The organism is Mycobacterium sp. NPDC050441 (assembly GCF_040655355.1).
Classification (GTDB): Bacteria; Actinomycetota; Actinomycetes; order Mycobacteriales; family Mycobacteriaceae; genus Mycobacterium.
Window position 1 is genome coordinate 510,254 of record NZ_JBFAJS010000004.1, and the last position, 57,671, is coordinate 567,924.

The window sequence follows — 57,671 nt, forward strand, 5'->3', positions numbered from 1 at the left end:
CCACCGCGGTCGGTCCGTCCATCGCGACCCTGCGCGAGCACCCGGAGCTGGTGGACCGGGCCGCCGCCCAGGGACGCGCCCTGTACTGCTGGACCGTCGACCATTACGAAGACGTCCAGTTCTGCCGCGACATCGGCGTGGGATGGGTGGCCACGAATCATCCCGGCCGCACCAAGAGTTGGCTGCAGAACGGCCTCACCGGTGCGGGCCGGGACTGAGTGCTAGCAGCTGGCGACCCAGATCAGAGACTGCCGCCCGCGGCCTTCGGTGCGGCCACGTCGGCACCGGAGCCGCCGGCGAGTTCCCGGGCGACGAAGTCCTCGATGTGGAACAGGTTGGCGCCCGCGCGGTCGGCGATGCGCACCAGCGTCGCCATCGACGCGACCTCTTCGATCTGCTCCTTGAGGAACCACTGCATGAACTGCTCGCCGAGGTAGTCACCCTCCTCGCGGGCGACGCTGGCGAGCCGGCTGATCTGTTCGGTGACGGTGCGCTCCTGGCTCAGCGCCAGGGCGAGCGCGTCACGGGGCGCATCGAACCGGTTGCACACCGCGTCGACTCCGGGGATCTCGGCGTCGATATCCCGATCGAGCAGGTACTGGACCAGCATCATGGCGTGGTTGCGCTCTTCGACCGCCTGCGCATAGAAGTGCTTGGCGAGTTGCGGCAGATCGGCACCGTCGAAATAAACCGCAATGGCGATGTATTGCTGTGACGCGGTGAACTCGCTGCGAATCTGGTCCTGAACAAGCGCATGGAATTTCGTGTCGTGTTCACCGGTCGTGGTCATGACGGCAAGGATATAGCAGGTCAGAGCATGTTGTCATCGAAGGTTGACCTCATTGAGGTCAGCTTTACCTTAGTTGCGTGGCGCGCATTACATTTGCTATCGGTAATTTGCTACTGCCTTATTTAGCTTTGCCTAAGCTCAAGGTTGGGGCTTTTCGATGACATCGTCCGGAACAGCTGTGTCGTTGGCCAGCGCGGTGAACAACCGGCTTGCCGCGTCGCTGTCCCACACCACCACCGCACCCGAATCGCTTCCGGTGAACTCGCCGATCGGCACCGTCGTGGTCACCATGTCGCCGTGCATCGCCCAGGCCAGCCGGCCCAGATCCCACACGTGGGCGTCCTGGTCGACGGCCACCGAGTTGGTGGCCGCGCGGGCCATCGGCTGCCACCGCAGGGGGTTGATCAGCACCTCCGGGCTGGTGGCCCGGTGCAGCAGTGCGGACATGAACGCCCGCTGGTTCGTCATCCGGTCCAGATCGGCGCGCGGCGTGGCCCGGCTGCGGACGTAGCCGAGCGCATTGCGGCCGTTGAACTCCTGGCAACCCGCCGGGAGGTCGATCCCGGCCAGCGGGTCGCTGATCGGCTCGGCCGGGCACATCGTCACCCCGCCGACGGCGTCGACGAGCGCGGCGAAACCGTCGAAACCGATCTCGGCGTAATGGTCGAGGCGCAGGCCGGTCGCCTGCTCGACGGTCTGCGCCAGCAGCGGCGCCCCGCCCAGTGAGAACGCGGCGTTGACCTTGTCCTCGCCGTAGCCCGGAATCGGCAGGTAGGAATCCCGGGGGATCGAGACCATGGTGGCCGGTGTGCCCGAGCCGATCCCGGGAACGTGCACCAACAGGATGGTGTCGGTGCGGCCGTTGCCGATGTCCCCGCCGGTGGCCAGCTCGGCCTGCTGCTCGGGGCTGAGGTTCTGGCGACTGTCCGATCCGACCAGCAGCCAGGTGGTGCCGTGCGCCACTCCGGGCCGCTCGGGATAGTCGGCCAGCGCCGGAATGCGGTGCAGCGACGTGTCGATCCACACACCGCCGCCGATCAGCGCCAGGACGCCGACGAGCAGCACCGCCAGCACCAGACGCCCCCAGCGGCGTCGTCGGCGCGGCTTGCGCACCGGGGCGGGCGCGGGCGAACGGGCCGCGGCGGGCCGGGGTTGGTGCGACGCCCGGGGTGGACGCGGTGGTGGTGGCGGTGGTGGTGGCGGTGGTGGTGCGGATCTGGGCAGGGGTTGTCGCGGTGGCGGGGGTTGCCTGGGAGGCGGGGGTTGTCTGGGAGGAGGGGACGTCCGTGGCGGCGTGGGCGGATTCGGTGGCCAGGCCGGGCGGTAGTTCGGGTCGCGCCGGATCACCTGGGGCGGCTCGTTGCCACGGCGGTGCGGTCCCGGACGCCGCGAGCGCGGGTCGGGACGTCCGCCTGAAGCCGTGAAGTCGTCCACAGCAGAAATGTACGTGCCGAACGCGTTATCGCAGCCAACTGAGATGATCGGCCACCAGCGCGTAGCCGACGAATGCCACTGCGTCGATCAGGGTGTGGGCGATGATCAGCGGCCACAGCCGTCCGGTGCGCTGCCATGCGTAGCCGAACACCAGGCCCATCACGACATTGCCCAGACCCGCGCTGTAGCCCTGGTACAGGTGATAGGCGCCGCGCAGCAGACTCGAGATCACCAGGGCCCGCCCGGGACTCACGTCGAGTTGACGCAACCGGGTCAGCAGGAACCCCACCACGATGATCTCTTCGGCCCAGCCGTTGGCGAACGCCACGCCGAGCAGCATCGGGATGCGCCACCAGGTGTCGTACAGCTCGGCCGGTTCCACATCGGCACTCAGGCCCAGCACCCGGGCCAGCACGTAGAACCCCAACCCCGGCAGGCCGATGAGCAGGGCCAGGCCGAGCCCGCCCAGACCGTCGGTGCGCCATCGCGGGCGGGACAGCCCGATCGTGGACGGTCCGAAACCGCTGCGCCACAACAGGTACAAGGCCAGTGCGCCCCAGGCCAGCAGTTGCAGAACGACGGCCAGGTGCAGGCCTAGATCGATCAGATCGAACGGGGAGCGCTTCGGGTTGAGTGCGACGGTCTGCCCCGACAGGCCGAGCAGCACCGCTTCGACGAGCCGTAGGCCTGCGGTGTAGGCGCTGAGCCCGAACGTCACCGCGAGCACGACGGCGATCTCGATCTTGAGCGTGCGGCGTTGCGGCTCGAGTTGCTCGTGGGGCCCGGTCACCGAAGCTACGGTAGCGGCGCCCCGTTGGCGTGGCCGATCGTCTGGGTCAGATGCGGCGCGCGCGCAGTCCGTTGAGGAATGGGCAGCCCATCAAGATGCGGATGGCCTGGCTCAGGCCGGTGACGTCGTCGACCGGGTTGGGGAACGGCAACCGCACGTCGTGGTCGCCGTGTTCGTTCTCCACGCGCAGTTGCACGCCGTAGCGGTCCAGGCCCAGCGGGCGCACCCGCCCCTGGCGCAGCGTGATCGGCAACCGGGTGGCCAGGCGTTCCACCACGTCGCGGTGCGAGGACTCCATGTGCTGCAGCCAACCGGATTCCATCGCGCAGAACGGATCGGGGCGGGCCTGCAGGAGCGCCCCGAGGCCGACCGACTCGGCGCCGGTGGCGTCGGCCACCACGACGGACTCGATCTCCAGGCGCATCAGGGTGTGGTTGTCGTCATTCTGGTGGGCGTTCGGCTGGTCCCTGGAATTCACCTGCAGTAGAGCCGGATTCGGGTTCTCGGTGGCGATCAGGTCGAGCAGCGCCGGAACCTCGTCGCTCGGTACGTGCTGCAGACGGCCACGGATCCAGACCAGGGAGCGCACCGGTTCGCGTAGTGGGAGCGGGGCGTAGTCGGTCATCTCCAGCACGGCCTGCACCCCGGCCGAACCGGCGGATATCGCCATGCCGGCCAACGGGCCGGCCTCGGGGACGGTGATCGCGAACGACCCGTCGTCGAGCAGGTGATGAACGGGTGAGGCGACGGGTTCGATGCCCTCGATCGCGACCATGGCGCCGCCGCCTCGTGCGCATGCGCTGCGGATCCGCTCGGCTGTCGTCGGTGTCGCTATGGCCATCTCGCCGCCTTCGAAACTAGGTGAGGTGATTAGGTGAGGTAAGCCTAACTTAACTGGGTGGTCTCCGGTGGGCAAGGCTTCCGTGAAACACCGGCCGCGCCGTCCTCAACCGATGGCGCGCAGACGACGACCCGATAGGGTTGGGATGTGCCACGCATCGCCTACCTCGGGCCCGAGGGAACCTTTACCGAAGTGGCGTTACTGCAGATGGTGGCCCATGAGTTGGTGCCCGGACTGTCGTCGGCATCCGGCGACGGCAAAGCTCGGTTCACCCCGGTTCTGACCGACAGCACCCCCGGCGCGCTGGCCGCGGTGCGTGACGGCCGGGCCGATTACGCGTGCGTGCCGATCGAGAACTCGATCGAGGGGTCGGTGCTGCCGACCCTGGACAGCCTGGCCGTCGGGAAGCCACTGCAGATCTATGCCGAGCTGACTCTCGACGTCGCCTTCACCATCGTGACCCGGCCCGGGCACACCGGGCCCGTACAGACCGTCGCCGCCTTCCCCGTGGCCCTCGCCCAGGTGCGTCAGTGGCTGGCCGCCAACCTGCCCGACGCGGACATCGTCCCGGCCACGTCCAATGCCGCCGCCGCCCACGAGGTGGCCGAGGGACGGGCCGACGCCGGGGTGAGCACGAGACTGGCCGCCGACCGCTGCGGCCTGGACGTCCTTGCCGCCGACGTGGTCGACGAGGCCAATGCCCGCACCCGCTTCGTCCTGGCCGGGCCGCCCGGCGCCCCGCCGGCAGCCACCGGTGCCGATCGCACCTCGGTGGTCCTGCGGCTGGACAACACCCCGGGCGCCCTGGTCACGGCGATGACCGAATTCTCGATCCGCGACATCGACCTCACCCGGATCGAATCTCGGCCCACCCGAACCGAGCTCGGCACCTACATGTTCTTCCTGGACTGTGTCGGACACATCGACGACGATTCGGTGGCCGAGGCACTCAAAGCGCTGCACCGACGTTGTACCGATGTGCGATATCTCGGTTCCTGGCCTACCGGAGCGACCGCGGGTGCACCCCCGCCGCGCCTGGACGAGGCCTCACAGTGGTTGGCAGGCTTGCGCGCGGGAACGGACGACTCATGAGCGGCCGGCTGATCCTCGTCCGTCACGGGCAGTCCCACGGCAACGTCGCCCGGCGGCTGGACACCCTGCCTCCCGGCGCCGAGCTGACCGACCTCGGCCACGACCAGGCCCGGAGGTTCGCCGGAACGCTTCCCCAGCGCCCGTCGATCCTCGCGCACTCGGTGGCCCGGCGCGCGGCACAGACCGCCGCCGGTATCGGTGTCGAAACCGGCCTTGTCCCATTCGAATTCGAAGGGGTCCACGAAGTCCAGGTCGGTGAACTCGAGGACCGAAGCGACGACGACGCCGTCGCCGAGTTCAACCGGATCTACGAGCGCTGGCACCGGGGCGAACTGGACGTGCCGATGCCCGGCGGCGAAAGCGCCGAGGCGGTGCTGGCCCGGTATGTACCGGTGCTCACCGAGCTGCGGGTCCGCTACCTGGACGACCACGACTTCGACAGCGACATCGTGCTGGTGAGCCATGGCGCGGCGATCCGGCTGGTGGGCGCCGTGCTGGCCGGCGTCGACGGCAGCTTCGCGCTCGACCATCACCTGGCCAACACCGAATCGGTGGTGCTGGCGCCGATCACCGACGGGCGCTGGAGCTGCGTGCAGTGGGCGGCGGTGACACCGCCCTTCTACCCGGAGCCCGGCGCCACACCGGTGACGGACGCGGTGCAGTCCGAAACCGACCCGATGGGTTAACCGGTCCGCCGGATCGAGAGCGCACTCTCATGCGCACACGGGCAGCCCACCGCCTCACAATCGAGGCTGAACGTATGCGCTGCTTCCGGGGTGGTGCAGGTGTCGTCGGTGCATTCCGCGCGGTACCGCACGTGCTGGATCACGGTGCCGTGGCAATGCTCCAGACCGGCTGCGCACTCCCGGCACTGGATGGTCATAGCCCGTTGATAGCACTGCGGGCCGACAAAACGCGGTTGCCGCGCGGGGGTTGGCGGCTCATCTCGACCGTATGTCTTCGCGCAAGCGGCTCATCCCCAGCCAAGTTCGTGGAGCCGCTCGTCATCGATCCCGAAATGGTGCGCGATCTCGTGGATCACCGTGATCGCCACCTCGTCGACCACGTCGGCCTCGCTGTCGCAGAAATCCAGCAGGGCCCCGCGGTAGATCGTGATGGTGTCCGGCAATGAGCCGGCGTACCAAGAATCCCGCTCGGTGAGCGCCACTCCCCGGTACAGCCCCAGAATCTCGGGCTCGTCGGGATCACGGTCCTCCACCAGGATCACGACGTTGTCGATCGCGGCCGCCAACCGCGGAGGGATCAGGTCGAGCGCATCGGATACCAACTCGTCGAACCGCTGCGAGCTCATCCGCACCGGCACGGCTACGGCGCCGGCGGTACGGGGGCAGGCTCACCCGGAGGCGGGCCGGCGGGTGGTGCCGCGCCATCGGGAGCAGGAGCGGGAGCCGGTGCCGGGCCCTGCTCGGGTGCCGGGGCCGGTGCCTGCTCGGGCGCCGGCGGGTTGAAGGTGTTGGCCTGCGTGGGAGCCGGCGCCGCGGTGGTCGAGGCCTGCGGCATGTGCTGACCGCTCGACGACGAACCCGACGAACCCGACGAACCCGAGGACCCCGACGAACCGGAGCCCGACGAACTCGAGGAGCCCGATCCGGATGAACCGGATCCCGACGACGAGGACGAACCGGACGACGATGAACCGGAAGATGATGTCTCGTCCACATCGGGCATCGGGACGGGCGGCAGATTGAGCCGCTCCTCCGGGATGTCGGGCGGTGCGATCGGGGGCTGCCCGTTGATCATCAGCGGTCCCTTGGCGCTGTTGATCAGTGTCGACCAGCCACCGTTGCCCAACGTGGCGCCGATGCTGCACGACACCTGGTGGCTGCCGGCCGACCAGCTGGGCAGTGAGATCGTGCTGTAGCTCAGCGCCAGCGTGGTGGTGCGCAACTGGACCGGGGCCAGATAGGCATCGGTCTGCTCAGTGCAGGTGTCCTTGATGAAGTTGTCCTGATCGCCTTCAGCCGGCAGGCCGCCCGGGAATTTCTCGGCGAGGTTGACCGCGCCGGTGACCTCCATGGCGTGCGGCGCCGCGCAATCGACCGGGACGTCGGTGGGCTGGTTGGTGGCGGCGTCGATACCCAGGCAGGTGCCTGCGGCCCAGACCTTCGATTGATCGACGTCGGCCACCTTGCCTGCCGACTCCAACTGGCCGTCGCCGGGGCCGAGGAGTTGCAGCCCGCACAGCATGCGCCGCTCACCGGACTGCTTCCAGGCCTTCTCGCCCGACCACAACAGGCCGATGGTGTATTTGCCGTTCGGGTCGTACTTGGGACCCAGGTAGCCACGGACCGACGGGGTGCACTGTTCCTGGCTGATCTGCTTGATCCGGTCCACCGACGGCGGCGGCGCACCCGGCCCGTACTCGCTGCCGGGGAAGGTACGCATGTCGACGGCCTGGGCGACCTCGAAGCGATGGTTGTCCTTGCAGTCGACGATGTGCGCGGCGTCGGGGTTGCGCCCGGGCCAGTTCAGACAGTCGCCACGTTTGACGTGATTGAAGGTGTCGTTGCCGCGGGGCCCGAGGGCGATCGCGCCCGGGGCGGAGCTCGATCCCTCGCTCCGGGGCAACGCGGTGATCAGCCCGGCGATGAGCAGCGCGCCAAGCGCGGTCAACAGCAGCGCACGTCGCGTCGACGCGGCCGCCAGACTCTGCCACCACCGTTCCCTCGCGGGTTGTTCGTCCGGCAGAGGTTCGGCGAGCAGGACCCCGTGCTCGGGGTGCTCGGGGTGCTCGGGTGCTTCCAACATTGCCCTCCATTGTGACAGGCGTGTCAGCCCTTGTGACAAGTGATGCAGTTGTAATGTTGCGAGGTTGTGCCCGAGGGCCGTCGCCCACGGCCGGCGTCAACTCATCGACCACCTCAGATGTACGTCGCCGCACTTCAAAAAGTAGGGTTGCGCCCGTGATCGACCTCAAGCTGCTGCGCGAGAATCCCGACTCCGTCCGTGCGTCGCAACGGGCCCGGGGGGAGGACCCGGCGCGCGTCGACGCCCTGCTGCAGGCTGATACGGCACGGCGGGCCGCGATCTCGACGGCCGACAACCTGCGTGCCGAACAGAAGGCCGCCAGCAAGCTCGTCGGCAAGGCCACACCCGAGGAACGCCCGGCCCTGCTGCAGCAGGCCAAGGATCTGGCCGAACAGGTCAAGGCCGCCGAGGTGGCCCAGGCCGAGGCCGAGACTGCCTTCACCGCGGCCCACATGGCGATCGGCAACGTGGTCATCGACGGTGTGCCGGCCGGTGGCGAGGACGACTTCGCGCTGCTCGACACCGTCGGTGAACCGCGGGCGATCGAGAATCCCAAGGACCACCTCGAGCTGGGCGAGGCGCTCGGGCTGATCGACATGGAGCGCGGCGCCAAGGTGTCGGGTTCGCGGTTCTACTTCCTCACCGGTGCCGGTGCCCTGATGCAGCTGGGCCTGCTGCAGTTGGCCACCCAGATGGCCGTCCAGAACGGGTTCACGCTGATGATCCCGCCGGTGCTGGTGCGTCCGGAAGTCATGGCGGGCACCGGATTCCTCGGTGCGCACGCCGACGAGATCTACCGGCTGGAAGCCGACGACCTGTACCTGGTCGGCACCTCGGAGGTGCCGATGGCGGGCTATCACTCCGACGAGATCCTGGACCTGTCCGCCGGCCCGCGGCGGTATGCCGGCTGGTCGTCGTGCTTCCGGCGCGAGGCCGGCAGCTACGGCAAGGACACCCGCGGCATCATTCGGGTGCATCAGTTCGACAAGGTCGAGGGATTCGTCTACTGCAAGCCCGAGGACGCCGAGGCCGAGCACCAGAAGCTTCTGGGTTGGCAACGCCAGATGCTGGCGGCCATCGAGGTGCCCTACCGGGTGATCGACGTCGCCGCAGGCGATCTCGGCTCCTCTGCGGCACGCAAGTACGACTGTGAGGCGTGGGTGCCCACCCAGCAGACCTACCGGGAACTCACGTCCACCTCGAACTGCACGACGTTCCAGGCGCGGCGGTTGGCCACGCGTTACCGCGACGAGAACGGCAAGCCGCAGATCGCCGCCACGCTCAACGGCACGCTGGCCACCACCCGCTGGCTGGTGGCGATCCTGGAGAACCATCAGCAACCCGATGGCAGCGTGAGGGTTCCCGACGCGCTGGTGCCGTTCGTCGGCACCCCGGTGCTGGAACCCCGGTAACCGTCCACACCGCGGCCCAGTAGAACTGCGGACATGTCGGGGGACAGCCCGGTACGGGTAGGGGTGCTCGGCCCGGTGGCGGCCTGGGTCGGCGACGAGCCGGTGGATCTGGGTGCGCGGCTGCAGCGGGCGCTGCTGGCGAGATTGGTTGCCGCACACGGCCACACGGTGTCCGTCGACCGGCTCATCGACGATCTGTGGGAGGGCGAGCCGCCGCCCAAGGCGTTGTCGGCCCTGCAGGTCTACGTCTCGCACCTGCGGCGGGCGCTGGAGCCGGGGCGGCAGCGTCGGGCCCCGGCCCGCATCCTGGTCAGCGCCGCACCCGGATACTGTCTGCGACTGCCGGTGGACGCCGTCGATTCCTGGCGGTTCGAAGCGAAAGTCACTGCGGCGTATGAGGAATCGGACCCGCAGCAACGTGTGTACCTGCTCGACGGGGCGCTGGCCGACTGGTCGGGAGATCCGTTCGCGGGGGCGGGCGATGCGCTGTGGGCGGCGCCGGAGGTCGCCCGGCTGACCGAGCTCCGGCTGGCCGCGGTGGAAGCGCAGGCCGCTGCGCAGGTGGAACTGGGCCGGTACAGCACCGCCATCGCCGCGCTGGAACGACACGTCGGCGAGCGTCCGGGCCGGGAAGGCGCCGCCGCCGTGCTGGTGACGGCGCTCTATCAGACCGGACGCCAGACCGACGCGCTGGAGGTGTTGCGCCGCACCCGGGACCACCTCGTCGATGAGCTCGGTTTGGAGCCGGGCCGGGCGCTACGCGACCTCGAGCGCGACATCCTGCGTCAGGCCGACCATCTGGAGCCGTCCCGACCGCTGCAGCCGGCGATACCGGAGGTCGTCGCGCCCGACGGTGCGGAATTGGCCGCCCGCGGCCGTGCTGAACTGGCCGCCCACGGCCGTGCCGAGGAACTCGCCGAAATCGATGCTGCCGCACGCGCTGTCGCGGCAGGCGGCAGCGCGGTGCTGTGGATCGGGGGAGAAGCGGGATCCGGCAAGACGACGCTGGCGGCGACCGCGACAGCCCGGTTGCGCGCCGCGGGCTGGCGCACCGTTCTCGGCCGTTGTCCGGAGGTTCACGGCGCGCCGGCGGGGTGGGCGTGGACCGAGGTACTGCGCGAGTTGCTGGACGCCGGAGCCCAGGTGGACGACGGCAGGCAGGCGCTGGCTCCGCTGCTGCACGACGTCGCCGCGGTCGAGCCGGGCACGTTCTGGTTGGGGCATGCGGTGGCCGACGTGTTGAGCGCGATCGCCGAGAGTCAACCGCTGGCAGTCGTTCTCGACGACCTGCACCGCACCGACGGGCTGACGTTGGAGCTCCTGCGGCTGGTAGCCGACCGGATCAAGGATCTCCCGGTGTTGGTCATCGGTACCTATCGCCCGTCGGAGGACCGCGGCGAACTCGAGGTGGCCCGGGCGGCACTGACGGTGCACACCGCGGCGCACCTGATACTCGACGGTCTCGACGCCGCGGCTACGGCCGCGCTGGCAGCCGACTACGGACTGACCGCCGCCAGCGGTGAGGCGCTGCGGCTGCTGCGTGAGCGGACCGGCGGCAACCCGTTGTTCGTCCGCGAACTGGCCCGGCTGATGGTCGCCGAGGGGCCGGACGCGGTGTGGGCATCGGTGCCGGTCGGGGTTCGAGATGTGTTGCGCCGCAGGGTGGCCCGATTGCCTGGCCCGACGGTCACCGCGTTGCGTCAAGCCGCCGTGCTGGGGCGCGACATCGACGTCGATCTGCTCGCCGAACTGGGCCGCAACGACCCCGAGGATCTGCTCGACGCGCTGGAACCGGCCGTCCTGCTCGGTCTGCTCGACGAGCCGGCGCCGGGCCGGTTGAGGTTCGCCCATTCGCTGGTGCGCGACACCCTCTACGAGGACACCTCGAAGCTGCGGCGGTCGCGGTTGCACGGTGCCGCGCTGGACCTGCTGCGCGCACCCGGCCGGTCGGTCGACCCGGCCGCCCTGGCGCACCACGCAGTCGCGTCGGCGACAGCGGAAACCGCTTTGGCCGCTACGGCTTTCGCGACAGCGGCGGCCCGCGAGGCGGACTCGGTGGGGGCTCACGCCGAAGCTGCCAGGCAATGGCGTGCCGCCGTGCAGATGCTGGAGTTGGCGGCCAGTCGCCGGTTGGGGCCCAGCGACAAGGGCCTGGAAAACGAGATCGACGCGCGGTGCGGGCTGATCTCGGCACTGGCCCAGTCCGGAGACGCCGTCGCCGCGCGCATCGAGTTGAAGGCTGCGCTGCAGTTGCTGACCGGGACGTCGCGCGACGATCTGATGGTGCGGGTGCTCACCGCGTGGGACACCCCGCTGGTGTGGCGGGACCGTGAGTACGACGAATCCGATGCGCAGATGATCGGCCTGCTGCGCCAGGTGCTGGACGGCGGTCCGGCGAAAGTCACTGCGGCCGAACGGATCAGGTTGCTCAAGGCGCTCTACGTGGAGTTGGAGGGTACCGATCCCGACGGCGCACTGGCCGCCAGCACGGAGCTGCTCGAATTGGCCCGCCGCGCCTACGCCGAGGACCCGGCATCGTCGGGTCGGTTGTTGTGTACCGCGCTCAACGTCCGGGCCTACTGCGCACTGGGACCGGACCTCGACGCCGAACGCGACGCGACCGCCGCCGAACTGTTGCAGACCGCGGAGGCCACCGAGCAGGCCGACTATCAAGCCGTGGCGCACTGGATGCTGTCGCTGGCGGCCGGTCACCGGTCCGATCTGGCAACCGCGAAACGGCATGTCGACATCGCGGTGGCCCGGGCCGGCACCGGGCAGCTCGTCCACCTCCTCGGAGTGCTGGGACTGTTCCGGGCCCGGATGTACCTGCTGGCCGCGCGATTGGAAGAGGCGGTGGGCGCCTACACCGATCTGGCGGCGCGCATGGTCGAGAACGGCGCCGCCAACGGGGCCAAGCTGGCGATGGTGGGCCGGGTGACGGGCGAGTTCTGCCTCGGAGACCTCGGCGTCCTTGCCGACGAGTTGGTGTTCTTCTACCGGGAGGTGTCGGTTGCCGCGCTGGACGCCGCGGTGCTCGCGCTGATCGCGCGGGGCCGCGAGGCCGAGGCGCGCGAGCTGTGGCGGGACCGCCAACCGATCGAGCGGGCCTACTTCTGGCTGCCCTTCACCGTGCTGCGCGTCAACGCGGCCGTGGCGCTCGGGGACATCGCGGAGGCCGAGGCCCGGGCGGCCGACCTCGGTCCGTACTCCGGGCGTATCGCCGGACTCGGTGTCGACGGGCTGATGGTGGGCCCGGTCGACGAGGCACTGGCCGCCGCTGCCGATGCGCTGGGCCGGCCGGATCAGGCGTGCGGCTACCGGGAGGCCGCCTCGGTGCTGCGGGACCGACTGGCGGCCGAAGCGCAGCGCTTCATCGACTGACGCCGGCGGTGCCGGCCTATCGACTGACGCCGGCGGTGCCGGCTTATCGACTGACGCCGGCGGTGCCGGCTTATCGACTGACGCCGAAGACCGCCCGCTCCAGGCGTCGGTACCGCAACCCGACGACGGCGAGCATCATCCGTAGCTCGATCCCCGCCTGCCCGGCCAGTTGTGCGCGCTCGTCGTCGTTCATCACGGCGAGCGCCCGCGGACCCTCGAACCACAACGACCCGCCTTTACGGGCGGCTTTCTCCACCGTCGCCCAATCTGTCACCGAGACGTGTTCGGTGATCATGGGGAACACCGCCATCTCCTCGTCGTTGATGTGCTCGGTCAGCAAGGCCGCCAGTTCGGCCAGCTCGATGGCCATGAGGCCGGCGATATGGCGGTCACCCATCGACAGCCGGAACGCGGCGGCGCGGGCCTGCAGCTGTTCCAACCGCGGGTCCAGCGCTGCGTGGTCGTCGATCAGCTCGCTCAGATCCACGTGGTCGCCCACACTCGCCCGGATCACCGGCCACAGCACCGCGTCCTCGGTGGTGTGGTGATGGTGGATGGAATCGCACAGCAACTCGACGTATCGGGAGATCGCCCGGGCACGGCCGGGGGTGCAGATCACATCCCGGTCGCGCACCGCCGCCGCCAGGTCGCTCAGGCGGAGCAGGTCGGCCAGCATCACGCGGTGAGCCAACGTGATACCCAGCAGGTCCGGTGCGGGATCGCCCGCGCTACGAGGTGAGACGCTGGTGGTAGGGGTGGTTGTCGGCACGGAAAACTCCTCGGGTTCGGCCGATCCGGTGCGGATCGGCACTCGCGGAGCACAGCCTGGTACCGGCGACTTAAGCGCGACTTGTTACCGGCTTGTCGCGGCCACAGTAGGGTTGCAGCCATGATCGACATCGACCTTGCCGAATTGCGTAACTGGTTCGGCTTCGGCGTGGCCGGCAACTTCGCGGGGCACCTCGAACAGGCCGGAGAGGCCGGGGATTTCGTCAAAGTGGTGACCGAAGGGTATGCGCCCAAAGGTATCTTCCCGTGGTACGCCCCCGGCCGGGACGACTTCCTGGGTGAGTTCCCGCTGTCCAGCGATGCCATCGTGCTGCCGGACGCCGGTGAGGTTGACGGCCCGCTCAACCTTCAGATCGAGCCTGAGGTCGGAGTGGCCTGCCGCGCGGTGTGGAACGGCGACACCGTGGTGCGGCTCGAGCCGTTCGCCCTCGGCGCCTTCAACGACTGCTCGATCCGCAGGCCGGGCGCACCCAAGATCAGCTACAAGAAGAACTGGGGCCCGGCCTCCAAAGGCGTTGCACCGCAATTCTTCGAGATCAGTGACCTCACTCCGGACGGTCCGACCGCCACGATGCGGCTGGTCTGCTACCTGAGCGAGGACGGCGGCCAGCAGCACGCCTACGGCGTGGATTCACCCCTGGTGGGCTACTCGTATTACGGCGAGGTGCTGCTGGACTGGATCGTCGAACGGCTGGCCAACCAGAAGGGTTCGGCCGATACGCCGCTGGAGGATGTCGGCGCGTTGATGGTGGCCAGCGGTCATCCCGAGAACGTGCTGATCGGCATCGGTGCCACCCGTTACACCCCGCTGGGCGAGTCCACCTTCCTCAAGCCGGGTGACGAGGCCATCGTCCGGGTGTACGACAGCGCCTCCAGCGCGGCTTCCGAACTGCGGCAGGTGGTCTCGGCGCGCTAGCCGCCGAGCAATTCCTCCAGGCGGGCGACGAACTCGTCCGGGCGGGCCGGGGTGAACGCCGGCTTCGGGTAAGTGCCCGGCACGTCGAGGGTGATCAGCGTCGAACGCAGCGGACGGTGCACATCCAGCGGCAGCCAGCGGCGCAGGTCGGTGCTGCCCCACAACCGGAAGCGCTGCATCCACAACCCCAGTGGGGTGGCCTCGTATCCGGTGATCGACCGCAGCGGGATCACCTTCGAGGTTCCCGACGGGAAGTGGTAGCGCCGCAACGTGATCGCCTCTCGATCCAGCTGGATCAGGCCGTCGTCGTAGTACTGGCGCGGGGCGGTCATGACTTGCTGCACCGCAACTCGTGGCCTTTGGTGGTCAGGCATTTGCCGTTGTCCAGGTTCCACTGCCAGCCGTGCAGGTTGCAGGTGAGGGTGTTGCCTTCCACCACACCGAATTTCGAGAGGTCGGCTTTCAGGTGGGGGCAGCGGCGCTGGATCTGGAAGCCGTCGAGGGTGATCGATGAGGTGTCGTCGTGGGCTTCGGCGAACCAGCCGTCGGCGTAGGCGATGCGCTCATCGGTGAGGCATTTGAAGAATGTGTACAGGTATTCGTTGTAGCCGCCCACGCGCCAGGCTTTGAACCGGGTGGACAGGAAGATGGTGTTGACCCAGTCCGGTTCGTCATCGCGGAGCACGGTGCGCACCAGTTCGGGTGGGATCGCGAACCCGTAGCGGAATTTCTCGTCGGCGATGGGTTCGCGGACAAGGCGTTTCGGGAAGTCCAGGACCACGGTCTCGCTGTGCTCGGGGCCGGACAGCCGTAGTTCCACCGGGTAGCCGATGCCGTCGCAGATCTGGTCGGTCTGGCTCATGATCGGCTCGAACAGCGCCCGCAGTCCGGGCAGCAGGGGCTCACCGGCTGCCGGTGCCCACGTGGCTTTCTCCGCGGCCAGTACCGGGGCCATGCGTTGGGCGAAGTCCTCGATGTAGGCGGCTTTGCCGGTGGTGAAGATCGTCTCGGGGTCCTCGACCGGGTGGGTCAGTGAATCGAGTTGGGAGCCGGTGAATTCGGCGGTGCTGCCGGGGATCATCAGCAGCCCGCCGTCATGGCCGTGGCGGCGCATCTGATCCAGGAACACCACCTGGTCGGGGAAGATGTTGGCCGGGTCGCCGTGGTCGTCGTTGAGATCGCGCAGTTCGGGATCCAAAAAGCACGGCGGGCCGGCCGAGGGGATCACCCAGCTCGCCCCGACTTGGGCGATGTATTGGCGGCACCGGTCCATCTGACGTTGGCGTTTCTGGATGCCGAACGCTTCTTTGGCCCGGTCGGGCATGTCGTAGACCATCGGGTACCAGATGGCCCCGGAGTACTGCAGCATGTGCACGTCGATCTGCCCGAAGTCGCTGTGCACCATGTCGAGGTCGACGGGGCGGGCGTCGTTCATGTTGAACACGACGGTCTGGCCGTCGTCAACCACGAGCCCTGAGTCGCCGATCGGGCCGTCTGCGGGTGCGCGCAGCGCGATGATCATCACGTCGAGGTCGCCTTTGGGGCCGCGCACGGTGTGTTTGACCGAGTCGGTGGTTTCGAAGAACCGGTGAAAGCCCAGGGCGGTCAGTTCGCGTTGCAGGTCGGGCACCGGGAAGTCGGGCAGCAGCACCACGGCGTCCTTGTTGACGTGGCGGCGCAGGTTTTCGGGGTCGAAGTGGTCCTTGTGCAGGTGTGAGACGTAGAGGTAGTCGACATCGCCCAGAGCGTCCCAGTCCAACTGCGTGTTGTCGGGGAACGGGAACCAGGAGGCGAAGTACGCGGGGTTGACCCACGGGTCGCACAAAATGCTGCCAGCCTTGGTCTCGATCAGGAAGCCGGCATGCCCGACACTGGTGACCTGCACAAACGGCCTTTCGATGGAGTGCTTTGATGCCCGCCCAGCCTAGCCCGAGTTGGGTGACGCTCCGATACGGGCTGGGATTAGGCTGGCCACGTGGAACCGGTGTACGGGACTGTCATACAACTCGCTCGGCTGACCTGGCGCATGCAGGGGCTGAAGTTCAACGTGACCGGGGTGGAGAACGTCCCGGTCACCGGCGGCGCGGTGGTGGCCATCAACCACACCAGCTACTTCGACTTCACCTTCGCCGGTCTGCCTGCCTACCTGCAGAAGCGGGGCCGCAAGGTGCGGTTCATGGCGAAGAAGGAAGTTTTCGACAACAAGATCACCGGGCCGATCATGCGCAGCCTGCGTCACATCGAGGTCGATCGTGACAGCGGCGCCGCCTCGTTCGAGGCAGCTGTCGACCAACTCAAGGCCGGTGAACTGGTCGGGGTGTACCCGGAGGCGACGATCAGCCGCAGCTTCGAGATCAAGGACTTCAAGTCCGGCGCGGCGCGGATGGCGATCGAGGCCGGGGTGCCGATCGTGCCGCACATCGTGTGGGGTGCGCAGCGCATCTGGACCAAGGGGCACCCCAAGACGCTGTACCGGCCAAAGGTGCCGATCTCGATCGCGGTGGGCGAGCCGATCCAGCCCACCCTGCCCGCGGCCGAGCTGACCGCACTGTTGCATTCACGCATGCAACATCTGCTCACCCAGGTGCAGGACGCCTACGGGCCGCATCCGGCCGGTGAGTTCTGGGTGCCGCACCGGCTCGGTGGTTCGGCCCCGACGCTGGCCGAGGCCAACCGGATGGATGCCGACGAGGCCGCCGCCAAGGCGGCCAAGCGTGCGCTGGATGGGCCCGCTGGACCTTCTGGACCCACCGGGGTCTCGGGGTAAGTCGCCTATGGAACCGGTTTTCCGAAGCTTGGAGATTGCCGCCGGGCTCGCGGTCAGGGCCACCGGAACCAGGATCACCTTCCGCGGGTTGGACAATCTGCCTGCCACGGGCGGTGCCGTCATGGCCATCAACCACACCGGCTACGTCGATTTTCTGCCCGCCGCTCTGGCCGCCACCGAACGTGGCCGCCGGATGCGCTTCATGATCAAGGCGGAGATGAAGCAGGTGAAGGCGGTGGACTACCTGATCAAGCACACCGGGACGATCCCGGTGGACCGCGGGGCCGGAGCCGGTGCCTATGCCGCGGCGGTGGACTCGCTGCGGCGCGGCGAGCTCGTCGCGGTGTACCCGGAGGCGACGATCAGTCGCAGCTTCGAGCTCAAGGATTTCAAGACCGGTGCGGCGCGCATGGCGCTGGAGGCCGGTGTCCCGATCATTCCGCTGATCGTCTGGGGTGCTCATCGCATCTGGACCAAAGACCATCCGAAGGCGTTGGGGCGCAAGAAAATTCCGGTGACGGTGGTGGCCGGCCGGCCGATCGTGGCGACGGGTTCGGTCGCCCGGATCGATGACACGCTGCGGGCCGCGATGTCGTCACTGCTGGACCAGGCTCAGCACGACTACCCCGAACCGGCCGGGGCGTACTGGGTTCCGAACCGGCTCGGTGGAAGTGCGCCGACGCCTGTCGAAGCAAAGTTGCTCGACGAGGCGGAACTGGCCGAACGCGCGCGCAAGCGCGCCGAACGTGAAGCGACGGGAAAAAAGTGACGGGTGCCGAGCGGACGCCGGGGTTGATCGCCACCGACGTGGACGGAACGCTGCTCGATGAGGACGAGACGGTCACGCCGCGCACGAGGGCGGCGGTACAGGCGGCGGTCGAGGCGGGGGCGACGTTCGTCCTGGCGACCGGACGGCCGCCGCGCTGGATCGCGCCGGTGGTCGACGGCCTCGGCCTGGCGCCGATGGCGGTGTGCGCCAACGGCGCCGTGATCTATGACCCGGCCACCGACCGCATCGTGTCGGCGCACACGCTCTCGACCGAGGTGCTCGGTGAGCTCGCCGAGATCGCCACGCGGGTGATTCCGGGCGCGGGCCTGGCCGTGGAACGGGTGGGTCGTTCTGCGCACGACGCCGCGACCCCGCAGTTCGTCAGCTCGCCGGGATATGAACACGCCTGGCTCAACCCGGACAACACCGAGGTGTCGGTCGAGGATCTGCTCAGTGCCCCCGCGGTCAAGCTGCTCATCCGCAAGGCCGGCGCACGCAGTGCCGACATGGCTGTTGAACTTCTCAAACACATTGGGTTACAGGGCGATATCACTTATTCGACCAACAACGGTCTGATCGAGGTGGTGCCGCTGGGCATCAGCAAGGCCACCGGTGTCGCGGAATTGGCCGCCCCGCTGGGGCTCACCGCCGCGGACGTCGTGACCTTCGGCGACATGCCCAATGACATACCGATGCTGAGCTGGGCCGGGCGGGGTGTGGCGATGGGCAATGCCCACCCCGAGGCGGTGGACGCGGCCGACGAGGTCACCGTGACCAATGCCGAGGACGGTGTGGCCCGGGTGCTCGAACGCTGGTGGTCCTGAGCGGTCAGGTGATCGGGGTGAAACGCTCCAGCTGCACCGGCTGCTGATCAGGTGACGGCGGGGGCAGTTCCACCGGCACACCGTCGACGACGCGGGTGACGGTGCCCTTCTCGCGGTCGAAGTTCAGCGTGCCGTGCTGGAAGTTCTGCACGATCCACTGGGGCTCGGGAATCTCCGAGCTGGTCGGCAGGCCCAGGACTCCGCGTTCGAAGCCCAGCGCTCCCCATGCCTCGTAGATGCCGCCGGTGACCGGTTGTGCACCGCTGTCCGGTGACCAGTACACGGCGCCGTGCTCGAAGGTGGCGTAGCGGGCGGCCCCTTCACCGGTGGTCTCGGGAGAGGTCGGGTTGCCGAGCATGCCGGCCGGTCCGCCCGCCGCCTGCCAGCGGGCGAAGATCGCGCCGCCGCGCATCTGGTCGGCCAGGTCCTCGGGGCCGGGGGGCCGGTTGAAGCGGGCGGCGATGTCGCGGATGCGGTCCATCTGGGCGTAGGCCGCGTTACCGGGGCAGTCGGTGATGCCGACATCGCGGTGGGTGAAGATCGTCGGGAGCGTCGGGGTGGCTCCGCGGGGGAAATGGGTGAACGACCCGCCGGCGGAGGTGAGCACGACGGTGCCGCGCGGGTCGATGTGATCGAGGCCGAGGCGCCAGCCCAGCAGGCGCCCGGTGTTGCGCACCTGGATCTCGGTCGGTGGCACGACGTCGAAGTCGCCCAGCATCGCCACCCCCCAGGTGTCGATGTTGAAGCCGCCGGTGTGGGAACCCTCGACAGGCCTGTCCATGCCGCCGGCACGGCCCTCGAACACCTGGCCGTACTTGTCGACCATGGCGTTGTAGGCGATGTCGCACCAGCCCAGCTCACGGGTGTGGTACTCGTAGATCGACCGGATGATGCCGGCCGAATCCTCGGGCGCATAGTCGTTGCTGCCCGCGGTGTGGTGCACGATGCCGGCACGGATGCCCTTGTCGTACACGGTGTTTCCGCATCGCATCGACTCGTTGGCGCCCCACTGTGCGCGTCCGATGATGGTCGGCGGTTGGCCGGGGTTGATGGCGGCGGTCGGCAGCGGCCCGACGTCGACGGGGGACTGGGGCGGGCTGATCAGCACCGCGGTGACGTTCTGGCCGATGGGTGCTTCGACGTTGGCCGGCACATAGCCGAGCCCCGGTTTGGCCGGGTCGGTCTTCCCGGTCTTCCCTGGCGGTGGCGGGGCGGGCGCCTGGGGTGCGCGGGTGACGGCGATCTGCACGGTGGTGGTGCGGCCGACGAACACCGGTTCGGTGCCGCGCGGGCCGGGAGTGTCGGCGCCGACCCCGTCGAGGTTCTCGGCCTGGTACCAGGGCCCCCAGGTGCCGTCGTCCTTGCGGGCGCGGACCCGGGCGGAAGTGCCACGTAGGTCCGGAGAGGTGAGCGCGACCATCGAGAACGGGCTGTCCTGATGGATCTCACGGATGCTCTCACCGACCGCGAGATTGTCCAATGGTTGCTGTGTGAGCTGCGGTGCAGCGTTCGCCTGGTCAGGGTGTTCGCCAGAATCCGTTCCGGAGATGGCCCACGGCACGATCACGACCGTCGCCGCGAGTGCGGTGAAGAGAATCGACGGCGCGGAGCGGCGGGACTGCACGGACTGATGTTACGTATGAGTCTGATGTTACGAATGATTCGACACGGCCCGCGCGTCGCCTTTCGCGCGCCGGCACCGGACACAACGGCACCGCAGAGCCGATGGCTTCTGCGGTGCCGTTCTTCTAACCGGGCCTTTTTACGGGATCGGCGGGGCCGGGACCGGCGGTGCGGGCACCGGCGGCTTCATCGCCGAGGTGATCGCCGGCATGACCATGCCCTTGAGCAGGTCGATGGCCTGGCCGGCGCCGAGCTGCTGAGCTGCGCTGGACAGGTCGCCGAACAGACCGCCGCCGCCACCGCCGCCGGTGGCAGGCATCGCGGCCAGCGACGGGTCGGCGCCCAGGAGCGGGTAGGTGCCCGCGCTGGGGTCCAGCCCGATCGGAGCCGAGATCGGCACCTCACCCGGACTGGTCAGACCGCCGCCCAGGGCCGGGTCCAGGCCCGTAGGCGAGGTCAGGCCCCCACCGCCCAAGCCGGCCGGGGTGGTGGTCAGCCCGCCCGGCGCGACACCGGCCGGCGTGAGCGCCGGGTTGGTGAGCGAGCCGGTCGTCGGCGGGGTGAGTGCCGGGTTGGTCAGCCCGCCGGGTGCGGCCGGAAGCCCGGCCGTCGGCGAGGTCAAGCTGGGTGACAGGCCATTGGGGCTGGTCAGCGCGGCGTCAGGGGACGTCAGGCCCGGTGAGGCGAGCCCCGGTGACGTCAGCCCCGGTGACGTGAGTCCGGGCGAGGTGAGTCCGGGCGACGTGAGGCCCGGGTCGGTCAGGCCCGGCGCGGTCAGCCCCGGTGACGTCAGACCCGGCGACGCCAGCCCAGGAGAGGTCAGGGTCGGCGAGCCGAGCGTCGGCGTCGGCGATGCGCCGGTCAGCATGCCTGTCGGCATCGGCGGCAGGTTGATGCCGAACTGGGACAGGCCCTGCGAGAGTGCGGACATCAGTTCACCCGGCAGGTCGGTGACCAGCGCAGCCTGGGTGAACTCGCGCTCCTGGGGCGCGGGGGACAGCTGCGACATGGCAACTAGGGCGACTGGACTTGCGACTGCCACTGCGGCGACTGCGCTCATGGCTGTCGAGAGCTTGCGTCGACGGCGGTTCGGCACGGAAGTCTCCTCAATATGTTTGCAGTTAAGGACTGCATTTCGGATTGCACGGGGTGCTCTCCGCTTGCTTCATCGGCGGTTCCGGACCAGTTGGTGTGGAGCCCATGAATGCCAACGAGATCGATGTTAAGGCTGTTACTCGTGGGTCTAGAGTGACGATATTGAATCGTGAGCGAATTGCGACCTGCGCGCTTTGTCGAATTCGGGCACAGCGGCACGGTCGGATACCCTGGCTGCCGATGACGTCCTTATCTCCCAGGGTCGCTACAGACCAGTCCAGCGGTCATTTCGACTTAATCGTCGTCGGTTCCGGTTTCTTCGGTCTGACGATCGCTGAGCGTGTGGCGACGCAGCTGGACAAGCGTGTCCTTGTTATAGAACGCCGCCCGCATATCGGCGGCAACGCCTACTCCGAAGCCGAACCGCAGACCGGCATCGAGGTCCACAAGTACGGCGCCCACCTGTTCCACACCTCCAATCAGCGGGTGTGGGACTACGTGCGGCAGTTCACCGACTTCACCGGCTATCAGCACCGCGTCTTCGCGATGCATGACGGCCAGGCCTACCAGTTCCCCATGGGGCTGGGCCTGGTCTCGCAGTTCTTCGGCCGGTACTTCACCCCCGACGAGGCCCGCGCCCTGATCAAGGATCAGGCCAGCGAGATCGCCGGGCACGAGGCGGCCAACTTCGAGGAGAAGGCCATCTCGCTGATCGGGCGCCCCCTCTACGAGGCGTTCATGAAGCACTACACCGCCAAGCAGTGGCAGACCGACCCGCGCGAGCTGCCGGCGGCCAACATCACCCGGCTGCCGGTGCGCTACACGTTCGACAACCGCTACTTCAACGACACCTACGAGGGCCTGCCGGTCGACGGTTACACCGCCTGGCTGGAGAACATGGCCTCCGACGACCGCATCGAGGTGCGGTTGGACGTCGACTGGTTCGACGTGCGCGACGATCTCCGCGCGGCCAACCCCGACGCCCCGGTCGTGTACACCGGTCCGCTGGACCGCTACTTCGACTACTCCGAGGGTCGGCTGGGCTGGCGCACACTGGATTTCGATCTCGAGGTGCTCGATACCGGAGACTTCCAGGGCACGCCCGTCATGAACTACAACGACGCCGACGTGGACTACACCCGGATCCACGAGTTCCGGCACTTCCATCCCGAGCGGGACTACCCGGCCGACAAGACGGTGATCATGCGGGAGTTCTCGCGATTCGCCGAAGAGAACGACGAGCCGTACTACCCGATCAACACCGAGGCCGACCGCACCCTCCTGGCCTCCTACCGCGCCCGCGCCAAGGCCGAAACCGCCTCGGAGAAGGTGCTTTTCGGTGGCCGGCTGGGCACCTACCAGTACCTCGACATGCACATGGCCATCGCCAGCGCACTGAACATGTACGACAACACCCTGGCACCGCACCTGGCTGACGGTGCGCCGCTGGTGACCGAGCAGACCGACAAGGAAAGCAGCAACGCATGAGCGACATCCCTTCCGGCGCACTGGACGCCGGAGAATCCAGGGCGGTCAGTCTGCTGGCCCGCGTGATCCTGCCGCGACCGGGTGAGCCACTGGACGTCCGCAAGCTCTATCTCGTCGAAGACACGACCAATGCCCGCCGGGCCCACGCGCCGACCCGGACCACCCTCGAGATCGGCACCGAGTCAGGCATCTCGTTCGCGACCTACTTCAACGCCTTCCCGGCCAGCTACTGGCGGCGCTGGTCCACCCTGAAATCGGTGGTGCTGCGCGTCGAACTGACCGGCACCGCCCGCGTCGACGTCTACCGGTCCAAGGCCACCGGCGCCCGGATCACCGTCGGCGGGGCCCCCGTCTCCAGCGGCGACTCCGGCGAACCGGCGGCGGTCGAGTTCGAGATCGACCTCACCCCCTTCGAGGACGGCGGCTGGATCTGGTTCGACATCACCAGCAACACCGCGGTCCGGGTCCACAGCGCCGGGTGGTACGCGCCGTCCCCCGCGCCGGGCCGGGGCAACATCGCCGTCGGCATCCCGACCTTCAACCGTCCCTCGGACTGCGTCAACGCGCTCGCCGCCCTGACCTCGGATCCGTTGGTGGACGAGGTGGTCAGCGCGGTCATCGTGTCCGATCAGGGCACCAGCAAGGCCAAGGATCACCCCGGATTCACCGCGGCCGCCGACGCGCTCGGCAACCGGCTCACGATCCACAACCAGCCCAACCTCGGCGGGTCCGGCGGCTACAGCCGGGTCATGTACGAGGCGCTGAAGAACACCGACTGCGAACAGATCTTGTTCATGGACGACGACATTCGCATCGAACCCGATTCGATCCTGCGGGCCCTGGCCATGAACCGGTTCGCCAAGGAACCCATCCTGGTCGGTGGGCAGATGCTCAACCTGCAGGAGCCGTCACACCTGCACATCATGGGCGAGATGGTCGACCGGGCGAACTTCATGTGGTCGGCGGCCCCCAACGCCGAATACGACCACGACTTCGCCAAGTACGCGCTGGACGACACCGAATCCGACCGCAGCAAGCTGCTGCACCGCCGGGTTGACGTGGACTTCAACGGCTGGTGGATGTGCATGATCCCGCGGCAGGTGGCCGAGGAGCTCGGCCAGCCGGTCCCGCTGTTCATCAAGTGGGACGACGTCGAGTACGGGTTGCGCGCCGCCGAGCACGGCTACCGCACGGTCACCCTGCCCGGTGCGGCGATCTGGCACATGGCCTGGAGCGACAAAGACGACGCCATCGACTGGCAGGCCTATTTCCACCTGCGTAACCGGCTGGTGGTCTCCGCGCTGCACTGGGATGGCGACGTGCGGGGGCTGTTGGCCAGCCACCTCAAGGCCACCTTCAAACACCTTCTGTGCCTTGAATACTCGACGGTCGCGATCCAGAACCGGGCCATGGAGGACTTCCTGGCCGGCCCGGAGCACATCTTCTCCATCCTGGAATCGGCCCTGCCCGACATTCGCAAGATGCGCCAGGACTACCCCGACGCCGTCGTGCTGGGCGGTGCCACCGAACTGCCGCCGGCCTCGGATATCAGGCGCAAAAAGATCGGCATCCCGGTCTCCAAGCCGGCGATCGTCGTGAACCTGGCCCGTGGCGTCGTCCACCAACTGCGTCAGCACGATCCGGAAACCCACATCCGGCCGCAGATCAACGTGGCGACCCAGGACGCCCGCTGGTTCTCGCTGTGCCGGGCCGATGGAGTCACCGTCACCACCGCCGATGGGCGTGGTGTGGTGTACCGGCAGCGGGACCGCGCCAAGATGTTCGCGTTGCTGCGTGCCTCGCTGCGGCAGCAGTTGCGTGTGGTCCGTCAGTTCGACCGCCTGCGCAAGGTCTATCGTGAGGCGCTGCCGGTGCTGACCAGCACCCAGAAGTGGGAGACGGTGTTGCTGACCGAGTCGGCGGAGAAAAACTGACATGACCGATGCCCCGCGCGGCGAGGACGCCGTGTTGGTTGCCGTGCAGTCCGCCCTGGCCACCCGGCCCGGCGTGCTGAGCGGCGCGCGTGCGCTGTCGCATTTCGGCGAGCACAGTCTGGGTTGGCTCGGGCTCGCGGCCGCCGGTGCGCTGGCGCAGCCGGCCAAGCGCAAGTCTTGGTTGGCGGTGGGCGCGGGTGCGTTCCTGGCCCATGCCGCCGCGGTACTGATCAAGCGGGTGGTGCGCCGTGAGCGGCCGCACCACCCCGACATCGCCGTGAACGTCGGGACGCCGAGCCGGTTGAGTTTCCCTTCGGCACATGCCACCTCGACCACCGCAGCCGCGGTGCTGCTGGCCCGGACCACCGGTCTGCCGGTGCGCGCGGTGCTGGTGGTGCCCATGGCGCTGTCACGTCTGGTGCTGGGCGTGCACTATCCCACCGATGTTCTCACCGGCGTGGCCGTCGGGGCAGCCGTCGGTTCTGTGGTTGGAAAAACTGCCGGTGTCGGGCCGAAGGAGACAGTGGCCAAATGAGTGAGGAAGTGCTGCCGGAACTCGGCCCGCCGAAGAATCTGGCCGCCGGGCTGATCAAGGCTGTCCGTCCGCGCCAGTGGATCAAGAACCTGCTCGTCCTGGCCGCCCCGTTGGCCGCGGTCGGCAGCGGCATCCAGTACGACTACGGCGACCTCGCCTACAAGGTGTCGATCGCGTTCGTGGTGTTCTGCCTGGCCGCGTCGTCGATCTATCTGATCAACGACGCCCGTGACGTCGAGGCCGACCGCGCCCATCCGACGAAACGGTTCCGGCCCATCGCTGCCGGTGTGGTGCCGGAGTGGATGGCCTACACGCTGGCCGTCGTTCTTGCGCTGGCCTCGCTGGGCATCGCGTGGCTGCTGACCCCGGATCTGGCGCTGGTGATGGCGGTGTACATCGCCATCCAGCTCGCGTACTGCTTCGGGCTCAAACACCAGGCCGTGCTCGACATCTGCATCGTGTCCTCGGGCTTCCTGATCCGCGCCATCGCCGGTGGTGTGGCCGCCGATATCCCACTGTCGCAATGGTTCCTGTTGGTGATGGCCTTCGGCTCGCTGTTCATGGCGGCCGGTAAGCGCTACGCGGAACTGCAGTTGGCCGAGCGCACCGGGGCCAAGATCCGCAAGTCGCTGGAGAGCTACACCAGCACCTATCTACGGTTCGTCTGGACACTGTCGGCCACTGCGATGGTGCTCTGCTACGGCCTGTGGGCGTTCGGGCGCGACAGTGCCAACGACGCCTTGGGTCTCGACGGCCAGGACGCATCGTGGTACGCGATCACGATGGTTCCGTTCACCGTCGCGATCCTGCGCTATGCGGTTGACATCGACGGTGGCATCGCCGGTGAGCCTGAGGAGATTGCGCTGAAAGACCGAGTGCTGCAGATCCTGTTCCTGGCCTGGATCGGAACCATCGGTGCAGCCATCTACTTCAGCTGACCGGATTACGTTGCGCCGCCTGGCGGGCGGCGTGGGTGCCCGGTTGGCGCGGTGGCCGGTGTTTCCCTACGACGTCTCGGTGCGGGTGAGCCTGTGGGTGAGCGTGGTCGTGGTGGCCGGCCTGTTCGGCTGGGGCGCCTGGCAGCGCCGCTGGATCGCCGACGACGGCCTGATCGTGCTGCGGACGGTGCGAAACCTGATGGCGGGCAACGGTCCTGTCTTCAACGCGGGTGAGCGGATCGAGGCCAACACCTCCACCGTGTGGACCTATCTGGTCGCGCTGGGCGCATGGCTCGGCGGTCCGGTCCGGATGGAGTATGTGGCGCTGGCCTTTGCGCTGACGCTGAGCGTGCTCGGCGTCGTCCTGGCGATGCTCGGCACCGGCCGGTTGTACGCCCCGAGCCTGCAGGGCCGCCGGGCCCTGCTGCTGCCCGCCGGCGCGCTGGTCTACATCGCTGTCCCGCCGGCCCGCGACTTCGCCACCTCAGGGCTCGAAAACGGTTTGGTTCTGGCCTATCTGGGCCTGCTGTGGTGGATGTTGGTGTGCTGGTCGCAGGCTCTGCGTGCGGCTCCGGCAACGCGGCGCGGGACACCGAAGGGTGCACCGAATCCGGCGTCCAGCAAGTACTTCGAGGGGGCGCTGGCCACCCTGGCCGGGTTGAGCGTGCTGATCCGCCCCGAGCTGGCGTTGATCGGCGGCGGCGCACTGGTCATGATGCTGATCGCGGCGCGCGGCTGGCGGCGCCGGGGCCTGATCGTGGTGGCCGGTGGACTGCTGCCGGTTGCTTACCAGATCTTCCGGATGGGTTACTACGGGCTGTTGGTGCCGGGCACCGCGGTGGCCAAGGACGCCTCGGGATCGAAGTGGTCCCAGGGCCTGACCTATCTCACCAATTTCAACCACCCGTACCTGCTGTGGGTGCCGGTGCTGCTGCTGGCCGCGCTCGGTGGGGTTCTGCTGACCACGAGGACCCGGCCCTGGTGGGTGCGCCATCAGGTGCCCCGCGGCTATGGCTGGCTGGCCCGCACCGTCCAAAGTCCCGCCGCGGTAGTGCTTTTCATGTTCGCCAGCGGGTTGCTGCAGGGCATCTACTGGGTGCGGCAGGGCGGTGACTTCATGCACGGCCGGGTGTTGCTGACGCCGCTGTTCTGTCTGCTGATGCCCGTCGCGGTCATTCCGGTCGTGCTGCCCGACGGCACCAGGTTCACCCGGGAGACGGGTTACCTGCTGGCCGCAGCCACCAGCGTGTTGTGGGCCTCGGTGGTGGGCTGGTCGATCTGGGCCGCCAACTCGTCGGGCCTGGGGGCCGACGGCACCCGAGTCACCTACACCGGCATCGTCGACGAGCGCCGGTTCTACTCGCAGGCCACCGGTCATGCGCACCCGCTGACCGCCGCCGACTACCTGGACTATCCGCGCATGCGTGCGGTGCTGACCGCGATCAACAACACCCCCGACGGGGCGCTGCTGTTGCCGGCCGGCAACTACGACCAGTGGGACGTCGTCCCCGCCTATCCGCCGCCACCTGATCTCACCCCGGCAGCCCGTCGGGCCTTGGAAACCCCGCACACCGTGTTCTTCACCAACATGGGCATGCTGGGCATGAACGTCGGGCTCGACGTGCGGGTCATCGACCAGATCGGTCTGACGAATCCGCTGGCGATGCACACCCAACGGCTGACCGACGGCCGCATCGGCCACGACAAGAACCTGTTCCCGGACTGGGCCGTCGCCGAAGGACCGTTCCTCAAGACCAGGCCGTACATCCCGCCCTACCTGGACGAGGAATGGATCTCGCAGGCGAAGGCGGCACTGGACTGCCCGGCCACCGAGACGATGCTGAACTCGGTGCGCGGGGAGATGAGCCCCCGGCGGTTCCTGTCCAACCTGGCGCACGCGTACGAGTTCACCAAGTACCGGATCGACCGCGTGCCGCTCTATGACCTGATGCGATGCGGCCTGCCGGTCCCCGAGCCCAAGAACCCGCCGTACACGGGGATGCCTGCCACCGGACCGTAGCGGGGCCAGATCCGTAGGACCGGATTCTGTGTATTCGGTAACGCCCGGGCGGGCGGCGCCGATACCCAGACGAGCCCGCGTGATCGATCTTGAACGGACGGTACGAGAAACCAATGCTGACCTCTGGTGTCTCCGGCATGCGCCGTTGGGGCCGGCGCCTGCTGACGGCCACGGCCGCGTTCGCGATGTTGCCCGGTCTTGGGGCGATCGCGGCTGCGCCGACGGCTGGTGCGTTCTCCCGTGAGGGGCTGCCGGTCGAGTACCTCGACGTGTATTCGGCGTCGATGGGTCGCAGCATCCGTGTGCAGTTCCAGGGTCCGGGCTCGGCGGTCGCGCCCAGCGGGCCCAGCAAGGCGGTCTATCTGTTGGACGGCATGCGGGCCCAGGACGATTTCAGCGGCTGGGACATCAACACTCCCGCGTTCGAGTGGTTCAACGGCTCCGGAATCTCCACGGTCATGCCGGTCGGCGGACAATCCAGCTTCTACAGCGACTGGTATTCGCCGTCGAGTCTGAACAAACAGACCTATACCTATAAATGGGAGACGTTCCTCACACAGGAGCTCCCGGCCTATCTGTCCGCCAACAAGCAGGTCTCCACGACCGGAAACGCTGTGGTGGGGTTGTCGATGTCGGGCGGGGCCGCGCTGATCCTGTCGGCCTACCACCCGGGCCAGTTCACCTATGCGGCGTCGCTTTCGGGATTCCTCAACCCATCGGCTCTGCTGATGCAACAGGCGATCCGCGTAGCGATGCTCGATGCGGGACGCTACAACGTCGACAATATGTGGGGCCTGCCGTGGGACGGCGCCTGGAAGCGCAACGACCCGATCAAGCAGGTGGCCAAGATCGTGGCGAACGGCACCCGGCTGTGGGTGTACTGCGCGCCGGGCGGTGCCACCGGCCTCGACGAGGGATCCGACCCGAACCTCGCAATGAGCGCCAGCAGCCTGGAAACGTTGGCGATCAAGAGCAACAAGGACTTTCAGGATGCTTATGCCCAGGCGGGCGGCACAAACGCGAGCTTCCACTTCCCATCGGCGGGCAACCATGCCTGGCCGTACTGGGCCGCTCAATTGCAGGCCCTGAAACCAGACCTGATCGCGACCATCAACGGCTGAGAGGCGACCAGGGACGACAACTGCTGCAGAGAAGCAACACGTCATCGTGTGGTTGACTACACGGGCACGTGCGCCGCTTACGTCGGTCTTGCATCGATGTGCGGAATACGAAGAAGAGATTGGATAGGGAGCGTATGAAGTTCGTTGGGAAGATGCGCGGCCTGTCGCGCCGGCTGACGGTCGCGGTCGCGGCAGCAGCCGTGCTGCCGGGCCTGGTTGGCGTCGTGGGCGGCTCGGCGACCGCTGGAGCCTGGTCTCGGCCCGGCCTGCCGGTCGAGTACCTCGACGTCCCGTCGGCAGCGATGGGACGCGATATCCGGGTGGAATTCCAGAGCGGTGGTGCGGGTGCGCCTGCGCTGTACCTGCTCGACGGTATGCGCGCCCGGGAGGACAACAACGGGTGGGACATCGAGCTGCCGTCGTTCGAGTGGTTCCTGAACTCGGGCATCTCGGTAGTGATGCCGGTCGGTGGCCAGTCCAGCTTCTACAGCGACTGGTACAAGCCGGCCTGTGGCAGCAAGGACGGCGGCTGCAAGACCTACAAGTGGGAGACCTTCCTGACCCAGGAGCTCCCGGCCTGGCTGGCGGCCAACAAGGACGTCAAGTCGACCGGCAGCGCCGTGGTCGGTCTGTCGATGGCCGGCTCGTCGGCTCTGATGCTGGCGGCACGCCACCCGGAGCAGTTCATCTACGCGTCCTCGCTGTCGGGCACCTTGAACCCGTCCGAGGGCTGGTGGCCGATGCTGATCGGTGTCTCCATGGGTGATGCCGGCGGCTACAAGGCCGATGACATGTGGGGCAAGACGGGTGACCCGGGCAACGCCTGGAAGGCCAACGACCCGACCGAGAACGTTGCCACGATTGCGAACAACGGCACTCGGATCTGGATCTACTGCGGTAACGGCAAGCCCGGCGAGCTGGGTGGCGCCGACATGCCCGCCAAGTTCCTCGAGGGCTTCGTGTGCCGCACGAACTCGACCTTCCAGGAGAAGTACATCGCGGCCGGTGGCAAGAACGCGGTGTTCAACTTCCCGCAGAGCGGTACGCACAACTGGGCCTACTGGGGCCAGCAGCTGCAGGCCATGAAGCCTGATCTGCAGCGGGTCCTGGGCGCCACCCCGACCGCCTGAGCGGACGGCAGGTAGCACATCTGGCGCAGACGCCAGATAGATCCAGATAGACAACGGAAGACGGCGGCGATCCCCACGGATCGCCGCCGTCAGCCGTTTCCGGGGCCAGGTGATTGCCGCCCCGGCTGTGAGGTCGATGTGGTTCACTACAACGCGGGTTATGTGTGCGGGGGCACTTTCTAAGTCCGGCAGGCAGCGGGAGAGGTCGATGATGAGACGTGCGTTGAGTCTGATGCGGGCGATGCTGCTGGCCCTGTTGGCCCCGGTACTCGGTGCCGGCCTGTGGGCCGTGTCCGCGACGACGGGCGCGCCGGCCCGGGCCGAGGGCGTCGAATACCTGATGGTCCCGTCGGCGGCGATGGGCCGCGACATCCCGGTGGCGTTCCAGGGCGGTGGCCCGCACGCGGTGTTCCTGCTCGACGCGTTCAACGCGGCTCCTGACGTCAGCAACTGGGTCAATGCCGGTCACGCGATGAGCACCCTGGCCGGTCGCGGAATCTCGGTGGCAGCCCCGGCCGGTGGCGCGTTCAGCCTGTACACCAACTGGGAGCAGGACGGCAGCAAGCAGTGGGAGACCTTCCTGTCCGCCGAGCTGCCGGACTGGCTGGCCGCCAACAAGGGCCTGGCCCCGGGCGGGCACGGAGTCGTCGGAGCCTCGCAGGGCGGCACGGCCGCGCTGGCGCTGGCCGCGTTCCATCCCGACCGGTTCCGCTTCGCCGGATCGCTGTCGGGCTTCCTGACTCCGTCGGCCACGACCCTCAACGGCGCGATCACCGCAGGCATGGCGCAGTTCGGCGGCGTGGACAGCTACGGCATGTGGGGTGCCCCACAGCTGGGCCGCTGGAAGTGGCATGACCCTGACGTGCACGTGCAGTTGCTGGCCGATGCCAACACCCGGCTGTGGGTGTACAGCCCGGCCGCGCTGACGTGCAGTGATCCGGCCGCGATGATCGGCGTCTGCGATCTGGCGCAGGGCAGCAACCGGTCCTTCTACCAGCACTACCGCTCCGTCGGCGGCAGCAACGGGCACTTCGACATGCCGTCCGGTGGCCAGCATGACTGGGGTAGCTGGGCCCCGCAGCTGGCGCAGATGTCGGGCGAACTGGTCGCGACCATCAAGTAGCCTTCCGCGCGGCACACCGTAGTGACCAGAATCAGCTGCGCCGGGACACTTTTCACCAGCCGGTACGGTGGAAGCGTGCAGCACACGGTACGGTCGGCCACCCTCGTGGTAGCGGTGTCCGCTGCGTCGTTGCTGACGGCGTGCGATGCGGGCGGCGACATCATGGCGCCGCTGGCCCTGCCGACGTCACAGGTCAACGGTGCGCAGCCGCAGGCAGTGTCCGCGGAGCCTCTCCCACGCCGCTCCGGTGAGCTGGCCATCACGTCGCAGCAGCACACCTATCTCGATGAGCTCAAGGCCACGGGGATCAACCCGTCCAGTGAACTGCTGGCGCTGTCGATCGGGTCGTATGTGTGCCAGGCGCACGCCGCCAAGCTGAACGACCAGGCCGTGCGGGATTTCGTCCTGCCGCTGGTGCGCAGCGATGTCCGGGCCGCCCATACCGCGGAGAGCCCGACGTCCGGCGAGATCGACGCCGCCGCCACCGACTACATCCGAATCGCCACCGAACATCTCTGCTGAGAAGCAGATCACCGCACCGCACGCGAGGAGCCCGAGTAACCCATGGCAAAAAATGCCGGCCGCAGGAAGCGGCACCGCATCCTGGCCCTGATCGCCGCCGCGGCGATGGCACTCGTGGTGGTGCTGGTGGTGACGATCGTGGTGATCGTGATGCGTCGTCCCGAGACCCCGTCGGCACCGCCGTCGGCCCAGCCGCCCGCGGGTGTGCCGGGCCCGTCGGCGACGCGTAAGCCGCGCCCGGAGTTCCAGTCCGCTGATTGTCCCGACGTGATGTTGCTCTCGATCCCCGGTACCTGGGAGTCCTCGCCGCAGGACGACCCGTTCAACCCGACCCAGTTCCCGCTGTCGCTGATGTCGAATATCAGCCGGCCGATGGCCGAGCAGTTCGGGACGGACCGCCTCGAGGTCTACACGGTGCCCTATACCGCGCAGTTCCATAACCCCTTCGCCGCCGACAAGCAGATGTCCTACAACGACAGCCGCGCCGAGGGGAAGCGCAGCGCAGTCAAGGCGCTGACGGACATGAACGACCGGTGCCCGCTGACCAGCTATGTGATCGCCGGGTTCTCGCAGGGCGCGGTGATCGGCGGGGACCTGGCCAGCGATATCGGCAACGGCCGAGGCCCGGTGGACGAGGACCTGGTGCTGGGCGTGACGTTGATCGCCGACGGCCGCCGCCAGCTCGGTGTCGGGCAGGATGTCGGCCCCAACCCGCCCGGCCAGGGTGCCGAGATCACGCTGCACGAGTTGCCGGTGCTGTCCGAGATGGGCCTGACCATGACGGGTCCGCGGCAGGGCGGCTTCGGGGCGCTCAACGACCGGACGAATCAGATCTGCGGCAAGGGAGATCTGATCTGCTCGGCGCCGGAGGAGGCGTTCTCGATCTTCAACCTGCCCAAGACGCTGGAGACGCTGACCGGCAGTGCGGCCGGTCCGGTGCACGCCTTGTACAACACCCCGCAGTTCTGGGTGGAGAACGGACAAACCGCCACGCAGTGGACGCTGAGCTGGACCAAAGACCTGGTGGACAACGCGCCGCATCCGAAGCACGGGTGACCGGGACGGGTCGGAGGCGTCAATCGCGCATCGGATTTGGCCGGGACCGTCACGGTCCCTTAACATTAAGAGAAAAATAAGAGCTTCGTGCGCGGGTAGTGGGTTTGATAGAGCCGTCAGCTGATTCGTGGCATGGATCGGCGAGCCCGGTACGATCGTCGGGTTTGGGTACGTATCGGCCGCCGAGTGGCTGCGACGCACGGGCAGTGACGTGCGACAACGCGACGAGTACGGCTCTGACAGGAGATTTTAAATGCCGTTCATCAATCCGTTCATCAAGGACGGTCAGATCAAGTTCCCTGACGGCGCCAGCATCGTCGAGCACGTCGAGCGCTGGGCCAGGGTTCGTGCTGACAAGCTGGCATACCGCTTCCTGGACTTCTCGACCGAACGTGACGGCGTCGCCCGCGACCTGACCTGGGCCCAGTTCAGCGCCCGGAACAAGGCGGTGGCCGCCCGGCTTCAGCAGGTCACCCAGCCCGGTGACCGCGTCGCCATTCTGTGCCCGCAGAACCTCGACTACCTCGTCGCCTTCTTCGGCGCGCTCTACGCCGGCCGCGTCGCGGTGCCGCTGTTCGACCCGTCCGAGCCGGGACACGTCGGTCGCCTCCATGCGGTGCTCGACGACTGCCACCCGTCGGCGATCCTGACCACCACCGAGGCCGCCGAGGGCGTCCGCAAGTTCTTCCGCAGCCGGCCGGCCAATCAGCGTCCCCGCGTCATCGCCGTGGACGCCGTACCCGACGACGTCGCCGCCACCTGGGTCCACTTCAAGGACGTCGACGAGAGCACCATCGCCTACCTCCAGTACACGTCCGGATCGACCCGGATCCCGACCGGTGTGCAGATCACCCACCTGAACATGGCCACCAACGTCGTGCAGATCGTCGAGGCGCTCGAAGGTGAGGAGGGCGACCGCGGCCTGTCCTGGCTGCCGTTCTTCCACGACATGGGTCTGGTCACCGGGCTGATCGCCCCGATGATCGGCCACTACTTCACCTTCATGACCCCGGCCGCCTTCGTGCGCCGGCCCGAGCGCTGGATCCGGGAGATGGCCCGCAAGGAAGGCGACACCGGCGGTGTCATCTCGGTGGCCCCGAACTTCGCGTTCGACCACGCGGCTGCCCGGGGCGTCCCGAAGGACGGTCAGGAGCTGGACCTGTCCAATGTCAAGGCTGTGCTCAACGGCAGCGAGCCGATCTCGGCGGCCACCGTGCGCCGGTTCAACGAGGCGTTCAGCCCGTTCGGCTTCCCGGCCAAGGCCATCAAACCGTCCTACGGACTGGCCGAGGCAACGTTGATGGTGTCGACCACCCCGGCCGCCGAAGAGCCGAAGATCATCTACGTCGACCGCGACGAGCTCAACAGCGGTCGCATCGTCGAGGTGGACGGCGATTCGATCAAGGCGGTTGCCCAGGCCTCTGCCGGCAGGGTCGGCGTCTCCGAGTGGGCCGTCATCGTGGATGCCGAGAGCGCGACCGAGCTGCCCGACGGGCAGGTCGGCGAGATCTGGATGAGCGGCCAGAACATGGGCACCGGGTACTGGGGTAAGCCCGAAGAGTCGATTGAGGTTTTCCAGAACACCCTCAAGTCGCGGACCAGCCCGTCACACGCCGAGGGCGCTGAAGACGACGCCACCTGGGTCCGCACCGGCGATTTCGGCGCCTTCTACGACGGTGACCTCTACATCACCGGCCGCGTGAAGGATCTGGTCATCATCGACGGCCGCAACCACTACCCGCAGGACCTGGAGTACTCGGCGCAGGAAGCCAGCAAGGCGCTGCGTACCGGTTACGTGGCGGCCTTCTCGGTGCCGGCCAACCAGCTGCCCGACGAGGTGTTCGAGAACGCGCACGCGGGGCTGCACCGCGACGACGACGACAGCTCCGAGCAGCTGGTCATCGTCGCCGAGCGGGCACCCGGCTCCCACAAGCTCGAAGTCGGCCCGATCACCGATGACATCCGCGCGGCGATCGCCGTGCGCCACGGTGTCACCGTGCGCGACGTGCTGCTGACCGCGGCCGGCGCCGTCCCGCGTACCTCCAGCGGCAAGATCGGCCGGCGGGCCTGCCGCTCCGCGTACCTGGACGGCAGCCTGCGCACCGGGAAGATCGCGAACTCGTTCCCCGACGAGACGGACTAACCGAAACTCCAAGCCACGAGGCCGACCAGCCCGTTCTGATGCAAGGTGACCTGAATATGGATGAAGCACAAAGCAATTCGAATCCTGAAGAGGGCACCCAGCCCGCCGGGGCACCGGCGTCGCGCCCCGACCTGACCGTCGCGGAGATGCGGGAGTGGCTGCGCAAGGCGGTGGCCACCGCCACGAGTCAGTCGCCTGACGTGATCGACGAGACCACGCCGCTGATCGAGCTGGGCCTGTCCTCGCGTGACGCGGTGGCCATGGCCAGCGACATCGAGGACCTGACCGGCGTCACGCTGACGGCCACGGTGCTCTTCCGGCACCCGACCATCGAGTCTTTGGCCACCGTGATCATCGAGGGCGAGCCCGAGCCCGAGGACACGAGTGACGTGGACTGGTCGCGGGACTCCGATGTCGAGGACATCGCGATCGTCGGCGTCGCAACCCGCTTCCCGGGGGACATGAATTCCCCTGACGAGATGTGGGAGGCGCTGCTCGCCGGGAAAGACGCCATCACGGACCTGCCCGAGGGTCGCTGGGAGGAATTCCTCGCCGAGCCACGGATCGCCGAACGCGTCGGCAAGGCCAGCATTCGCGGCGGCTATCTCTCGGATATCAAGGGTTTCGACTCCGAGTTCTTCGCGCTGTCGAAGATGGAAGCCGACAACATCGATCCGCAGCAGCGGATGGCGCTCGAACTGACCTGGCAGGCGCTGGAGCATGCCCGTATCCCGGCGTCGAGCCTGCGCGGTACCAATGTCGCTGTGTACGTGGGTAGTTCCAACAACGACTACCAATTCCTGGCCCTGATGGACCCCACGGCCGCGCACCCATACGCGATCACCGGTACCGCCACCTCGATCATCGCCAACCGGGTGTCCTACTTCTACGATTTCCGCGGGCCGTCGGTATCGGTCGACACCGCCTGCTCCAGCTCGCTGGTCGCCGCGCACCAGGGTGTGCAGGCGCTGCGCTCCGGCGAAGCCGATGTGGCCATCGTCGGCGGGGTCAACGCCATGATCACCCCGATCGTCACCATCGGTTTCGACGAGGTCGGTGGAGTGCTGGCCCCCGACGGCCGGATCAAGTCGTTCTCGTCGGACGCCAACGGATATGCCCGCTCCGAGGGCGGCGGCATGCTGGTGTTCAAGCGGGTCTCCGATGCCCGCCGCGACGGGGACACCATCCTCGCGGTGATCGCCGGCAGTGCGGTCAACCACGACGGTCGTTCCAACGGCATGCTCGCGCCCAACCCGGACGCGCAGGAAGACGTGCTGCGCAAGGCCTACAAGGACGCCGGCATCAACCCGCGCGATGTCGACTACATCGAGGCGCACGGCACCGGCACCATCCTGGGTGACCCGATCGAGGCCGACGCACTGGGCCGGGTTGTCGGCCGCGGCCGCGACGCCGACAAGCCCGCCCTGCTGGGCGCGGTGAAATCCAATGTGGGCCACCTGGAGTCGGCAGCCGGCGCGGCCAGCCTGGCGAAGATGACCCTGTCGCTGCAGCACGACAAGCTGCCCCCGTCGATCAACTACGCCGGCCCCAACCCGTATATCGACTTCGACAAGGAACACCTCAAGGTCAACGACACCGTCTCGGAGTGGCCGCGTTACAGCGGGCACGCCATCACGGGTGTCTCGGGCTTCGGCTTCGGTGGCGCCAACGCCCACCTGGTGCTGCGCGAGGTGCTTCCGTCGGATCTGGTCGAGCCCCAGCCGGAACCGGAAGCCGTCGAGGACAAGCCGGCCGCCGACGAGGCGAACGCCACCTATGTCGGTGGCGTGCGGATGGACGAGTACGGCGAGTTCGTGCACGACGAGCCTGAAGCCGACGAATACCCGGCCTACGACGAGGCCAACCACGACCTCCCCGGTTTGACCGACGAGGCGCTGCGCCTGATCGAGGCGGCCCGCGAGGAGCTGGCCGCGGCAGAAGCCGCCGAGCCGACCAAGAAGGTTGTCCCGCTTGCTATCTCGGCGTTCCTGACTTCGCGCAAGAAGACCGCCGCGGCTGAGCTGGCGGACTGGATCGACAGCGAAGAAGGCCGTGCGTCCTCGCTGGAATCCATCGGACGGTCACTGTCACGCCGCAGCCACGGACGCTCCCGTGCCGTGGTGCTGGCCCATGACCACGACGAGGCGATCAAGGGCCTGCGGGCGATCGCCGAGGGCAAGCAGCATCCGACGGTGATCTCGGCCGACGGCCCGGTCACCAACGGGCCGGTGTGGGTGCTCGCCGGTTTCGGTGCGCAGCACCGCAAGATGGGCAAGAGCCTGTACCTGCGCGAGCCGGTCTTCGCCGAGTGGATCAACAAGGTCGACGCTCATATCCAGGATGAGCGCGGGTACTCGATCGTCGAGCTGATTCTCGATGACGCGATCGACTACACCAACGACACCTGCGAATACCCCATCGAAGTGGTCCAGACGGTGATCTTCGCCCTCCAGATCGCCCTCGGTGAGTTCCTCAAGGCTCACGGAGCGAAACCCGGTGCGGTGGTGGGACAGTCGCTCGGTGAAGCGGCCGCCGCCTACTTCGCGGGCGGCCTGTCGCTGGCCGACGCCACCAGGACCATCTGCTCACGCGCGCACCTGATGGGTGAGGGCGAGGCGATGCTGTTCGGCGAGTACATCCGGCTCATGGCACTCGTGGAGTACTCCGCCGACGAGATCAAGACCGTCTTCGCGGACTACCCGGGTCTTGAGGTGTGTGTCTACGCCGCCCCGACTCAGACCGTCATCGGCGGTCCGCCGGAGCAGATCGACGCGATCATCGCGCGCGCCGAGTCCGAGGGCAAGTTCGCCCGCAAGCTCCAGACCAAGGGCGCCAGCCACACGCAGCAGATGGACCCGCTGCTTGGTGAGCTTTCCGCCGAAATCCAAGGTATCGAACCGCATCCGCTGACCACGGGCTACTTCTCGACCGTGCACGAGGGCAAGTTCATTCGGGCCGGTGCCGAGCCGATCCACGATGTGGACTACTGGAAGAAGGGGCTGCGCCACAGCGTCTACTTCACCCACGGCATCCGCAATGCGGTGGACAACGGCCACACCACCTTCCTGGAGCTGGCGCCGAACCCGGTGGCGCTCATGCAGGTTGGGCTGACCACCGCGTCGGCCGGGCTGCACGATGCGCAGCTGGTGGCGACCCTGGCTCGCAAGCAGGACGAGGTCGAGTCGATGGTCACGGCCATGGCCCACCTGTTCGTGCACGGTCACAGCCTGGACTTCCGGACGCTGTTCCCGCGCAAGTCGACAGGTCTGGCCGGTGCGTTGGACTTCGCCAACATCCCGCCGACCCGGTTCAAGCGCAAGCAGCACTGGCTCGACGCCCAATTCACCGCGGACAGCTCGGCTGTGATGCCCGGCAACCACGTCGCCACACCCGACGGCAAGCACGTCTGGGAGTTCGTGTCGAAGGGCGCCGCTGACCTCGCCGCACTGGTGAAAGCGGCTGCCGCGCAGGTGCTTCCGGATGCCAAGCTGACCGCCTCCGAGCAGCGTGCGGTGCCTGGCGAAGGCTCGTGCCTGGTCACCACGCTGACCCGGCACCCCGGCGGCGCCTCGGTGCAGGTGCATGCCCGCATCGATGAATCCTTCACCCTCGTCTACGACGCGATCGTGACCCGCGGCGGCGCCGCGGCAGCGCTGCCGACCGCGGTAGGCGCCGGTGTTGTCGCCGAGCAGGTTTCGGCTACCCCGGCAGTGGTGGCTCAGCCCGAGGTCGAGGATGACGCGGCCATCCTGTCCGACAACCTGACCAAGGGCGCCAATCTCGGTGCGGGCTTTGCCAAGTGGTCACCGGATTCGGGCGAGACCATCGCACAGCGACTCGGCACCATCGTCGGCGGTGCCATGGGCTACGAGCCCGAGGATCTGCCGTGGGAGGTGCCGCTGATCGAGCTGGGCCTGGATTCCCTGATGGCGGTGCGGATCAAGAACCGGGTCGAGTACGACTTCGACCTGCCTCCGATCCAGCTGACCGCGGTGCGCGACGCCAACCTGTACAACGTCGAGGAGCTCATCAAGTACGCGATCGAGCACCGCGACGAGGTCGATCAGATCGCCGAGTCCCAGAAGGGGCAGACCGCCGACGAGATCGCGGCCTCACAGGCCGAACTTCTGGGTGGGGCCTCCACCGTCGCCGAGCTCGAGGCCAAGCTGGCCGAGGCCGGACACCCGTTGGCGGACAAGGCTGACGAAGCCGCCGGGGTGGACCCGGTTGCCGAGGCCGCCGCCGAGACAAGCGCAATCCCGCCCGTGGCCGGTTTGCCGGTTCCACCGGCGCCGAGTGATCCGAGCGGACCGGCCATCCCGGCCCCGCCGTCAGATCCGTCCGGGCCCAGCAAGGCCACCGCTGCCGCGGCGGCCGCCAAGGTGCTCACCCAGGAGGCGGTCACCGAGGCGCTCGGCGCCGACGTGCCTCCGCGTGACGCCGCGGAGCGGGTCACCTTCGCCACGTGGGCGATCGTCACCGGCAAGTCACCGGGCGGCATCTTCAACGAGCTGCCCTTCGTCGATGTGGAGACCGCGACCAAACTGTCCGAGCGGCTCTCCGAGCGCGCCGAGGGCACCGTCACCGTCGAGCAGGTCCGTTCGGCGACGAACATCGAAGAGCTGTCCACGATCGTGCGCGATCAGCTCGAAGAGGGCGTGGTGGACGGATTCGTCCGGACCCTGCGGCCCGCGAAAGAAGGTGGACCGCAGGTTCCACTGTTCGTGTTCCACCCGGCCGGTGGATCGACCGTCGTCTACGAGCCGCTGATGAAGCGGTTGCCGGCGGACACCCCGGTGTACGGCATCGAACGGGTCGAGGGCGCCATCGAGGAGCGCGCGGCCGAGTACGTGCCCAAGCTGCTGGAGATGCACAAGGGGCCGTTCATCCTGGCCGGCTGGTCGCTGGGCGGGGCGCTGGCCTACGCATGCGCGATCGGGCTGAAGCAGGCCGGTGCCGATGTCCGGTTCGTCGGCCTGATCGATCTGGCGCTTCCGGGCGAGCCGATCGACCAGAGCAAGGAGGGGATGCGGGCCCGCTGGGATCGCTACGCCCTGTTCGCCCAACGCACCTTCAACGTCGAGATCCCGGCGATCCCGTACGAGGAGCTGGAGCAGCTCGACGACGAAGGCCAGGTGAGGTTCGTTCTGGATGCCATCAAGGACAGCGGTGTGCAGATCCCGGGCGGGATCATCGAACATCAGCGCACGTCCTACCTGGACCAGCGCGCCCTGGCCACCATCGAGGTCCAGCCGTACGACGGCCACGTCACGCTGTACCTGGCCGACCGGTACCACGATGACGCCATCGTGTTCGAGCCCGCGTACGCGACCCGCAAGCCCGACGGCGGATGGGGGGAGTACGTCAAGGATCTCGAGGTGGTGCCCATCGGGGGCGAGCACATTCAGGCCATCGATGAGCCGTACATTGCCAAAGTGGGTGCTCACCTGAGCGAGGCGATCAGCCGTATCCAGAGCGAAGCGACAGTTACCACAGCCGAGAGCGAGAGCAAGTGACGAACAAGACCACGGCTGAACTCCTGGCAGAGCTCCGCGAGAAGCTGGAACTGGCCAAGGAGCCCGGCGATCCCAAGGCCATCGCCCGGCGGGACAAGAAGGGGATCCCGAGCGCCCGTGCGCGGATCCACGCGCTGGTCGACCCGGGCAGCTTCCTGGAGATCGGTGCGCTGGCCAAGACCCCGGGTGACCCCAATGCACTCTTCGGCGACGGCGTGGTCACCGGGCACGGCACGATCAACGGGCGCCCGGTTGGTGTGTTCAGCCACGACCAGACCGTGTTCCAGGGCTCGGTCGGTGAGATGTTCGGTCGCAAGGTCGCCAAGCTGATGGAGTGGGTGGCCATGGTGGGCTGCCCGATCATCGGCATCAACGACTCGGCCGGGGCACGCATCCAGGACGCGGCGACTTCGCTGGCCTGGTACGCCGAACTCGGCCGCCGGCATGAGATGCTGCGCGGTCTGGTCCCGGAGATCTCCATCATTCTGGGCAAATGTGCGGGCGGCGCGGTCTATTCGCCGATCCAGACCGATCTGCTGGTGGCGGTGCGCGACCAGGGCTACATGTTCATCACCGGCCCCGACGTGATCAAGGACGTCACCGGTGAGGATGTGACGTTCGACGAGCTCGGCGGTGCCGACGTACAGGCTCAGCGCGGCAACATCCACAAGGTGGTGGATGACGAGGCGGCCGCGTTCCAGTACGTGCGCGACTACCTTTCGTTCCTGCCCGCCAACCACTTCGACGATGCCCCGATCGTCAACCCGGGCCTTGAGCCCGAGATCACCCCGCACGATCTGGAGCTGGATTCGATCGTGCCGGATGCCGACAACACGGCGTACGACATGCACGAGATCCTGCTGCGAATCTTCGACGACGGTGACGTCTTCGAGATCGCCGAGCAGCGCGGCCCGGCGATGATCACCGCGTTCGCGCGGGTGGACGGCCGTCCGGTCGGCGTGATCGCCAACCAGCCGATGTTCCTGTCCGGCGTGGTGGACACCGATGCCTCCGACAAGGCGGCGAGCTTCATCCGGTTCTGCGACTCCTTCAACCTGCCTTTGGTTTTCGTCGTCGACACGCCCGGCGCCATGCCCGGTGTGCAGCAGGAGAAGGACGGCATCATCAAGCGCGGTGGCCGGTTCTTCAACGCCATCGTCGAGGCCGACGTGCCGAAGGTGACCATCGTCGTCCGCAAGGCCTACGGCGGCGGGTATGCGGTGATGGGCTCCAAGCAGCTCTCGGCAGACCTGAACTTCGCCTGGCCGACCGCGCGTATCGCGGTGATCGGCGCCGAAGGTGCCGCGCAGCTGTTGGTGAAGCGCTTCCCGGATCCGACCGCACCCGAGGTGCAGAAGATCCGCGCCGACTTCATCGAGGGCTACAACCTCAACCTGGCCACGCCGTGGATCGCGGCCGAGCGTGGTTACATCGACGGCGTGATCCAGCCGCACGAGACCCGGCTGCTGCTCCGCAAGTCCCTGCACCTGTTGCGCGACAAGCAGAACGCGCCCAAGACGCTGCGCAAGCACGGCCTGACCCCGATTTAATTCGCCGCGCATGACTACCGCGCTCGTGGTCGGTGCCGGGCCCAACGGGCTAGCGGCGGCCATCACACTGGCCTCGGTGGGGCTGGACGTCACTGTGCTGGAGGCCGCCGAGGAGATCGGCGGCGGCGTGCGCTCGTCGAGCGAGGCCTTCGCGGATGGCCTCCCCGCCGGTCTGGTTCACGATGACTGCTCAGCGATCCACCCGATGGCGGTCGGCTCGGCCTTCCTGAGTGGGCTCGGGCTGGAACGCCATGGGCTGCAGTGGAAATGGCCTGAGATCGATTGCGCGCATCCGCTGGACGGCGGTGACGCCGGTCTGCTGTACCGCAGTGTCGAGGAGACGGCTGCTGCCCTCGGCGCGGACGGCGGGCGGTGGCGTCGGGCCTTCGGTGGGCCGTCGGCGAAGTTCGACACCCTGTCGCAGGACATCATGGGGCCGCTGTTGCGGGTGCCGAAGCATCCGGTGGCATTGGCCCGGTTCGGCGCGCCGACCGTGTTGCCCGCGTCGGCGTTCTCCCGGCTGTTCCGGACCGGGCGGGCCCGGGCTCTGTTCGGTGGCGTTGCGGCACATACCTTCCGGCCCCTGCACTATCCGCTGACGTCGGCCATCGGCCTCGGCATCATCACGGCCGGGCACCGGCACGGTTGGCCGGTGGCGCAGGGCGGTTCGCAGGCCATCACCGATGCGCTGGCCGCCGTGCTCGCCGAGTTGGGCGTCAAGGTGGAAACCGGTGTCCGCGTGACGTCTGCAGCGCAGCTCCCACCGGCCGACGTGACGATGTTCGATCTCGCGCCGACGGCCGTCGTCGACATCCTGGGGGACCGCCTGCCCAGGCGGGTGGCCCGTGGCCTGGGTGGATTCCGTTACGGTCCAGGAGCATTCAAAGTCGACTTCGCGGTCGAGGGCCCGGTGCCGTGGACGAATCCCGCGATCGGCGGCGCCGGGACGGTGCACCTGGGTGGCGACTTCGACGAGGTCGCGGCGACGGAGCGGGACATCCACGCCGGCCGGATGCCGCAGCGGCCGTTCGTGCTCGTCGGGCAGCAGTATGTGGCCGATCGGGGACGCTCGGTCGGCGACATCAATCCGGTGTACTCGTATGCCCATGTGCCACACGGCTATACCGGTGACGCGACCGAGGCGATCATCGGCCAGTTCGAACGGTTCGCGCCCGGGTTCCGCGACCGGATCGTCGGGATGGCGGTGCGGTCGACGACCGAGATGTCGGTGTACAACGCCAACTACGTCGGCGGGGACATCTGTACCGGCGCCAAGGACATCCGGCAGTTGGTGTTCGGCCCGCGTACTACGCTGCAGCCGTACCGAATCGGTGTTCCCGGGATGTACCTGTGTTCGGCGGCCACCCCGCCGGGGCCCGGGGCGCACGGCATGTGCGGCGCCAACGCGGCTGCGGTCGCCCTCGCAGCTCTCGCACGGTGAATCCGGTCGGTTTTGCGGTGGGCCGTCGGCGCACAGCCTTACTCACAAGCGTGTAATTCAAAAACATGGGCCCTGAAAAGGGGCGATGCGAGGCCCGACGAAATCCATCCACAAGTTGTCCACAGGGCACTCGGGTTGGCTGGAATCGCGTCGACGCGTTTCGGCTCCGATGAGAACGCAAAACAGTACATCTGAGGTTGCCGGACACCGGGGCGCGGCTACCATTCCATCCGTGCCCGGCCTGGCGGATCATCCTGCGGTGGCGGTTGCCGCCGGTGCGGCGGCCACCGTCGTCGGTGGCGCGGTATCGGCCTACCGGGGTGTCGAGGGTCTGCCGGTGGTCGGCGGCTGGTTGCGGCGGGCGAGAACGGATCTGGCGGCCCGCGGAGAGCAAGTCATCGCCGCAGGCGTCGAACCGGTCAAATCCGCAGTCAGCACGATCGCCGTGCAGATTGTGGACCGGGTGCTCGATGAGCTTGACCTCAACGAGCTGGTGCGGGAACGCGTCGATCTGATCGGCTTGGCCAACGAGGTGGTGGACGGCATCGACCTGCCGGCGATCATCCGGCAGTCCACCGAGTCGGTAACCACGGAAGTCATGGCCGATGTGCGAACGCAGGGTGAGCGTGCGGACGATGTGGTGTCCGGGTTCGTCGACCGGCTACTCGGCCGCGAGCGGGACCTCAGTTGACCTTCGTTGATCCGGCTGCCGAGCCGGCACGCGCCGCGGGCATCGTCAGTCGGGGCGTCGCCGCGGTGATCGACCTGGTGGTCGTCGGCGTCGTGCTCGGCGCGCTGTACCTGGGGCTCGTGCTGGCCCGGCTGATGTTCAACCCCACCGCATTCAGCCTCCCCACGCTCAGCGTGGTGTTCTCGACCGCGGTGATGTTCGGCGTCGCGGTGCTGTATCTGACCGGGTGCTGGGCGGTGTCGGGCTGCACGGCGGGGGCGGTGACGATGGGTCTGCGCGTGACGGCCGTCCGCGCCAAACGGCTGTCACCAGTGGTCGCGCTCTTGCGCGCGGTCGCCTATGTCCTGTTTCCGGTAGGCCTGCTCTGGGTGGCCGTCGATGCGAGACGAAGGTCGTTGCAGGACATCGTGTTCAGCAGCAGGGTCGTCTACGCCAACCCGTGAGGCGCGCCGTGCGTCAGGCCCGCGACGAAGATCTCGAGCAGGCTGCGCACGGTCGACTCGAAATCGGTGACGATCGTGTCGTGCCCGGCCGAACCTGGTGTGCTCCATGCCCAGGCTGTCCCGGTGAATGCGTGTACGGCTGCCGTCAACGACCCCAGCCGTCGGTCGGACAACGGCAGCGACGGCTGTAGCGCCGCGCCGAGCCGCTGCTGGGCATCTCCTGCCTGGGTCGACAGGACCCGCAGATCCTCGGGGCTGAGCCGGCTGATGAGCACAGGCGAGGCTGCGATGAGATCGCACAACACCGGCCGTGCCGCCAGGGTGCGAGCCAGTGCCGTCGCAGGAGTGGCGCTGCGCAGTTCGACCGCCAGCGCGTCGATCCAACTCAGGTGCTCGCCGTACATCACCCGCAGCAGCAGCGCTTCGCGTGAACCGGCATACCTCAGGATGCCCGACTTCGCCAGTCCGGCAGCAGCGGCCACGTCCCCCAACGTCAGTGTCGCGGCGGGCGTCTGGGTCAGGCATTCCCGCGTCGCAGCCATCAACTGGGACAGCCGGTCCTGACGCTGCGCGTCGCTGCGTGCGCGGGTGAACGGTTGGGCGGATTGCGGCATTCACAGATAATAGAACACTGTTCTGTTAAAGTCGCGAACCGTGAACCACCACTATGAGTGTGTTGTCCGCCGTCGCACCACGGCTTCGCCGCGGACCCTGTTTGCCATCGTGTCCGACGGATCCCGGTGGTCCGAGTGGGCCAAACCCCTGATTCCCTACTCGACATGGGAGACGAGGGGCCCGGCCGACGACGGTGGGGTCGGGGCGATCCGTGCCGTGGGCACCCGCAAGAAGCCGACCCGCGAGATGACCACGATCCATGAACCCGACCACAGGCATGGTTACACCATGCTCACGGACGGTCCGATCCGCGACTATCAGGCCGAGGTGTCGTTCACCGAGGTCGCCGACGGAACGCAGGTCACATGGCGAGGTAGGTACGAGACCCGTTGGCGTGTGGTCGGGTTGGCGTACTGGCTCGTCCTGCGTGTGGTGCTCGGGACGCTGGCCGGCAAGCTTGTGACCGCCGCCGAGCGGCGCACCTAGGTCAACCGCAGGCGGTCGGACTCCGCCCGGTGGGCTTCCAACTGCTCGCGGGAGTAGTGGGTGCGCCAGCCCGGCTGCCCGAAGCGACGTCGCAGGGTGAAGTACGTCGGGCCGAACCGCCCCGAGACCGACCGTGGCACGGCGCGCCAGAAGGCGCCGTGCAGCCGGCGTTCGAGGCGGTCGACCGCGGTTGTCCGTAGGCCGATCTCGGCGTGGAACTTCGCCGGAACCCCGGCCAGCAACCCGACGCGAATGGTTCGGGTCAGCGGCAGGGAGAGCAAGCGCCACAGTGGCATTGGCACCAGCCGCCACCCGCGTGGCTTGGGCGGATACAGCGCATGGTCGACGATGAAGCGGACCTGCGGATTGACCTGCAACGTGTCGTCGACGACGGGAGTCCAGTAGGCGACGAACTCGTCGTAGGTGTCGGGCAGGCTGCGAACGCCGAACCGGCGCCCCACCTCGTTCAGGCCGCGGTAGGCCTCCTCGCGCTCCCGGCTGTCGCGCAGCAGCCCGAACTCGTCGGCGATGTCGAGCCCGCCCTTGAGGATCGAGCCCCAGGTCCAGTTCCACATGTCCTTGTTCCAGGCGTGATAGGCGGTGCCGTCGGGCATCGAACCCGCGATCGGGCGATGCAGTTCGTGCAATCCGTGCGCCACATCGTCGCTTTCGGGCCCGGCGAACACGATGCCCATCACCATCTCGTACGTGCTGATCAACCGTCTGGACGCGTCCTGCAGGGTGGGCAGGTCCTCGGTTCCGTTGAGGGCGCGGTCCTTTTCGCTGAGGACGTGCGCGATCTTGGGATGCAGGGTTGGCATGACGAGCGCCGGGACATTGGCGTAGAGCAGCACCAGTGGGTGGGCGGTGACCCAGTGGCCGACGGTTCCGGGGCGCAGCGGGTCGGTCGCCGTCCCGGCGGAGGTGGCTTCGGGCCGGCGGGTCTCGGCGTCGGCATCGGGCAGCGGTGACACAACGAACTCCTCATGGTCGGCTGACTGATAGAGAAAACGACCGTCTTCTCAATTGGGCCGACGATAGCACCGTGATACTCGGATCGGTCAACCGGTGAAGGTCAGCTGTCGCGTTCGCCGGCGGTCAACACGACCCGTCCCAACAGCTCCAGTGCAGGTGGGGTGATGTCCAGCAAGGTCGACGCAGGCTCCGAACCCAGATGCTGGACGACCAGTTCGTTGACCGCGCCGAGGGCGCCGATCAGCAGGATCTGGTCCTCGGGCGTCGGCATCGGATCGGGCCCGGCCGGTCCGCGCACCCGCCGCAGTCCCTCGACCATGCCTGCGGTGAAGTCACGCAGGCCCTGGGTCCGGCGCTCACGGATGCGGTCGGTGGAGGCCACCGCTTCCACCACCAGGCTCTGCGTGAAAGCCGGATTGGCCGCCAGGGTGCCCAGATAGGTCGTCAGGCCGGCCTCGATCACACCGGCCGCCGTCCGGGCCGCAGCAGCGGCTTCCCTCATGCGCTCCACGAGGATGTCGACCGCGGCATAGGTCGCGAGAAACGCGGCCTCTTTGTCTGCGTGCAGCTCATAGAACGTCTTGGTGGAAATGCCGGCCCGCGTGGCGATTTCACGCACACTCGCGCCTGCGTAGCCACGCTCGGCGACGACCTCGACGGTCGCCACCCGAACGCGCGTCTCCTGCGACCGGCGCACCTCGGCCCGGGACAGCCCGTGCCGGTGCCGCGGCAGCGCGCCGAGCGCGTCGTCCCTGCTGAGCTCACGGATCTGTTCCGCGGGCCGCGGGGACTCGACTGGGTTGGAGTCGGTCACCTGCTCGTCCTACGTGATCGCCGGGTGGATCGCAACAAGCCGGGTTACGGCTTGATGCGGATCCGGCCCGGCTTGTAGAGCCCGGAGTGCGTCGCCGTGCCGAGTTCGACCTCTGCCGGCACCGCGTCGACGATGGTGTCGAACTTGCGCAGCGAGCCCCAGTCGCGGCCCCAGTCCTTGTTCAGGTAGGTGGCCATCACATGCTGGCGCAGCAGCAGATCGCTGATGCCCAGCAGGCCGCCGTTGATGCCGTCCTCCCAGGTGTCGGTGTCCTTCATCTTGGCGTTGTAGTCCGGGGTGATCCGGAACTTCGGCACCTCGGTGACACCGTTGGCGTGCAGCATCGGCTGCTGGCACGGGAAGGCCAGGCCCACAGCCCAGTCCATCAGCACCGGCTGCTGTGAGCCGATGTACTCCTGCACGGTCTTGACCTCGGGAACCCGGGGCGGGGTGACCGCGATCCAGTCTCCGAGGGACAACGACTTGTCCTCGGCGATGACCCGGACGTACGTCGCGTCGGCGGGGATCTTGCTGCGGTCGAAGCGCAGGTTGCGCCAGGACGGGATGGGCCCCAGGTCGTACGGCTCGACCCGTCCCGCCGGTACCGCGGCGCCGTCGGGTCCGGGCCGTCCGTACTCCAGCTCGACCGTCTGGCCTTCGGTGCGGCCGTTGAAAATGCTGTTGCCGGTGATGGTTCCGGCCGCGGTGACGACGACGAGCGGGTGGGCGGCGTCGGGGGCGGGCAGCTGGTACCAGGCCGAGGCCAGCTTGCTCTCCTGCTGGGCCGGGCCCTCGACGTAGCTGCCGGCCAGCGGAACCCGGGCCGGATCGAGCCCGTAGGGCAGTGGCACGGTCGACCCGTTGATGCCCGGGGTCTTCAGTTCGGCGGCCGCATTCCAGTCGGCGTCGATGCCCGGCATCGGGACGGTGATCCGAATCGCCTCGGCGACAATGTGGTCCGGCACGCCGTTCGGGGTGAACCCGGTCGGTGCGGTGCCGCCCAGCGGACCCAGCGGACCGTAGTCTCCGGGCGCGGGGGTCAGGAACCCGTCGTTGGTGTCGGGTTCGACCAGCACATCGTCGGCCAGGCCGCAGCCGCCGGCGAAGGCCCGGAGGTTCGACGACGCGTTGGAGTAGGTGCCGTCCTGGCGCACCACGCCGTAGAGCATCGAACCGACGAACACCACGACCATGAATCCGGCCGCGATCGGCACCGGCGCGGTGGTCAGTGCCCGCGCCACCCGGCCCTCGGCCGAGGGTCTCAGATGCAGCCAGTACGCCCACAGCGCGGTGATGGCGAACAGCGCGAAGAAGATGGCGCTCACCGTGATTCCGCCGATGTTGGGCTTGTCGTTGTTGAACGGCACGCCGTAGCTGGACACGTACCACCAGCCGTTGGTGGTGGCGAAGCACAGAGCCAGCACGAACAACACCGCCGCGGTGAACGCCATGCGGTTACGCGCCGAGCGCAGTACGGCAGGCCCGGCCAGCACCGTCACCACTGCGGCCATCGCCGCACCCACAGCGGCGAACAGGCCGAAGTGGTGCACCCACTTGGTGGGCGTGAACATCAGGCAGAACATGGTCGCGAAGATGATGCCCATCAGTCGCCATACCGGCCCGCGGGCCACACCGGGAACCCGCTTGCGCCGCAACATGATGAACAGCGACGCGAACAGGCTCAGCGCGGTGATGATGAAGCCGAACCGGCGCGACAGCGAGCCGTCCACGGTCGGCAGGATCAGGTAGTAGTAGCGCAGGTTCTCGGTGTACCACTCCTGGCTCGGGCCGATCGCGGTGCGAATCCTGGTGGCCTCCAGCACTGTTGCCAGCGTCTGGTCGGCGAACACCACGGTCAGGATCACCGTGCCCGCGGCCAGCAGTGGCAGCACCAGCGGCCACACGCCCAGCACGCGGCGGCGCCGCACCAGGATGCGCAGGAGCGGACGGCCACCGGCGAGCAGTGCGGCGACGGCGATCAGGCCCGTCGGCTGGATACCGAGGGTGAAGGCCGCCGAGATGATCGCCATGGCGGCCGGGGTCAGGCGTCCGGAGATGATGGCCCGCTCGATCAGCACGTAGGTGATCAGTGCGCCGGTGGCGATCTGGCCTTCGGGGCGCAGGCCGTTGTTGAACGGCATCCAGGCCGCCATCAACACCAGGCCCGCGGCCCACAGGGCCGGCTTGGAGGCGATGACCGCGGGTCCGAGGCGAGGCAGCACCTCGCGGGACAGCAGCAGCCAACAGACCAGGGCGCAGATCAGGTCGGGCAGTCGCATCCAGATGCTGGCGTCGCTGACATGGGTCATCAGGGCCAGCAGGTTGTAGAACCAGCCGAAGGGATCCTCCGGGCTGCCGAACCAGCGGAAGTAGTTCGACATGTAGCCGGCGTGGTCGGCCACACGCGCCATCTGCAGGATGTAGCCGTCGTCGGACGAGTTGGCGCCGATCACGTGCCAGCTCAGGAACCCGCCGACCACCACCACGTCGACGGCGCTGAAGGTGCGCCAGCGTGACGGGATCAGGTGGTGCATCCGCCGTCCATCGAGGCGGTCCAGCCGCCACAGTGCCAGCAGCGCAACCACTGTCGCGGCGATCCCGAGCAGCATCGCCATCAGCTTGAGTGCGGTGGGTTTGGAGGTGAAGCGGGTGTCGATCGTGGCCGACAACGAAAGGCCTTGCGGAGCAGGTCCGCTCAGCTCGGTGAAGACGCCGACGATCTGGGGCCGCAGGTTCGGGTCGGGGAAGCCGGTGCGTAGCTCCTTGCCGTCCGTGCCGGTGAGACCGACAAACGTGGCGAAGGTGCCCGCGTCCGACGAGGTGATCTCGATGCGTTCGCAGGCAGGCGAGTTCACCTTGTCCCGCGTGACGCTGGCGATCACGACGTTGCGGTCGGTGATGTCGACACGCTTGGCGTTGACGTTGACGAACAACGCGTTGAGGGCGGCCTGCCTGCCCTCCTTCGGGGCGGTGCCCAGCACCATGCCGCCCTCCGGCGGCATGGACCGGATCGCCTCACACGGGATGGTCACCGACATGGTGACCGGGGTCTGGGTGATCAGCGGCGCGGTGACGTTGTTGAGCTGACCCTGCTGGGGCCAGTTGAGCGTCGCGGTGGTCTGCACCACCGGCAGCAGCGGTGTGGCCACGGCGCACAGGAAGCCGATGAGTCCCGCGATCATCGCGACCCATCGGGTTACCTGAACGCCCTTGTCAGCGCTGTGTTCGCGCACGGTCGTGCTCATGGCAGGGCCCGGATCGGTCCGGGCCGGCTGAAGCCGAACACTCGTTGGGTCCCTTGATCGATCGCGGCGACGGGCGCCTGGCCGGCCGGCACCACCGGGTCGTACTTCTCGATCGAGCCCCAGTCCCGGTACCAGTCGTCACGCAGATACGTCGGAATGGTCGACGTGCGCAGCAGCGCCTGGATGAAGAGGAAGGGACCACCCTTTTGGGCGGACTGCCACATGTTCGACGACACCACCACTTGCTTGACGTTGGGGAGGATGCGGTACTCCGGCAGCTCGGCGACGCCGAGATGTTCGGAGAACGGGCGCTGGCATGGGAAATTCGCGGCGGTCGCGATGTCCATCAGCACCGGGGTCTGCGCGCCGAGGAACTGCTGCGCGGTCTGCAGGGTCGGCACCCGTGGCGGGGTGAAACCGAACCACTGATCTTCGGAGAGGTTGGGATCGTCGGCGACGATCCGGGCCACGTTGGCCTCCGGCGGTGCCCAGGCCAGCGGGAAACGCAGGTTGCGCCAAGCGTATTGGGCGAACACGTCGATCGGCTGGACGGCGTCGAGAGCCTGGAAGCTGCCGTCGGGACGGTGCACGCCCCACTGCAGTTTCAGCGACTGGCCGTAGTGGAACTCGTGTTCCTCGTCGTAGTACCAGATCGCGCCCGCGGCGGCGACGGTCACCAGTGGCCGGTCCGCGGTGCGGGGCGGCAGCTGGTACCAGGCCGAGGTGGCCTTGGCGGCGACGGTGTTCTCCTTGTAGCTGCCCATCACCGGGGTGCGCGCGGGGTCCAGGCCGAACGGCAGGTACACCCGGGATCCGTTGACGCCGACGGGGCCGTAGCCACCGCCGGTGCCCGCGGCGTAGGCGATGCCGACGTTCGGTTTGTTGGGCGATCCGTCGGAGTTCACCGTGCCGGGGTTGGCGACGACGGGCTTCGGTGGTTCCAGGGTGTCGCTGATCCCGTTCGGGGTGAACCCAACGGGGTTCTCACCGCCCAACGGTCCGTACTCGCCGTAGGTCTGGCCTTCCACCGGTTGCAGCATGCCCGCGTTGGTGTCGGACTCGACGAGAACGTCGTCGGCCATGGCGCAGCTGTCGGACGACAGGCCCGAGGTCAGTACCGAGACGTTGGCCGCCGCGGTGGTGTAGGCGGGGGAGCGCTGGACGAATCCCTTGGCCATCGAGCCGACTTCGAGCACCACCATGATGGTCGCGACCACCAGCAGCGGGGTCGACGCGAGCGCCCGGTTGCGCCGGGTGTCGGCCACCTCGGTGTGTCCGGCGTAGTCGATCCGGAAGTGCAGCCAGCCGGCCAGCACCGCGGTGACGATGGCCAGCGCCAGGAAGATGGTGGTGACCGGGAACCCGGCGATCACCGGCTGGCGGTCGAACCAGGGCACGCCGTAGTTGCCGACGTAGAACCAGCCGTTGGTGCCGGAGGTGGCCCACGCGAGAACGAACAGCAGCGCGGTGACGTAGAGGGCGAGGTTGCGTCGGCTGTGCAGGCCCACCATGGCGAAGGCGAATGCCGTCACCGCCCCGAGGGCAGCGGCCAGTCCGGCGAAGGCACCGAACTGCACGGCCCACTTGGTCGGGGTGAAGTGCAGTAGCAGCAGGCCGACGGCGGTGGTGCCGATCAGTCGCCAGACCGGGCCGCTGGCCAGCCCAGGCACCCGGCCCTTGCGCAGCAGCACGGCGATCATGCCGAACAGGCAGAGCATCATCGTCAGGACAGCGAACCGCCGGGTCAGGGAGCTGTCGACGGAATCTTCGACGGTCAGGAAGTAGTAGCGCAGGAATTCCTGGTACCAGGAGATGGTCGGCCCGACGGTGTACTTGATCCGGGCCGATTCGGCGACGCTGGCCAGGGTCTGGTCGCGGAACACCACGACGAAGATCAGTGCCGCCGAGCCGGCGAGCGCGGCCAGTGCGGGCAGGGCGATGCGGCGGGCCTTGATGATCCTGATGACGGTGCGGGCGCCGACCAGAAGCGGGGCCAGGGCGATGAGGCCCTGTGGGGCCAGGGTGACGCTGAACGTCGCGACGATGATCGCCAGGCAGGCCGGCCACAGGCGGTGTGTGGCGATGGTGTTTTCCACGAGGGCCCACACCGCGAGCACGCCGAAAGCGATCAGTGGTTCGGGGCGCAGGCCGTTGTTGAACGGCATCCAGGCGGCCAGGAACACCGCGCCGGCGGTCCACATGGTGACCCGGTTGAGCGCCACGCGGCGCCCGAGTCGGGGGAGTACCCAGCGGCTCAGCAGCAACCAGGTGCCGATGCCGGCCAGGGTGGCGGGCAGCCGCATCCACACGCCGGCCGTGCTGATCGCCGCGAAGTGGCTCAGCACCGACTGGTACCAGTCGAACGGGGCCTCGGTGGTGCCGAAGTAGCGGAAGTAGTTGGCGGTGTACCCGGCGTCGGCCGATACCCGCGCGATGGTCAGGTTGTAGCCGTCATCGGAGGAGATGGCGCCGATGACATGCCACACCAGCAGACCCCCGATGACGCCGATGTCGGCGATCCAGGTGGCGAGCGGGACCTTCACGAAACGGCGCCAGGCGCGACCAAAGCGGTGCCCTCCCCTGGCTTGGATGTCGCCGCCGGGGCGGCTCCGGCGGTCCAGCACAGCCAGCGCCACGATCGAGGCCACCACGCACAGCACACCGAGCGCCATCACCAGCAACTTCAGCGGGGTCGGGGAGGTGATGAACCGGGTGTCGATGTCGACGCGGGCGCTCAGGCCGGGCTGCGGCGTCATCTTCAGGTCGGTGAAGAGGCCGGCGACCTGGGGCTTCTTCTCGACCGCCGCGGTGCCCGTGGCACCGGGGATGCCGACGAAGTCCGCGCCGACGCCGCCGAGGTTGGCCCACAGGTGCAGGGCGCTGCAGCCGCCCGCGTTGATCGCCGCGCGGGGCGCGACGGCGGCCACCGAGTCGCGGAACGCCACCACCACGGTTTCGGCGTTGGCCCGGACGAACAGGCCGTTGCGGCTGGCGTCGATGCCGGCGGACGGGATGGTGGAGAACACCAGGCCGCCCTCGGCGGGCAGTGACGCCATCGCCGAGCAGGGAATCGACACGTCGAGGGACTGCGGAGCACCCGACACCAAGGGGGCGGTCACCGAGGTGACGTTGCCTCCGGCGTCGGTGCCCTGCGGCCACAGGATCGTCGCGGTGGTCTGTTTGACGGGCAGTAGCGGCACCAGCGCGCACAGCACCACACCCGCGATGCCCGCGATGATGGCGATCAGGCGTGCGATGCCCACAACACGGTCGGTTGGCTCATCGGAAGGCACGAGGCTCGATGTTATGCGACCCGGATGTGAGCCCCGGTCTCCCCTGCCGCGTGCTCAGGAGAGTTGACCGAGCTGTGTCTTAGCTGTGCCGCAGCGGCGCCGGGCTCCACAACCCGCTGCGGATCGCGGTGCCCAGGTCCAGGCGGGCCGTTGTGGCGTCCGGGTACCAGGGGGTGAGCCGCTGCAGCGAACCCCAGTCCCGGAACCAGTCGTCCTTCAGGTACGTCGGCACGCTCGACGGCCGCAGCAGCAGTTCGGAGATGCCCAGCGGGCCGCCGCCCAGGTAGTCCATCACCGGCGAGTTGGCCTCGGCACCGAAGCGGTCGGGCAGGATCCGCCACTTGGGCACCTCGGTGACGCCGTACTGATGGCCGAACGGCCGTTGGCACGGGAAGGCCAGGCCCACCAGCCAGTCCAGCAGGACCGGGTCCTGCGAGCCGACCACCTCCTGCAGGGTGCGCAGTTGCGGAATGCGCGGCGGGGTCACCGCGATCCAGTGCTGGGGAGCCAGATCGTCGTCGGAGGCGACCAACCGGATCTGGGTGGCCTCGCGCGGGATGGCGGCCAACGGGGCCCGCAGGTTGCGCCAGGCCGGGGCGGCGCCCACGTCGGCGAATCCGACACCACCGCCGGGCTTGTTCTCGGCGGCCTGCGCGTCGGTGGCCCACTGCACCACGACCTCGCCCGGATCGAAGCGGCCCGCGGCGGAGACGACTAGCAGCGGTCCGGCCTTGTCGCGGTCGGGCAGCCGGTACCACGCCGAGCGCATGATCGCGGGCTGCTGGGTCCCGGAGCGCCAGCTGCCCAGCACCGGGGTGGTGGCGGGGTCGAGTCCGTACGGCAGCGACGCCCGGGAGCCGTTGACCCCGGCGGCCGCGGTGGTGCCACCCTCGGTGCCCACCTCGCTGCCGGTCACGGTGCCCGAGTCGGTGTCGGCGAAATTGCCGGAGCCGGGCTGTTCCATCACCGGGTCGGCCGAGACGTCCGAGGGGATGCCGTTGGGGCCGAATCCTTGCGAGGTGACCGCGCCGAGGGCCTGCCCGAGCGGCTCGCTGATCGGCGTCAGCAGGCCCGCATTCGTGTTCTCCTCGACCATCACGTCGCTGGCCAGCCCGCAGGACTTGCCGGTGAGCGCCTCCAGGTTGGAGCGCCCGACCGACCAGGCCGGGTACTGGTTGACCATCGCGAGGGTCAGCGACACCACCTCGAACATCACCAGCACCCACGCGGCGATCGCCAGCGGCGACTGCACGATCCGTTGCCAGCGGCGCTGCGCGCCGTCGGGGGACTTGTCCCGGCCGCTGAAGTGGAACCAGGCCGCCAGTAGCAGTGCCAGCACCGAGAACCCGAGCAGGATGGTGGTGACCCCGAAGTGCCACTCGGGGAACGAGTTCGACCACGGTACTCCGAAGTTGGAGACGTACCACCAGCCGTTGACCGTGGCGAACGACAGGGCCACCACGAACAGGACGAGGGCGGCGAACATCGACCGGTTGCGCCGGGATTTCATCGCCGCGGCCGTCACCGCGACGGCGGCCAGCGCGCCGAGGGATCCGGCCAGCCCGGCGAACACGCCGAAGTGGTGGGTCCACTTGGTCGGGGTGAACATCATCGCCAGGAACGAGATGATCGTGATGCCGACGATGCGCCGGCTCGGGCCGGCCGCGGTGCCGGGGATGCGTCCCTTGCGCAGCGTCATCGCCACCGACACGGCCAGCGCCACCAGCAGGGTCAGCACCGCGAAGCGTCGCGCCACCGAGCCGTCCGGGCTCGAGGTGAACAACCGCGAGTAGCGGATGTGCTCGTCGAACCAGGCCAGGCTGGGGCCGACGGCGGATTTGAAGGTGCTGGCCTGGATCTCGCCGGCCAGGGTCTGGTCGCGGAAGATCAGGATGATCGTCACCGTGCAGGCCGCCAGGATCGGGGCCAGCAGCGGGAGGTGCCCGAAGCGTGAGGTATGCCGGGCCACAATGGTTTTCAGCGGTCCCACGGCCACCAGCAGGGCGCCGACGGCGGCGACCCCGGTGGGGCCGGAGAACAGGGTCAGCGCGCCGATGATGATGGCGATCGCCACCGGCAGCATGCGGTTGGTGGCCACCCCGCGCTCCACCGAACACCAGGTCAGCAGGATGCCTAGGGCGATGATCGGTTCGGGACGCAGGCCGTTGTTGAGCGGTAGCCAGAACGCCAGGAACATGCCTGCCGCGGTCCAGGCCGCCGCGCGGTTGGTCTTGACGGCGCGGCCGAGTCGCGGGAGCACCTCGCGGCTGATCACCCACCAGCAGGCGAGTGCCATCACGAGCGTTGGCAGCCGCATCCAGACGCTGTTGGTGGAGACGTGGGCCCACAGCGCCAGCAGGTCGTAATACCAGCCGAATGGCGCTTCGGGGGTGCCGAACCAGCGGTAGTAGTTGGCCATGTAGCCGGCATGTTCGGATACCCGGGCCATGGTCAGGATGTAGCCGTCGTCGGAGGTGTTGGCCCCGACGAAGTGCCACCACACCAGCACCGCGGTGACCAGCCCGTCCAACGGTGTCATCGACCACCAGCGGGGCGGGAGGAAGCGCCGGTGCCGGACGCCGTCGGCGGTGTCGAGACGGTGCAGGGCGCCCAGCGCGATGACGGTCATCGCCACCCCGATGATCATCGCCAGCATCTTGAGCAGCGTCGGGGCGCTGCTGTAGCGGGAGTCGATGGTGGCCGAGAACTTCAGGCCCTCGGGTGCGGGCCCGGACAGGTCGGTGAAGACGCCGACGATCTGCGGGCGGAAGTCGTAGCCGCCGCGCTCACCCCGCAGGGGTGCGGTGGGGTTGTCGGCGGTGGGGCTGGCGTCGGCCTGGGTGAGCCCGACGAATTCACCGGTCACCTTGTCGGCGTGCGCGGTGAACGTCAGGGACTGGCAGGCCGGGCTGAGCACCTTGTCCAACGGTGCGCTGACCACCGGGGTGTTGCGCACGATGACCAGCAGGTCGTTGTTGACCCGCTCGATCAGCAGGCCGCGGTCGATGGCCTTGGGTGCCTGCTTGGGCACGGTCGACAGCAGAACCGTCTTGCCGCGATTCTCCGGCCCGGCCAGTCCGGCGGCGGCCTGGCAGGGCACGGTGATGGTCAGGTCGCTGGCGACGTACCCGATCAGCGGCGCGTTGATGCTCTGCCACGTGCCGTCCTGCGGCCAGTTCAGCTGGGCAGTGGTCTGCTTGACCGGAAGCAGTGGTGTTGCCACCGCCATCAATACGCCGAGCAAACCGGCGACGATCGCGATGAGCCGCACCGTCCGGTGGTTGCTGCCGGCGGTTCCCT

Annotated in this window: 45 protein-coding genes (2 of these 45 running past the window's edge); 27 read left to right on the forward strand and 18 right to left on the reverse strand. The window is 68.1% G+C overall.

What is annotated here, in order from left to right; genetic code table 11:
• On the forward strand, positions 1-218 hold the 3' portion of the coding sequence (locus tag AB0I14_RS15390; protein ID WP_358022634.1) for a glycerophosphodiester phosphodiesterase. The gene continues 652 nt to the left of window position 1, outside the view; the window shows 218 of its 870 coding nt (coding positions 653-870); its start codon lies off the left edge, out of view; the stop codon is at positions 216-218.
• A 23-nt stretch (positions 219-241) separates the two neighbouring features.
• Here the strand turns inward: AB0I14_RS15390 and AB0I14_RS15395 are convergent, their stop codons facing one another.
• Positions 242-790, reverse strand: a complete 549-nt coding sequence (locus AB0I14_RS15395) for a ferritin (protein WP_358022637.1) — start codon at positions 788-790, stop codon at positions 242-244.
• Between the two features lie 138 nt (positions 791-928).
• On the reverse strand, positions 929-2,014 hold the full coding sequence (locus tag AB0I14_RS15400) for an LCP family protein (protein WP_358022887.1): 1,086 nt from the start codon (positions 2,012-2,014) through the stop codon (positions 929-931).
• On the opposite strand from AB0I14_RS15400, the gene AB0I14_RS15405 reads away from it, so the two are divergent.
• Entirely contained in the window at positions 1,960-2,214 is a 255-nt protein-coding gene (locus AB0I14_RS15405) for a hypothetical protein (RefSeq protein ID WP_358022907.1), read from the forward strand. The genes AB0I14_RS15400 and AB0I14_RS15405 overlap by 55 nt on opposite strands.
• Positions 2,215-2,249: 35 nt before the next feature.
• On the opposite strand, the gene AB0I14_RS15410 is transcribed toward AB0I14_RS15405, so the two are convergent.
• Together AB0I14_RS15410 and AB0I14_RS15415 are read right to left on the reverse strand one after the other, a co-directional pair.
• Positions 2,250-3,014, reverse strand: coding sequence for a CPBP family intramembrane glutamic endopeptidase (locus AB0I14_RS15410; RefSeq protein WP_358022640.1), 765 nt, complete (start codon positions 3,012-3,014; stop codon positions 2,250-2,252).
• Between the two features lie 46 nt (positions 3,015-3,060).
• Positions 3,061-3,855: a DUF2470 domain-containing protein gene (locus AB0I14_RS15415; RefSeq protein ID WP_358022642.1), complete on the reverse strand. Its 795-nt coding sequence runs from the start codon at positions 3,853-3,855 to the stop codon at positions 3,061-3,063.
• 147 nt (positions 3,856-4,002) lie between these two features.
• Between AB0I14_RS15415 and pheA the strand changes: the two genes are divergently transcribed.
• The gene (gene pheA, locus AB0I14_RS15420; RefSeq protein WP_358022644.1) at positions 4,003-4,947 is read left to right on the forward strand and encodes a prephenate dehydratase; all 945 of its coding nucleotides are present in this window, start codon (positions 4,003-4,005) and stop codon (positions 4,945-4,947) included.
• On the forward strand, positions 4,944-5,633 hold the full coding sequence (locus tag AB0I14_RS15425) for a histidine phosphatase family protein (RefSeq protein ID WP_358022646.1): 690 nt from the start codon (positions 4,944-4,946) through the stop codon (positions 5,631-5,633). Before pheA ends, AB0I14_RS15425 begins: the two co-directional genes overlap by 4 nt.
• Here AB0I14_RS15425 and AB0I14_RS15430 read toward each other — a convergent pair.
• From AB0I14_RS15430 to AB0I14_RS15440, 3 genes are all read right to left on the reverse strand, one after another.
• Positions 5,630-5,830, reverse strand: coding sequence for a hypothetical protein (locus tag AB0I14_RS15430; RefSeq protein WP_358022649.1), 201 nt, complete (start codon positions 5,828-5,830; stop codon positions 5,630-5,632). The two genes, AB0I14_RS15425 and AB0I14_RS15430, sit on opposite strands and share 4 nt — an antisense overlap.
• Positions 5,831-5,920: 90 nt before the next feature.
• Positions 5,921-6,271, reverse strand: coding sequence for a metallopeptidase family protein (locus tag AB0I14_RS15435; protein WP_358022652.1), 351 nt, complete (start codon positions 6,269-6,271; stop codon positions 5,921-5,923).
• 2 nt (positions 6,272-6,273) lie between these two features.
• Positions 6,274-7,716, reverse strand: a complete 1,443-nt coding sequence (locus tag AB0I14_RS15440) for a septum formation family protein (RefSeq protein ID WP_358022655.1) — start codon at positions 7,714-7,716, stop codon at positions 6,274-6,276.
• Positions 7,717-7,871: 155 nt separating this feature from the next.
• Here AB0I14_RS15440 and serS point away from each other — a divergent pair, with 155 nt between their 5' ends.
• Positions 7,872-9,128, forward strand: a complete 1,257-nt coding sequence (serS, locus tag AB0I14_RS15445; protein ID WP_358022658.1) for a serine--tRNA ligase — start codon at positions 7,872-7,874, stop codon at positions 9,126-9,128.
• 33 nt (positions 9,129-9,161) lie between these two features.
• Positions 9,162-12,509 carry a BTAD domain-containing putative transcriptional regulator gene (locus AB0I14_RS15450; RefSeq protein WP_358022661.1) on the forward strand — a complete coding sequence of 1,116 codons (3,348 nt, stop codon included), beginning with the start codon at positions 9,162-9,164 and terminating at the stop codon, positions 12,507-12,509.
• A 70-nt stretch (positions 12,510-12,579) separates the two neighbouring features.
• Here AB0I14_RS15450 and AB0I14_RS15455 read toward each other — a convergent pair whose 3' ends face one another.
• The gene (locus AB0I14_RS15455) at positions 12,580-13,278 is read right to left on the reverse strand and encodes a hemerythrin domain-containing protein (RefSeq protein ID WP_358022664.1); all 699 of its coding nucleotides are present in this window, start codon (positions 13,276-13,278) and stop codon (positions 12,580-12,582) included.
• A gap of 120 nt (positions 13,279-13,398) precedes the next feature.
• On the opposite strand from AB0I14_RS15455, the gene AB0I14_RS15460 reads away from it, so the two are divergent.
• A complete protein-coding gene (locus AB0I14_RS15460) occupies positions 13,399-14,214 on the forward strand; it encodes a DUF5718 family protein (RefSeq protein ID WP_358022667.1) in 816 nt (271 codons plus the stop codon).
• Here AB0I14_RS15460 and AB0I14_RS15465 read toward each other — a convergent pair.
• Both AB0I14_RS15465 and AB0I14_RS15470 read right to left on the reverse strand, forming a co-directional pair.
• Complete coding sequence (locus AB0I14_RS15465) at positions 14,211-14,546, reverse strand: hypothetical protein (protein ID WP_358022670.1); 336 nt, start codon at positions 14,544-14,546, stop codon at positions 14,211-14,213. The two genes, AB0I14_RS15460 and AB0I14_RS15465, sit on opposite strands and share 4 nt — an antisense overlap.
• The gene (locus AB0I14_RS15470) at positions 14,543-16,099 is read right to left on the reverse strand and encodes a Rieske 2Fe-2S domain-containing protein (RefSeq protein WP_358022673.1); all 1,557 of its coding nucleotides are present in this window, start codon (positions 16,097-16,099) and stop codon (positions 14,543-14,545) included. The genes AB0I14_RS15465 and AB0I14_RS15470 overlap by 4 nt, the downstream gene beginning before the upstream one ends.
• Before the next feature lie 90 nt (positions 16,100-16,189).
• On the opposite strand from AB0I14_RS15470, the gene AB0I14_RS15475 reads away from it, so the two are divergent.
• The 3 genes from AB0I14_RS15475 to AB0I14_RS15485 are packed head-to-tail and all read left to right on the forward strand — an operon-like array spanning position 16,190 to position 18,574.
• Positions 16,190-16,981, forward strand: a complete 792-nt coding sequence (locus AB0I14_RS15475; protein WP_358022677.1) for a 1-acyl-sn-glycerol-3-phosphate acyltransferase — start codon at positions 16,190-16,192, stop codon at positions 16,979-16,981.
• 7 nt (positions 16,982-16,988) lie between these two features.
• The gene (locus AB0I14_RS15480; protein ID WP_358022680.1) at positions 16,989-17,750 is read left to right on the forward strand and encodes a lysophospholipid acyltransferase family protein; all 762 of its coding nucleotides are present in this window, start codon (positions 16,989-16,991) and stop codon (positions 17,748-17,750) included.
• Positions 17,747-18,574, forward strand: a complete 828-nt coding sequence (locus AB0I14_RS15485; protein WP_358022683.1) for an HAD family hydrolase — start codon at positions 17,747-17,749, stop codon at positions 18,572-18,574. The genes AB0I14_RS15480 and AB0I14_RS15485 overlap by 4 nt, the downstream gene beginning before the upstream one ends.
• Before the next feature lie 4 nt (positions 18,575-18,578).
• Here the strand turns inward: AB0I14_RS15485 and AB0I14_RS15490 are convergent, their stop codons facing one another.
• Together AB0I14_RS15490 and AB0I14_RS15495 are read right to left on the reverse strand one after the other, a co-directional pair.
• Positions 18,579-20,198: an N-acetylmuramoyl-L-alanine amidase gene (locus AB0I14_RS15490; RefSeq protein WP_358022686.1), complete on the reverse strand. Its 1,620-nt coding sequence runs from the start codon at positions 20,196-20,198 to the stop codon at positions 18,579-18,581.
• 138 nt (positions 20,199-20,336) lie between these two features.
• Complete coding sequence (locus AB0I14_RS15495; protein ID WP_358022688.1) at positions 20,337-21,293, reverse strand: hypothetical protein; 957 nt, start codon at positions 21,291-21,293, stop codon at positions 20,337-20,339.
• Positions 21,294-21,532: 239 nt separating this feature from the next.
• Between AB0I14_RS15495 and glf the strand changes: the two genes are divergently transcribed.
• From glf to AB0I14_RS15575, 16 genes are all read left to right on the forward strand, one after another.
• The gene (gene glf, locus AB0I14_RS15500) at positions 21,533-22,780 is read left to right on the forward strand and encodes a UDP-galactopyranose mutase (RefSeq protein ID WP_358022691.1); all 1,248 of its coding nucleotides are present in this window, start codon (positions 21,533-21,535) and stop codon (positions 22,778-22,780) included.
• A complete protein-coding gene (locus AB0I14_RS15505; RefSeq protein ID WP_358022694.1) occupies positions 22,777-24,714 on the forward strand; it encodes a glycosyltransferase in 1,938 nt (645 codons plus the stop codon). The genes glf and AB0I14_RS15505 overlap by 4 nt, the downstream gene beginning before the upstream one ends.
• 1 nt (position 24,715) lies before the next feature.
• Positions 24,716-25,249 carry a phosphatase PAP2 family protein gene (locus tag AB0I14_RS15510; RefSeq protein ID WP_358022697.1) on the forward strand — a complete coding sequence of 178 codons (534 nt, stop codon included), beginning with the start codon at positions 24,716-24,718 and terminating at the stop codon, positions 25,247-25,249.
• Entirely contained in the window at positions 25,246-26,187 is a 942-nt protein-coding gene (locus AB0I14_RS15515) for a decaprenyl-phosphate phosphoribosyltransferase (protein WP_358022700.1), read from the forward strand. Before AB0I14_RS15510 ends, AB0I14_RS15515 begins: the two co-directional genes overlap by 4 nt.
• Positions 26,165-28,207 carry a flagellar motor control protein ZomB gene (zomB, locus tag AB0I14_RS15520; protein WP_358022703.1) on the forward strand — a complete coding sequence of 681 codons (2,043 nt, stop codon included), beginning with the start codon at positions 26,165-26,167 and terminating at the stop codon, positions 28,205-28,207. Before AB0I14_RS15515 ends, zomB begins: the two co-directional genes overlap by 23 nt.
• 185 nt (positions 28,208-28,392) lie before the next feature.
• On the forward strand, positions 28,393-29,328 hold the full coding sequence (locus AB0I14_RS15525; RefSeq protein ID WP_358022890.1) for an alpha/beta hydrolase family protein: 936 nt from the start codon (positions 28,393-28,395) through the stop codon (positions 29,326-29,328).
• 134 nt (positions 29,329-29,462) lie between these two features.
• A complete protein-coding gene (locus tag AB0I14_RS15530; RefSeq protein WP_358022706.1) occupies positions 29,463-30,458 on the forward strand; it encodes an alpha/beta hydrolase family protein in 996 nt (331 codons plus the stop codon).
• Positions 30,459-30,669: 211 nt separating this feature from the next.
• The gene (locus tag AB0I14_RS15535; RefSeq protein WP_358022893.1) at positions 30,670-31,581 is read left to right on the forward strand and encodes an alpha/beta hydrolase family protein; all 912 of its coding nucleotides are present in this window, start codon (positions 30,670-30,672) and stop codon (positions 31,579-31,581) included.
• A 75-nt stretch (positions 31,582-31,656) separates the two neighbouring features.
• Positions 31,657-32,103 (forward strand): hypothetical protein, encoded by a 447-nt coding sequence (locus tag AB0I14_RS15540; RefSeq protein ID WP_358022709.1) that lies wholly within the window; start codon positions 31,657-31,659, stop codon positions 32,101-32,103.
• 42 nt (positions 32,104-32,145) lie between these two features.
• Positions 32,146-33,159: a cutinase family protein gene (locus tag AB0I14_RS15545; protein ID WP_358022712.1), complete on the forward strand. Its 1,014-nt coding sequence runs from the start codon at positions 32,146-32,148 to the stop codon at positions 33,157-33,159.
• A 253-nt stretch (positions 33,160-33,412) separates the two neighbouring features.
• Positions 33,413-35,302 carry a long-chain-fatty-acid--AMP ligase FadD32 gene (gene fadD32, locus AB0I14_RS15550; protein ID WP_358022714.1) on the forward strand — a complete coding sequence of 630 codons (1,890 nt, stop codon included), beginning with the start codon at positions 33,413-33,415 and terminating at the stop codon, positions 35,300-35,302.
• Positions 35,303-35,358: 56 nt separating this feature from the next.
• Positions 35,359-40,818 carry a polyketide synthase Pks13 gene (gene pks13 / locus AB0I14_RS15555; RefSeq protein ID WP_358022717.1) on the forward strand — a complete coding sequence of 1,820 codons (5,460 nt, stop codon included), beginning with the start codon at positions 35,359-35,361 and terminating at the stop codon, positions 40,816-40,818.
• Positions 40,815-42,368 carry an acyl-CoA carboxylase subunit beta gene (locus AB0I14_RS15560; protein ID WP_358022720.1) on the forward strand — a complete coding sequence of 518 codons (1,554 nt, stop codon included), beginning with the start codon at positions 40,815-40,817 and terminating at the stop codon, positions 42,366-42,368. Before pks13 ends, AB0I14_RS15560 begins: the two co-directional genes overlap by 4 nt.
• A gap of 10 nt (positions 42,369-42,378) precedes the next feature.
• On the forward strand, positions 42,379-43,809 hold the full coding sequence (locus tag AB0I14_RS15565) for an NAD(P)/FAD-dependent oxidoreductase (protein ID WP_358022723.1): 1,431 nt from the start codon (positions 42,379-42,381) through the stop codon (positions 43,807-43,809).
• Positions 43,810-44,050: 241 nt separating this feature from the next.
• Complete coding sequence (locus tag AB0I14_RS15570; RefSeq protein WP_358022896.1) at positions 44,051-44,500, forward strand: hypothetical protein; 450 nt, start codon at positions 44,051-44,053, stop codon at positions 44,498-44,500.
• The gene (locus AB0I14_RS15575; RefSeq protein WP_358022726.1) at positions 44,497-44,943 is read left to right on the forward strand and encodes an RDD family protein; all 447 of its coding nucleotides are present in this window, start codon (positions 44,497-44,499) and stop codon (positions 44,941-44,943) included. Before AB0I14_RS15570 ends, AB0I14_RS15575 begins: the two co-directional genes overlap by 4 nt.
• Here AB0I14_RS15575 and AB0I14_RS15580 read toward each other — a convergent pair.
• Positions 44,928-45,557, reverse strand: coding sequence for a TetR family transcriptional regulator (locus tag AB0I14_RS15580; protein WP_358022729.1), 630 nt, complete (start codon positions 45,555-45,557; stop codon positions 44,928-44,930). The genes AB0I14_RS15575 and AB0I14_RS15580 overlap by 16 nt on opposite strands.
• Positions 45,558-45,597: 40 nt before the next feature.
• Between AB0I14_RS15580 and AB0I14_RS15585 the strand changes: the two genes are divergently transcribed.
• Positions 45,598-46,044 carry an SRPBCC family protein gene (locus tag AB0I14_RS15585; protein ID WP_358022733.1) on the forward strand — a complete coding sequence of 149 codons (447 nt, stop codon included), beginning with the start codon at positions 45,598-45,600 and terminating at the stop codon, positions 46,042-46,044.
• On the opposite strand, the gene AB0I14_RS15590 is transcribed toward AB0I14_RS15585, so the two are convergent.
• The 5 genes from AB0I14_RS15590 to AB0I14_RS15610 form a co-directional block, all read right to left on the reverse strand.
• Positions 46,041-47,018, reverse strand: a complete 978-nt coding sequence (locus AB0I14_RS15590; RefSeq protein ID WP_358022736.1) for an oxygenase MpaB family protein — start codon at positions 47,016-47,018, stop codon at positions 46,041-46,043. The genes AB0I14_RS15585 and AB0I14_RS15590 overlap by 4 nt on opposite strands.
• Positions 47,019-47,119: 101 nt before the next feature.
• Positions 47,120-47,833 carry a helix-turn-helix domain-containing protein gene (locus AB0I14_RS15595; RefSeq protein WP_358022739.1) on the reverse strand — a complete coding sequence of 238 codons (714 nt, stop codon included), beginning with the start codon at positions 47,831-47,833 and terminating at the stop codon, positions 47,120-47,122.
• A gap of 44 nt (positions 47,834-47,877) precedes the next feature.
• Positions 47,878-51,078, reverse strand: a complete 3,201-nt coding sequence (locus AB0I14_RS15600; protein WP_358022742.1) for an arabinosyltransferase domain-containing protein — start codon at positions 51,076-51,078, stop codon at positions 47,878-47,880.
• The gene (locus tag AB0I14_RS15605; protein ID WP_358022745.1) at positions 51,075-54,371 is read right to left on the reverse strand and encodes an arabinosyltransferase domain-containing protein; all 3,297 of its coding nucleotides are present in this window, start codon (positions 54,369-54,371) and stop codon (positions 51,075-51,077) included. Before AB0I14_RS15605 ends, AB0I14_RS15600 begins: the two co-directional genes overlap by 4 nt.
• 79 nt (positions 54,372-54,450) lie before the next feature.
• Positions 54,451-57,671: the 3' portion of an arabinosyltransferase domain-containing protein gene (locus tag AB0I14_RS15610; RefSeq protein WP_358022748.1), read on the reverse strand. It continues 13 nt past the right edge of the window; only the last 3,221 of its 3,234 coding nucleotides appear in the window; the start codon falls outside the window, past its right edge; its stop codon occupies positions 54,451-54,453.

Bases quoted from the DNA above. Each gene is read 5' to 3' on its own strand.
- AB0I14_RS15395 (WP_358022637.1), bottom strand. From the start codon at position 790: ATGACCACGACCGGTGAACACGACACGAAATTCCATGCGCTTGTTCAG.
- AB0I14_RS15415 (WP_358022642.1), bottom strand. From the start codon at position 3,855: ATGGCCATAGCGACACCGACGACAGCCGAGCGGATCCGCAGCGCATGC.
- AB0I14_RS15425 (WP_358022646.1), top strand. From the start codon at position 4,944: ATGAGCGGCCGGCTGATCCTCGTCCGTCACGGGCAGTCCCACGGCAAC.
- AB0I14_RS15430 (WP_358022649.1), bottom strand. From the start codon at position 5,830: ATGACCATCCAGTGCCGGGAGTGCGCAGCCGGTCTGGAGCATTGCCAC.
- AB0I14_RS15440 (WP_358022655.1), bottom strand. From the start codon at position 7,716: ATGTTGGAAGCACCCGAGCACCCCGAGCACCCCGAGCACGGGGTCCTG.
- AB0I14_RS15450 (WP_358022661.1), top strand. From the start codon at position 9,162: ATGTCGGGGGACAGCCCGGTACGGGTAGGGGTGCTCGGCCCGGTGGCG.
- AB0I14_RS15460 (WP_358022667.1), top strand. From the start codon at position 13,399: ATGATCGACATCGACCTTGCCGAATTGCGTAACTGGTTCGGCTTCGGC.
- AB0I14_RS15465 (WP_358022670.1), bottom strand. From the start codon at position 14,546: ATGACCGCCCCGCGCCAGTACTACGACGACGGCCTGATCCAGCTGGAT.
- AB0I14_RS15480 (WP_358022680.1), top strand. From the start codon at position 16,989: ATGGAACCGGTTTTCCGAAGCTTGGAGATTGCCGCCGGGCTCGCGGTC.
- glf (WP_358022691.1), top strand. From the start codon at position 21,533: ATGACGTCCTTATCTCCCAGGGTCGCTACAGACCAGTCCAGCGGTCAT.
- AB0I14_RS15505 (WP_358022694.1), top strand. From the start codon at position 22,777: ATGAGCGACATCCCTTCCGGCGCACTGGACGCCGGAGAATCCAGGGCG.
- AB0I14_RS15510 (WP_358022697.1), top strand. From the start codon at position 24,716: ATGACCGATGCCCCGCGCGGCGAGGACGCCGTGTTGGTTGCCGTGCAG.
- AB0I14_RS15515 (WP_358022700.1), top strand. From the start codon at position 25,246: ATGAGTGAGGAAGTGCTGCCGGAACTCGGCCCGCCGAAGAATCTGGCC.
- AB0I14_RS15525 (WP_358022890.1), top strand. From the start codon at position 28,393: ATGTTGCCCGGTCTTGGGGCGATCGCGGCTGCGCCGACGGCTGGTGCG.
- AB0I14_RS15530 (WP_358022706.1), top strand. From the start codon at position 29,463: ATGAAGTTCGTTGGGAAGATGCGCGGCCTGTCGCGCCGGCTGACGGTC.
- AB0I14_RS15535 (WP_358022893.1), top strand. From the start codon at position 30,670: ATGAGACGTGCGTTGAGTCTGATGCGGGCGATGCTGCTGGCCCTGTTG.
- AB0I14_RS15545 (WP_358022712.1), top strand. From the start codon at position 32,146: ATGGCAAAAAATGCCGGCCGCAGGAAGCGGCACCGCATCCTGGCCCTG.
- fadD32 (WP_358022714.1), top strand. From the start codon at position 33,413: ATGCCGTTCATCAATCCGTTCATCAAGGACGGTCAGATCAAGTTCCCT.
- pks13 (WP_358022717.1), top strand. From the start codon at position 35,359: ATGGATGAAGCACAAAGCAATTCGAATCCTGAAGAGGGCACCCAGCCC.
- AB0I14_RS15565 (WP_358022723.1), top strand. From the start codon at position 42,379: ATGACTACCGCGCTCGTGGTCGGTGCCGGGCCCAACGGGCTAGCGGCG.
- AB0I14_RS15580 (WP_358022729.1), bottom strand. From the start codon at position 45,557: ATGCCGCAATCCGCCCAACCGTTCACCCGCGCACGCAGCGACGCGCAG.
- AB0I14_RS15600 (WP_358022742.1), bottom strand. From the start codon at position 51,078: ATGAGCACGACCGTGCGCGAACACAGCGCTGACAAGGGCGTTCAGGTA.